Here is a 53,871-nt window from a genome sequence, read left to right as displayed (position 1 = left end):
TAGGACATCTGATTATTTTTCGTATCTTTGTTGCATTATTTCACTCTTAAGCATGTCTTTTTATGAAAAAACTCTCNAAANCTTCTCTGAAAGACTGGCGTCAACAACTTNCAGCNCTTGTGTTACGCTTTCCNACTTCTATCTTTTTCTGTATCATTACTTGCGCTTCATGGATTTTCCTCAATCATAAGTTTCAGGAAGNAACAGACATCAATNCNATNANAGTCTTCCTCATGCTCTACCCTGTNACNGCTTTACTTTTGTCGNTACAACTCCATTTATGGACNGAAGAGTGGCAACAACAAAAAAGAGCGTGGCAAGTTCATCTTGGCATACAAGTGGNTTGGCTCGGCATNTGCGCACTGTTGGCAAACTCTTATACGAATACCATTGAGCAAAGTATTGCTATTGTGGTGCTTGCTACTGTGATGGGTGTTGGTTGGTTTACCCTACCCTATTACCAGCAACGCAACGATAGACCCGCTATCAATTTTCTGCTGAACCTCATAGGAGGTTGTAGTTTGGCTTTCGTCATATCGCTTGGCGTGCTAATAGGACTCTCTTTGTTGCTAAACTCGCTCACCTCACTGTTTTTGTTAGATATCAAATACACCCTCTATTTGGACTTGTCTGCCGTGTGCTTCACGCTCATCGCACCTTTATTACTCATGGCTTCACTACCACAAGGAGCCAACAAGTTTAGTGAGAGTAATTGGCTACAGAATCGTTTTGGCAATGGGGTGATTCATTATCTCTTGATACCGCTACACATGGCATACACCATTACCCTGTATGCATATACCGCCAAAATTATCATTACATGGGAGTTGCCCAATGGTTGGGTGTCTTGGTTAGTGTCAGTGTTAATGCTTCTCACTGTCACCATCGTCTTTTTGCTTTATCCTATACATCATGAAAAAGAGGTCAAGAGGTTCGATCAATTCATTGTTCGCTATCTGCCTGTCATTGTTTTGCCCCTCCTCGTATTAATGTCTGTGGGTATTTACAGGCGTTTTAGCGATTACGGTGTCACTATTTATCGGCTATATCTTTTGATATTCAATGTTTGGTGCTATGCCGTGTGCTTGGGACTAATGGTCTGTCGCAGTAGAAGAGTGATTTGGATCATCAACTCCTTTTTAATTGTGTGGGCTTTGATTTCTATCTTTCCCTATAATATTGCCAGCTATACCCGAAACAAATTGACAAGCGAAGTAAAGCATCTGGCAGCCCAACAGCCAGACATCAAATTGCCCATGAATAGTGTCACCTATGACAAACTTTTGCAAGGGCTAAACTATATAGATGCGAAAAAGACGGACGGGAAGCTATCCTATCTCCGTACAACTTATGGAATGAAGTGTACGGAAGAGCTATTACAACCAAAGGTTGAAACCTTTGGCTACGAGTTTGACAAGAAAGTGAAAAACAACAAAGGGAAACCTGTTTCAGTGCAAAGCATGGTGAGCTATGAATGTAATTTTGAAAAGAGCGATGTGCTTGTATCCATTCCCGCAGGATATCGCCATGTTGCAAATATTGCAGCCTATGACGAGGATAACGTCCAAGGATATTTACAAGGAGATTCAATGCGCATTGTGCTTAAAGATAATATTGACGGTCAGATGATTAACGACGAGTATCTTGTCAGTTTGTCAGACCTCGAAGCCATGGCGAATACGGAGAAAACTCACGACATCAAGCTTAAAGGCAAGAAGACACAGCTAACCATCACTTACTTTTTATTGAGATACAGGGAAGAGGTGGAAAGGCTGCACATCGTAGGGTATGTGTTTGTTCCATAAACGGTTGTTGAATGAATGGACAACAGCATGAAAAAGTCCGAAAAGCAACCGTGCTTTTCGGACCTTTTTTAATTCAATTGTTTTATCTTTTCAACGCTTGGAATCATTTACGATCTTGAGCTGTCGCACCAGTTTTACGTTGACGAATCTCCAAACCAATGCCCAACAAAATACAGATGACTAACAAGGCAAAGGCAATGTATGCCACCGTCTCTGTTCGATCGACCGATTTGGGGAAGAAACTCAACACCACTTGATGTTTACCGGGCTTCACTTGTATGGCGCGAAGAATATAATTGACACGCCCCACAGGCACCTCTTTCCCATCGACCGTTGCTGTCCATTCAGGATAATAGTTCTCCGAGAATACTAATACCCCACCCTTTGCCGACTCAACCTCGTAAGTGAGTTGGTTTGGCTCATAGTTCTTCATGGTTACTTGTGCATGATGGTCTTGCTCACAGCTACTTCCCAACACATCTCTAAACTTCTTGTCAGCAACCGCTTCCGCACGAAGATTGAGCTTGCCCACCATTTCTAATTCCTCATTGGCATTATTGACATAAGTCACCTTATCGACAAACCATGCGTTACCAAAGGCGTATGGATTTTTTAACGGAACGGTCTGACCGCCTTGTAATGGCATGATGAAGAATTTGGTATTCAGCATATTCAAGACAGGCGAGATGCTATCCCCGTTCAATTTGGTCATATCGCCTTGCGCTTCGACAATACTTTTCATTAGTTTCTCCATCTCTGGGGCGATATACGTCTCTATCATTTCTTGGTAGCGGCGCAACTTTGCTGGATGATACCCTCCAATACTCTTGTGGAAATAACTGGTCTCGTTTTCGTTAAAGGTACTCGTTGCGAGGTTTAACACACGGTAATCGAGTTCTTTCGTCTGCAAAATTTGCTGGTCGGTAGGTGTCATTTCAATAGGATTGTCGCGCACACTCTTCTCTACAAACATGCCATCGTTGAGGTAACGCTTGTTGACTTGCCACATATCTACAAGGCACAGCACAATCACCAGTCCTACGAAAGCAGACTTTTTAAGTTTGTTGGCACGGTAAAGCAGCAGCAAGAAAGTGCCAATCACAATGATAAAGAACGACCGCCAGCAATCATCAGTAAAGATAGCTTGCCGCATTTCGCGAAGATTGGCGATTAATTGTCCTTGATATTCCGCAGGAATGCTCTTCATTGCTTCCAACTCTTGTGCGGAAACAAAATTAGAAAAGAACACACTGGGCATGAGGGCAAACAACAAACAAAAACCTGCAGTGAGCCCAAAGCTGATATATACATATTTAATCTGCTTATTCAATATCGATGGCGTGTCCAAGATTTTCTTCAAACCCAACATCGCCAACAATGGAATGGTAAACTCTGCGATCACCAAGATGGATGCCACCGTGCGAAACTTAGCATACATTGGCATGTAATCGATAAAGAAATTGGTCAATGGCATGAAGTTCTTTCCCCACGAGAGCAAGACGGAAAGGACGGTAGCTGCCAATAAAGCCCACTTCATAGGACCTTTAACGATGAACAATGCCAAGATGAAGAGCATCAACACGAATGCACCAACATACACAGGTCCACTGGTTCCGGGTTGCTCTCCCCAATACTGACCCATTTGTTGATAGATTTGAATAAAATTAGGATCAGCTTTTTTCATAGCCGTCTCGTTCTGAGACAGAGGTACAGAAGCTCCTCCTTTGGCATTCGGAATAAGCAGCGTCCACGTTTCACCAATACCGTAACTCCATTGAGTTATGTAATCACGCTCCAAACCACTATTGGTTTGGTTGGCTGTATTCGCTTTTACCAGTTCGCTCTTGCCACGCATGGATTCCTTGCTGTATTCCCACGTGTGGTACAAGTTGCTCAAGTTCATACAAATGCCGAGACAGGCAGCAGCAGCACACACTGCTGTCGCTTTGCCAAAATGTAGCAGTTGCTTATTCTTAATGGCTTGAACAAGATAAGCTATCACCATGAACAGCACCACAAACAGATAATAATACGTCATCTGCACGTGGTTGGCTTTCACCTCAAACGCCGTAAACAAGGCGGTGAGAATGAAGCCCCACAGGTATTTGCCTCGATATGCAAGCACCAAACCCGCTATCATTGGGGGCAAATATGCCAATGCCATGACCTTCCATATATGACCCGCAGCGATGATAATGAAGAAGTAACTGGAAAAAGCCCATATAATTGATCCCAATACAGCCAACTCCTGACGGAAATCGAATGCACGCAGAAGGATGTAAAAGCCTAACAAATAGGCAAAGACATACCACACATTTTCGGGAAGCCACAAATGGTATGCATCCATTACCTTACTCAACGCATCAGTACTCTTATACGAAGGAGCTGTTTGATAGGTGGGCATACCACCGAAAACCGAATTGGTCCAACGGGTTCGTTCGCCTGTTCGCTCAAAATATGTTTGCTGTTCGTGTCCCATGCCACGTCCAGCAGACGCATCATGTTGGAACAAAATGCGACCGTCCAAACTCGCTGGAACAAAATAAGCAAATGAGATAAGGACAAAAAGCACAACAGCGGCTACATCTAAGCCATATTTCTTCCAAACTTCCATGATAGTTTTGTTATGATTATATTTTGCCACAAAGATAACAAAAGTTTAGGGCTTAACACGGATTATATTTCCTTTTTTGCTATCTTTGCAAGAAAACGAGAACGATTGGATATGAAGATAGGCGTAATTGTGGCAATGGATAAGGAATTTGTACAATTGAAATCCTTATTGGAAAATAGCCAAATGGAACAAGACAACCATTTGAGTTTTGTCAAAGGACGAATCAAACAAAATGAAATTGTATTGATGCAATGTGGCATAGGCAAGGTGAACGCTGCCATTGGAGCCGTAGAAATGATTCATCGCTATCAGCCACAACTCATCGTATCATCGGGCTGTGCGGGAGCTGCTGATACAGCATTGAACCCCAAAGATGTGGTTGTAAGCACCGAGTGTTGCTATCATGATGCGTATTGTGGCAAGGAATGCGCCAAAGGACAAATCATGGGAATGCCCGCAAGCTATGTGTCTCCGCCAGAATTAGTCAACAAAGCGTTGTCTCTATCCTATCACAAAAATATCAAAAGCGGACTCATTGTAAGCGGAGATTGGTTTGTGGACAGTCGGGAAAAAATGCAACACATCCTTCAATCTTTTCCCAAAGCGGCAGCCGTAGATATGGAAAGCGGTGCGATTGCGCAAACCTGCCACCTGTATCACATTCCTTTTATCTCATTTCGTATCATTAGTGATGTCCCACTGAAAGATACCGAAGCGTCACAATACTACAATTTTTGGGAACAAATAGCACACGACTCGTTTGAAGTAACGAAAGACTTTTTGCAAAAGATTTAAGCAAAACCCCGACTGCTTCTTGCCACAAACGAGAGAAAACGCATCACCCAAAAACTAAAAAACTCACAAACTAAAAAACTTAAAGATGAACAAAATACCTTCATTCACCATTGACCACAACAAATTGTTGCGAGGAATTTATGTAAGTAGACAAGACCTCATTGGCTCGGAAGTCATTACCACCTTCGACATACGCATGAAAGAGCCTAACCGTGAGCCCGTTTTGCACATTGGTGCCTTGCACACTATCGAGCATTTGGCTGCTACTTACTTGCGCAACGATGCACAGTGGAAAGACAAAATCATTTATTGGGGACCTATGGGATGCCTCACTGGCAACTATTTGATTGTGCATGGCGACTTGAAAAGTCGTGATATTGTCGATTTGATGATACACACCTTTGAGTTTGTTACTAACTTTGAAGGTGAAATTCCGGGCGCACAAGCCCAAGATTGTGGCAACTATTTGCTACACGATCTGCCCATGGCACGCTACGAATCGCATAAATTCCTAACCGAAGTGTTGGAGAAAATAGAAGAGAAAAACTTGATTTACCCGAAATAAATGGTGCGACGTGTTTGTCCAAATACACCCTTGAAAGCTAACAACAGTATCCCTTAACGACCGATAAGCATGCAAAAATTCTTCTTTATTCTTTTGTTTGTTTGCATTGGCACAAGTCTTTCTGTGAATGCGCAGCGCAAGATTGTAGTGTACGATGCCGAGACCAAAGTACCCATGCGCAAGGTATGGGTTTGGGCAGACACGCAAAAATGCGACTCAACGAACTATCTTGGACAAACAACGATTCCCCAACAGTTTGACACGCTCACTATCATCAAGCCCAAATATTTACCTCTTCGCATCCCTGCCCGAATGGTAGGCGACTCTATTTCGATGATAAAAGACGAAAAGATGATAGGCGAAGTAGTTGTTTATGGAAAGGATATGCAGACACAACTCAACAAGACGATTCAAGGATGGATGAAAGCGGATGCCAATGAACGAGCCATGTTAGCCCCCTCGTCTGTCGGTTCATTCGATTTCTTTTCTATGTTTGACTTCAAAGCTAAGAAGTATCGAAAGCAAAGGCAACGCATGCTCAACTCGTTCAAACAAATGGACAAGCTGGACGAAGACCCGATTATCCAAATCTATAAGGAAACACAAAAAGAGCAACAGCAAAAGAAGAAATAACTCGGAAAGCGTCAGAACCAAAACAACTCAATGGGAAACAAAATTGTCTCCATTGAGTTGTGAACTTTCAACGCATTGATCACCTATTTCAGCATCTCATTTTTCACGCTGTGAGAGCTATCAACGTGTTATTAAAGCATGGATAGCAAGATGACGAATTTTTAGTTATTCATCAAGTTTGTTCAAGGCATAGACGTAGGCACCTAATGCAATCGATTCGCTCGCCCCATTTTTCGATACGATGACCCCGATACGCTTCATCGGGTCGTAATCAACCTGAACGCTACTACCAGGTACATTAATCTTCACAGCGCCACCCCTTGTAAAGTCTGCAAACTGTTGCTCATCCTCCAAGTTGTACACTTTCATTTGCATGTGTCCTACCTCCTCGCCATTCATCATTTTAAGTCTGCTGTTCATCTCGCCTACCAAAGCTGGCAAGATATGGGCTGACGCCTTCGATACACCTCCACCAATGACAACCAATCCATCGACAATGGTATCAGCCATAGCAATGGCATCGCCTGCCATCTCACCAAACTCTGCGAAGCTCTTCTTAGCAGCATCCACATTGCCGTCTATCTTTCCAGCGATAATATCATTGATGTCCTTGGGTTCAAGGTCACGCACATCGCCAGAAAGCTCACGATATACACGTTTGATAGCACGAATGGCGACGCTATCCTCCACAATATATGCTGGATATTTCTTGTTACGAAAACACCAAATATCACCTCCCAATCCATTGTCTCCAACCAACAATTCACCATTGATGACCACACCAGCACCGAAACCCGTGCCGAACGTGAGACCTAAGAGATTGTTAAACCGCTTTGGACTGCCCGCTTCTTCCAGTCGATTGTTGACCAAAGGCAATGCTCCTGCCATGGCTTCGCCATAGGCGAACAAGCTGCCATCGTTGTTGATAAAAACAGGCATACCAAAACGTATTTGTAAATAGGGACCCAAAGCCACGCCTCCACGGAAGGAAGGAAAATTGGGCAAATCGCCTATAATGCCGTTCTCATAGTCGGCAGGACCAGGGAAAGCAAAGCTGATAGCCGATGCATCCATAGGAATAAGGTGTTGTATTTTCTCAAACCCTTTGACCAACTGACCCAAACAGGCATTCAAATCGTTTGCCATTGATGGCAATGCAAAAGGTACTATCATCTGCTCACCGCCCTGCATCGCCGAAAAAACAAAGTTTGTTCCACCAGCATCGAGGGTCATAATAATACGTTTGTCGTCTTTGTAATTCATTTGTTTAGATTTATTATTCAAGTTGATATGATTCGTGACTTCTCTTCATCGCCTCATCATAGGTCGAAAATGTAGCCAACGGTAAAGGAAAATAACTTGTTCTTAAAAGTACTGTAATCATCTTTATTGATTTTCAGCAAGCCGAAGTTATACCTTGCGTCCAACAGCACATTCCCATATTCGTACGAAATACCCACAGGAACGGAAACATCTATGCGCTTCATGTTGTTCGTCATATCGTATTTGCTCTTGTAGTCATATAGCAAATTCCCCTCTTCATCCTTTTCATAATGCGTTTTACCTTCCTTGTCCGTGTAGAAATGCGATTGAGACGAAAAGCCTTTGGCAGACAGCAGATAACCTATTTGTAGACCTGCATTGACAGAAAGACCACTTACAACATAAGTATGGAGCATCACTGGCAACTGCAAATAGTGGAATTTCCATTGAAATCCGTTAGATGCATGATGAACATTTTTATCATCTATGCTCTCGAGCTCTGGAAAATCCATGCCCTGTCTACTATAAAATAAGCCAGCAGAAACAGCAACTCGCTCTGTTAGCTGATTTTGAACGTCTAAACCAATGATGAGTCCTTCAAGGTATTTGGATTTCAAAACAGATGAGCTTTCAAAACCTTTCACTGGGTCATCCATCTCAAATACATCAAAACCACTGATGTTTGCAAAGTTCACTCCAATCTTTGGAATCAGTGACCACGTGCCAACAGTGCCTTGAGCCCAGCCGAACAAAACACTTAATAACAAGACAAACGTTACTAAAAACTTTTTCATAAATAAACGGTTTATAGGAAAACGAAAATTACACCTATTTTATTATAATAATGGGAGCAAAATATTCCTACACAATCTGCGCATATTGAAGTGGTGCTGCCATTAAATCACTTTTGAAACCAATGAGGAAAAAGCTGGAGCTAATTCAGAATAACGATGACTCATCATAAAAAATGAGAGAGTGCACCATAAATACGACTATGATGCACCCTCCCCTTTTATATTAAATGAGTATATGCTGGACTTGCGTTTGTAGTCCAGCATACGAAATCTAACTAAAAGAATAGATATCTATTGTCCTCAATATTAGCTTTCAATATCAACTCATTCATAAAGTTGCCAGCGTATTGTAAAGCTTTCTGACGTGTCTTCTGCTCTTCTGTCTTAGCATCAAACTTGCCTGGACGCATCGTGCGACCTGTTACTTCGAATACATAAACACCTGCATTACCTTTTACTGGTCTCGAAGAGAATTTACCTTTAGCAGTTGCAGCCACAGCTCCACTCAAAGCAGGTTCGCTTGCTCCAACGCTCATCACAAAGACAGGAGCTGCGAAAGTAATTTGATTAACGGCATCAACCTTTGCGCCTTTGGCTTGTGCGGCAGCAATGTTCTTCACATCTTTAGCCTTTGCCATGAGCTGTTCAGCCTTCTTGTCACGAAGTACTTCAGCTTTCAAAAACTCTTTTACCTGAGGATCGTCATAAGAACGATAGCCCTTTGGATGAATCTTATCCAATACTACCAATAATAACTGGTCGTTATTACCACACTCGTACATTGGGGAAATTTCACCTTCTTTTGCATCAAAGAGCCATTTCATTGCCTCACGAGTCGCATTAATTCCCACAAGCGTGTGTGTTGAAGTAGTAATATCCTTCGCATCCTGTACCGTGTACCCACTTGACTTTGCATTCTTTTGGATTGACTCTGGGGTTTGATTAGCACTTACGAAGGAGCTAAATTTGTTATAAGCCTTAGAATAGGTGTCCTTTGAGAAATCAATCGATTTCTTTATCACAGCTGCCGTGTACTTATTAATCATCGCTCTGCGATCTACGACTTGAACAATGAGGTTGCCTTGTCCTATCTTAACATTCTTTAATTCATTGACACCTGAATTATTCAACGTACCAATATAAGTCTTGGTATCTGCATCCAAAGAAGGAGCATTCTGATATTGTGCAGTTGTCATCCATACCTTTTCACCACTCTGACCATATTTTTTGGCAATCGTCTCAAAAGCAGCGCCAGCATTCAATGCTGTGTAAATGGAATCAGCTCGTTTCTGAGCCTCTGCTGGAGTTTTACCAATTACCTGGATTTGTCGATATTGAACAGAATCAGGCAGCAACTGCTTAGATATAAGTTTAACAACATTCATCGAATTGTCCATCTTTGTTTCAAAAGGACCATAAGTCTGTCCAACTGCCATAGAGTCTAACTTATCAGCAATATCATTAGGATAGGCTGTCTTAGCAACAGGGATTCCAAGATAATTCACCAAAGAAGTGCTCTTGCGAACAACGTTTGCAGGTTCTGAAGCTGCTGCTAAATCTGTTGTATATTTCTTGAAAGTCTGCTGCAATTCGGCACGGTCTGCTGGAGAAGGCTCAACACGAACAGTCACGTATTTGATATCGCGGCTTTCAACATTTTGCTTAAAGCGCTCTTTCAGTTCGTCATATTTAGCCTTTAGGTCAGCATCTTGAACCTTTATCTTACTGTCATCAATGGTGGAATAAGCAAAAGTAGCGAGCTGAATCGAACTTTCTTCGTTTTCCTCTTTATAAGAAAGTTTGGCTTCTACTGGATTCGACAAGATACATCCTGCCAATAAACTCTGATATTTCTGTGCTAAAATTTGCTGGCGCAGTGTACGTTCGATAAAAGTCCAGTATTTATAAAGAGTTTGGTACTGTGCTGCCATTTGTGGATTGGCAGTTTGTTGCGTTTTATAATCAGCAATAAACTTCTTCAACGAATTAACATCAAACCTTCCCGTTTGTCGATTAACGAATGGAGTTTGCATCAACATGGGGTTGGTTCCTTCAGCTAAAATGTTTTGAAGTTCAGCGTCTGTCACTGTCAATCCAATCTTCTTGGCTTCATCTTCCACAACTTTTGTCTGAATATAGGTCTGCCAAACCATATCCTTAACTTGATTCATCTGCATCTCATTGAGATTATCAACACCTTGTTGCATTTTTATCACTTCGGTGTATTCATCCATGAGTTTTTGGAAGTCTTGGACATTGACTTTCTCTCCCAACACTTTACCTACTTGCTGACGCTGATCATTACGAGAAGCTTCACATGATCGGAATCCCTCTTCTGCAATAAAAGCAAAAAGGCCTAATCCAATGATGCTTATCAGAATCATACCTCTCTTACGAATTTTTCCTAATGCTGCCATTTTTTATTTTAATATTTATTTTATTTTTATATTCTTTCAATGAGCCTTCAAACGCTTACCACACCTATCGCATCGTACTTCGTTCCGGTGCTTATGCCTTCAAATGCGTACAAAAATACTAAATTCTTAGCAAACGACTGAATATTTTATTGAAATTTTAAGTTTCAAACGGTCACAACAGCTCAATTAGATATAATATTCAGCTGTACTAACTCGATTTTAGACGATGTGCTCTTCAGTATCTTGAATTTATATTTACCTATTTCGATGATTTCATTCAGTTTTGGAAAGCTGCGATATTCATTCAAAATCAGGCCTCCTATCGTCATATAGTCATCACTTTCTGGCAAATCTAATTCAAACATTTCATTCACCTTATCAATCTCTAAGCGGGCTGATAATAGGAACTCTTTATCGCCTGTTTGCTTCGCTACATATTTAAGACTGTCATGTTCGTCTTCTATCTCTCCAAATATTTCTTCTACAATATCTTCCAAAGAAACCAATCCACTCGTTCCACCAAACTCATCAACAACAATCGCCAAGCTTTTTTTCTGCGTTAACAGTATGCGCATGAGCTTCTGCGCTGGCATCGTCTCTGGCACAAAAGGCATCGTCCGAATACCCTCTTGCCATGTGGAAGAGTGCTTGAACATTTCAGAACTATGGATATATCCTTGTATATGATCAATATCCTCCTGATAAACGATGATTTTCGAGTTGCCACTATCCATGAATTTTTGGCGTAATTCGTCTAAAGAACATTGATTCATGTCGACGGCATTGATTTCTGTTCGTGGAATCATACAATCCCTAACTTTGGTATCAGGGAAATCAAGTGCATTGTGAAAAATCTTGATTTCATTTTCTATGTCATCTTCACTTTGCGCATTTTCAATACTTGATTGAACCAAATAATCTAAATCAACCTTAGAAAATCCTGCAGCAACTGCATCCTTAGGGATACTAACTCCCAACAAACCAAGAATGATGCGTGCCAAAAAAGTGGCAAATCGACTTATCGGCCACAAGATAACATAAAACAAATAAGCAGGGAAAGCAAATAATTTCAGTAGTCGATTGGGATTACTATTGAACAGTGTCTTTGGTACAAACTCACCTGTAAACAAGATAATGAGCGTGGACAATATTGTATCCGCTGGCACTGTAAAGGCAGGATTCATTCCTACAAATATCGTATTGTCTAAAAGCCGCGCTATCAAAATACCATAAATCACCAGCACAATGTTGTTCCCAACCAGCATCGTACTAACAAAAGCATTTGGGTTGCTATAAAATAAGGTAAGGAAGCGTTGCGAAAATCCATTCTTTTCCTTATCCATCTGCACCAACATGCGGTTGCTTGAAACGAAAGCAATCTCCATACCCGAAAAAAAGGCGGAGAGAACCATCGTTATCAGAATAAAAATAATCAAAGAGATATCTACTTGTTCATTCATTGTTATCAATACTAAGGTGTCGTGGGCAACTTCGGTCGTGGTGATGCTTGTGGGCGCAAGAAGACGTTCGTGCTGTCTGTGGGTGTAGACGTAGTATCTGTCTCTCCTGTGAAATCTGATTTTTCAAAGGAGCCACGACTATTTGTAACGATGTATTTCGTCATCCGCTCATCACTTTTGAAGTATGAACCCTGAAGTGTGCGCTCTGGCGTAACCAGTTTGGAGAAGCGATGTGAGTACATCTCATGTGCTCGACGATCCAAAAACAGCTCCTCACTCGAGAACTTCAGTCCATCTTTAGTCAATATTCTGACCCTTCCTCTCAATTCCCAAAGTTGGGCATCTATATTATAATATGCGGTATCGCATTGGATAAAAGACTGCACATGAAAGCTTTCATCAAACTGTTCCAAGAATGCACCTTTCCGAAACACGAACTTTTGCGGTGTCGTGTTTTGATAAACCTCCCACCGCTCGGTTACAATTCGATATTTAATAACACCCGAATCGGATATCAATTGATTTACTCCGTAGGTAGTCATCGTTGGCACAGAGTCACGATCGTATATGGCAGGAGCAATGTGTTCGGTTTGTTTTTCACAAGAAACAAAGCCCAAGATTTGCATCAGTACGACGACAAAAACGATTGACTTACTCTTCATACACCCTTTTCCTGACCTCTTGGGAGGGTTATTGCACCTTCCATTTAGCAAACCAACGCTCATTGAACGTCAAGCCGATGTTGATTCGGAACGTATTTTCTTTGATAAAGTCTTTTGCATCCTGCCTTACCCATTGTGCAGAGATATTCAACATAGAACGATTGTTCCAACTGTTGACAATCGGAATACCGAAACCTGCACTCACACTAATCTCACTGGGACCATCTTGTCCGTTGATTTTCAGGTAAGGTGTGGCATAGGAAGCACCTATTCGATAATGCATCCGTTGAAAGAAATGGCGACTGTTGGCATCTTGACAAAACTCACCGCCGAAGGTAAATTTATGCCTATCTTTGAACATGCCTTGTGTGAGTACATATTGCGGATTACCGTTCGCCATCGTATAGTTTGGATAAGATGTTTTTGACCACTGCTGTAACAAGTAATCCGCTCCTATCTTTAACTGATTGCGGTGGTTCCAGCCCAATCCTCCTCCAATGGCAGAAGGTAACTCTAAACCATTGTTCACTGTAAATAGAGTTGTGTCTCTAATGCCTGTCTGTGGATTTTGAGAAATAATGCTTAACGACGGATCGGCATTCAGACGATGTCCCAAAGAGTAAATTGCGCCCAAGGTCACCTGATCTTGTCTCGACAACCGTGCCGTATATTGCAATCCTATATCTAATTTATAATTGTGTACAGAGGCTGAATAATATTTTGAAACCGTATTGATAGACATATCGCTATAGCTGTTCACGATTGAGCGGTCATATTTTCCCCAAAGGTAAGAGACATTAACCCCCAATGAAAAGCCCTTGAACGGTTCCCAACCTGCCCCTAAGTACACCTGATGCAATCCTCCTTTACCAAGATAAGAGTTGGTAGTGGTTGTCTTGGTATAATTTTCATCAATATGAATGGTTGCGGTGTTGGAGTAGTTGTATCCGATATTAGTAAATGGTACTAAACCAAAACTCAACCCTAAATGCTTTGCCAGTCTTAAGCCAGCTACCACATATTCTAAATCTGCATTCTTTGCGTTCAGTTTGCGATTACCTTCCTCAAAATGAGTAAGCTGCCCAGAAAGTCCAGCATCAAAGATAAAGGTAAGTGAATCGAGGGCAGAATAAGAAGCAGGATTGATAAAATTCACCTGATCATTTTCCCGAAAGCCATAACCCAAGCCATTCATCCCCCTATTAAAACCACTGGTCTGATCGGACAATACGCCAAATCCATACTGGCTGTAAGGAGAGTTTGTACCACTCTGTGCAAAAGCAGATATAGAAATAGACGCCCATAAAAAGGCACCAAATATCTTTTTCATTCTATTTTTATTTCAGATTTGGATGCAAAAATATCGAAAATTTTCGAATTAAACACACTTTAAGTGGGAAATAACACTTAAATTTGCATCGTGAAACGTTTTACTACACATTTAAGGATTGTCTTTATAGCGATTTTGCTGTTGATGACAACGACGCCCACTTTTGCTCAAGCTGATAGCACAATGCTCAAAAGCATGGACTCTGTACGTATCAGTTTGCTCACCTGTGGACCTGGCAACCAAGTCTATTCCTACTATGGACACACCGCCATACGTTACCACGACTTGGCGCGTCAACAGGACATCGCTATCAATTACGGTATCTTCTCCTTTCAAAAAAGTTATTTCATCCTTCGATTCGTGTTTGGACTGACCGATTATGAAATGGGGATAGAAGATTTTGCAACTTTCATATCTACCTATTCTCATCGGGGCAGTTGGGTAAAGGAACAGGTCTTGAACCTGACTCGCGAAGAAAAATGGGCTATCACTCAAGCCATTGACGTCAACTACCGACCAGAAAACAGAGTGTACCGCTACAATTATTTCTACGACAACTGTACCACTCGTGCAAGAGACATGCTCATCAATCATATCAATGGACATGTTCTCTATCCAGCGAGTCAGTCGAAAAAAATATCCTATCGGGAAATGATTCACCAGTGGAACCAGTCGCATCGCTGGGCGCGTTTTGGCAATGACTTATTGCTGGGCGTACATGCCGATGCAGCTACAACCAACGAACAACAACAATTTTTGCCAGATAGTCTACGAGCAGATTTTGCCGAAGCCATTGTCATCGACCATCAAGGACATCGTCGCAGTTTGGTAGACAGCACATGCTATCTCGTTCCACCAGTAGAAAAACATGAATCGAGAGCTCCTATCACTCCGCTGCATTGCGCTGTTTTATGGTGCATTGCAACATTGATTATTTGCTTTGCCGAATGGAAATTCAGACGCATCTTATGGCAGTACGACCTTATCGTCATGCTCCTTTCTGGGATAGCTGGTGTTATACTTTTGGCAATGGTTTTCTCTCAACATCCCACTGTGCAACTTAATTTTCAGATACTCCTACTCTGTCCTCTCCACCTTTTCTTTCTTTACCCTTCCATTAAGGCGTTGAGAAATGGACACTTGCACGATTATACCAAATTTTGGAGCATTCTCTTGTGTGCTTTCCTTCTGCTTTCGTTTTTCCAACATTATGCGGAAGGCATGACACTTGTGGCATTATCTTTGCTATGTAGATATTGTTGGCTATATATATACACCCATAAAATCAAGAATAGATGAACAAATGTCTCTCCGCAATCATCATGGCTACCCTTACGGGAGCAACGACACAAGCTCAAACCTTGCAAGTTGCGCCTCGTTTGGTTGTCAACATTACGATTGACCAGTTACGCAATGATTACATTGAGCATTATTCACCGCTATACTCGCCAAATGGGTTTAAGAAACTATTAAGTAAAGGCTGCGTTTACGAAGCCGCCAACTATCCCTTTGAGTCCGTAGATCGAGCTTCGGCTATCGCTACCGTCGTCACTGGGACTACACCCACTTATCATAATATCATCAGCACAAGATGGTTAGACAGGAAAACCTTACGCCCCGTTTTTTGTGTTGACGATGCTAAATACACGACTTCCCCTCAAAGATTATCCACCTCAACCATTAGTGACGAACTGAAGGTGTCAAGCAACGGTGGTTCTATTGTTTATGGCATAGCCTCCCAAAGAGACGCTGCTGTCTTATCGGCTGGCCATGCCGCTGATGGTGCTTTTTGGATAGATGAAAAAACAGGTAGCTGGACCACTTCCAATTATTATGGGTCGAAAGCCCAAAAGTGGATTCAGGCTTATCGCAATACTACAACAAAACCGAGTAAGGAACAGGCGGATCAGAATAATGCCGTTTGTGATGCAGCGATTGCTTGTCTGAACCATCACGCCATGGGAAAGGACGCCCAGACCGACTATCTCTCGATTACACTTTCTGCCAAGGGAACACAAACTGAAAAGTGGCGCACCGATTTTGAAAGCCTCTATCGAGGATTAGATCATACACTTGCCACCCTGATTGAACAGATAGAAAAGTCCGTTGGAAATCAGCAAGTGCTCTTTGTGCTAACCAGTACGGGCTATACAGATGACCAAAAAGTAGATTATGCAAAATACCGCATCCCCACAGGCACTTTTTACATCAACCGTACAGCCAATTTGCTAAACATGTACCTTGGAGCCATTTATGGGCAAAGTCGGTACGTTGAAACTTGTTTTAATAATCAAATTTATCTCAACCGAAAGTTTATCGAAGACAAACTGCTTTCGTTTGAGGACATTTTGTCACGCTCCAAGGATTTTCTGACACAAATCGCAGGAATTAGGAAAGTGTCTGAAAGTCCGTATAATCCAGCCGTGAGTGGCGACTTAATCATTGAGGTTGCGCCAGGTTGGCAGTTGCTGAACGAAGATAATCAAGATAATTATATTGCACGTGCATCCTTTGTACCCTTTCCTATTATTTTGTATGGAATGGGTATCAAGCCTCAACGTGTTACCACACCCGTCTCGGTAGACCGCATTGCGCCTACTATCGCAAAGTCTATCCAAATCAGAGCACCCAACGCTTGCAAGGTGTCCCCACTTCAATAAACATTCGTATAAAGTACTCATCATCAGCAGTTTCCGCTTCATCTGCATAGGGTTCTTTTGATAGCTATTTACCCCCTTAAAATTAACTCAATGTTCCAAGCCTCTTAACTCATGGAGATAAGGCGGTTAACTCATGGAGATAAGGCGATTAACCCATGGAGATAAGCAGCTTAAGTCAATGAGATAACAAACCCATGCCAAAGAAGAAAGAAAAGAAGAAATAGCAAGATAGAAAGTCATTGACATAAAGAGACTTACTCAAACATCTGAGGACACCTCCAAATAAATAAAAGAGAAATAGCAAATTAACAAATATTATTCGTAATTTTGCATCACCTTATTATATAGAAAATAAAAACAAATAAATAGATACAATGAATATCAATAAATTTCTAAAATCATTGTTTGGCGACAAATCGAGCCGAGATATGCGACTGATTCAACCTTTGGTAGAAACAGTGAAAAAGGTTTATCCCGACATACAAAAGCTGAGCAATGACGAGCTACGTGCCAAAACCAAAGAAATACAAAAGTATGTACAGGATGCCGCACAAGCGCAAAAGGACAAAATTGCGCAACTGAAAGCCAACATCGAAGAGACACCTATCGATGAACGTGAACCCATCTTCGAAGAAATAGATAAATTGGAAAAAGAGGCCCTCGAAATATACGAAAAGGCACTGAATGATGTCATGCCTACCGCTTTTTCTATTGTAAAAGATACCGCTCGAAGATTTGCAGAAAACGAAGAAGTTGTGGTTACTGCCACCGACTTTGACCGAGAGTTAGCTGCCGACCCTTCCAAGGATTTTGTAACCATTGATGGTGACAAAGCGATTTATCACAATCACTGGACAGCTGGTGGAAATGACTTGAAGTGGGAAATGGTACACTACGATGTACAGCTCTTTGGTGGTATTGCCCTTCATCAAGGAAAGATAGCAGAGATGGCTACAGGTGAAGGAAAGACCTTAGTCGCTACCCTACCCGTTTTCTTAAACGCTTTGACTGGAAACGGTGTTCACGTAGTAACGGTGAATGACTATCTGGCAAAACGTGACTCGGAGTGGATGGGACCGCTATACGAGTTTAATGGATTGAGCGTAGACTGCATTGATAAGCATCGCCCGAACTCACCAGAGCGTAGGAAAGCATACATGGCAGATATCACGTTTGGTACCAATAATGAATTTGGTTTTGACTATTTGCGTGATAACATGGCAATTTCTCCTGCCGACTTGGTACAGCGTGCCCATAACTATGCCATTGTGGATGAGGTAGACTCGGTATTGATTGACGATGCACGTACTCCTTTGATTATTAGTGGACCTATCCCAAAAGGCGATGACCAGATGTTTGAAGAATATCAACCACTGGTAGAACGACTGGTTGATGTACAGCGAAAATTAGCTACTCAGTTCTTAGCTGAGGCAAAACAACTCATTACAGAGGGACAAGCAAACAAAGATCAGAAGAAGACAGAAGAGGGCTTTCTTGCTCTATATCGGTCTTATAAATCTCTCCCAAAGAACAAACCGCTCATTAAATATCTTTCGGAAGAAGGTATCAAGGCAGGAATGCTCAAGACAGAAGAGTACTACATGCAGAACAACAACCGTGAGATGCCTAAGGCTGTAGAGCCACTCTTCTTCGTTGTTGACGAGAAACTGAACAGCTGTGACTTGACAGACAAGGGTACAGAATGGCTCTCTAAACAGGTGAATGACAATCAACTGTTTGTACTGCCAGACATTACGGCTCAACTTTCGGCATTAGAGAACGAAACAAATCTTTCTGATCAGGAGCGTATTGATAAGAAAGATGAACTGTTGACCCACTATGGTGTACAAAGTGAACGTGTTCATACCTTGCAGCAGTTGCTGAAGGCATATACCATGTTCAACAAAGACGATGAATACGTTGTGATGGATGGCGAAGTAAAAATCGTCGACGAACAGACAGGACGTATCATGGAAGGCCGCCGTTGGAGCGATGGATTGCATCAAGCTGTTGAGGCAAAGGAGCATGTAAAGGTGGAAGCTGCCACACAGACCTTTGCAACCATTACGCTGCAAAACTACTTCCGTATGTACCATAAGTTGGCAGGTATGACAGGTACTGCATCTACCGAGGCAGGAGAGTTCTGGGACATCTACAAATTGGATGTGGTAGAGATACCTACCAACCGTCCTATCCAGCGCAATGATATGGACGACCGTGTGTACAAAACCGCTCGTGAGAAATATGCTGCCGTCATTGACGAAATAGAACAGATGCGAAATAGTGGACGCCCTTGCTTGGTAGGTACTACGTCTGTAGAAATTTCGGAGCTGCTCAGCAAGATGCTCAACATGCGAAAAATTCCTCACAACGTGCTGAATGCGAAACTACACCAAAAAGAAGCCGACATTGTAGCACAGGCTGGTCAGTCCATCAACGGCTTAGGGGCTGTAACAATTGCTACCAACATGGCTGGTCGTGGTACGGACATCAAGCTCTCTCCTGAAGTAAAAGAAGCAGGAGGACTTGCGATTATTGGTACAGAGCGGCACGAGAGTCGGCGTGTAGACCGTCAGTTACGCGGTCGTGCTGGACGTCAAGGTGACCCTGGTAGTTCGGTATTCTATGTGAGCTTGGAAGACAAACTCATGCGTCTGTTTGGTTCAGAGCGTATTTCATCAGTCATGGACAGACTTGGATTCAAGGAAGGCGAACGCATTGAGAGTCCAATGATTTCCAAGAGTATTGAGCGAGCACAAAAAAAGGTAGAAGAAAACAACTTCGGTATTCGTAAACATTTGCTCGAATACGATGACGTGATGAACAAACAACGTACGGTCATCTATGAAAAGCGTCGCCACGCCTTGATGGGAGAACGTATCGGAATGGATATTACCAATATTATTTGGGACCGTTGTCTCAACATTGTTGGCTCGAACGACTATCAAGAAGCCAAGGAATTGTTCTTGAAGGTGTTGGCAATGGAAGTTCCCTTTACGGAAGAAGAGTTTACGGCAGGTGATAAAAACGCTTTGGCTGAACGGGCTTTCCAAGATGCCATGGCGGTTTTCAAACGCAAGTCAGACCGCATTCAGGCTGTAGCTTGGCCCGTCATCAAGCAAGTGCAAGAAGAACAAGGCGAACGCTTTGAGCGCATTGCAGTGCCACTGACCGATGGCAAGCGAATGTATCAAATCTCTTGTAACTTGAAAGAAGCCTACGATACAGAAGCAAAGGACGTTGTGAAGCAGTTCGAGAAATCGACCTTGTTGCACATCATTGATGAAAACTGGAAAGAGAATCTGCGACAATTAGACGACTTGCGGCACAGTGTGCAAAATGCTTCGTATGAGCAAAAAGACCCTCTGCTTATCTTCAAATTAGAGAGTGCGAAACTTTGGGACAGCATGATTGACGAGATGAATAACCAAACAACCAGCATCCTGATGCGTGCGCAAATTCCTGAAATGCAACACGAAGAAGTGCAAGAGGCTGCTCCAGAACTAAGAAGTCAACGCTACAACGAGCAGAAAGAAGATCTCACCGATCCAAATCAAGCAGCTGCAGCGAGACAAGACACGAGAGAAGGCGCACAACAAGTGAACCGTACGCCGTATATCAAGGATAAGATGCCAAGACCAAACGACCCATGTCCATGCGGTAGTGGTAAGAAATTCAAGAATTGTCACGGCAGAAACCTCCGTTAGTGACAAGCAGTAGAACGAAGATTGCTGACGATGAACAAGATTGGATAACTCTTGCCCGTCAGCAATCTTTCTATATGACGACACGCTTTCTACGGTTACGAACCCTCACGTGCAAACATCTACGCATTTCATGACATGACGTCAAATGAAGAAAAATCAACCTTATGAAGATACAACTTACTGGTCTTAAAAAGATATTTGGTGAAAAAACAGCTGTCGATATCCCCTCTTTGGAGATAGACAAAGGTGAAGTGATAGGCTTGGTAGGCAACAATGGAGCTGGTAAAACAACCTTGTTCAGACTGTTATTAGATTTACAAAAGGCTGACGAGGGGCAGGTTTTATTGGGATTTGATGAGAAAGAGACAAAGCAAACAGTCTCTACAGAACCATTAATGCCTTCACAAGATTCAACTAACTTGACTTGGATATCACCTTCTGAAACAGAAACATGGAAAGCATTGACAGGTGCTTATATTGATAGTGGATTCTTAATTGACTTTTTAACACCTGAAGAATATTTTGAGTTCATCGCTAAAGTAAACCATCTTCCAACAGAGCAATTACAAAGTTTTCTCAACTCAATGACGCAACTCATGGATGGTGAAATACTTGGACAAAAGAAATTGATTCGTGATTTCTCTGCTGGAAATCAACAAAAAATAGGGATTATTGCAGCAATGATTGCACATCCACAACTACTTATCTTAGATGAACCATTCAATTTCCTTGACCCATCCAGTCAGAACTTGCTCAAGAAAATCATTTTGGATTACCACAAGCAGACAAATGCCACGATTTTGGTGAGCAGTCACAACCTACAACATACCATAGAGATATCAACAAGAGTTATTTTGCTTGAGAAAGGAAAGATTATCAAAGACTTGCCTAACGAAAATCAGAAAGCAGACGCAGACTTAGAAGCTTATTTCAATAGAGAAATGAGCAACGAATAGGCACAACAAAGCATATTCAATAGATTTTGGATTGACGGTAACTCTTGGATAAATAAAACAAGAATCCAATACCACAGCCTATCAGCAGATAGATAGCCAAGACCTGTATGGCTGTGAGATGAATGTTTTCAACACTGGCACCAGTCCACGATGCGATGGCAGAGAGTTGTCGGTTGAGACACTGTGCTGTCCATGCCATGACTTGGGCAACAATATTTTGTGCCGACGTCCAAAAAGACAACATGAACACCAAGCAGGCTGTATATAAAATAAAAGTGGTGAGAGGAACGGCTATCAAATTGGTGAATAGGAAATAACAAGAAAAACGTCCGAAATAATAAGCCACCAACGGAGCTGTACCTATTTGTGCTGCAACAGAAACTGTCATCATTCCCCATAACAATCGGATAAAGGAAAAGCATTGAAGCCAATGCAAGGGGAGCAAATGATAAATGGGATGGTATAAAATTAGAATAGCTAACACTGCCATAAATGATAATTGAAAACTGACATCCCACAACAACATGGGTTGAATCATCAACATCACTATGGCTGCAAAAGATAGCGCATTCAATGACATGCGGTGACGGTTCAGCAAAGATACTAATGAATAAAGCGTCAACATAAGTCCTGACCGTAGAAGACTTGAAGACATACCTGTTAAGAAGATGTAAGCCCAAATCGTGAGAATGGCTATAACAACGTTCAGAAGATGACGTCTCCCAAAGACGACACTTAATAACCCGAACAGAATACTAAGGTGCAAACCCGAGAGTGCCAACAAGTGAGAAGTACCCGTAATGGAGTAAAGTTCCTTGGTAGACTTGGACAAGGAGGACTTATCTCCTAAGGTCATGGCAGCAATGACAGCATAGTCTTGGTCGTGAAGACCTTGCCGTTCAAGAATTTGCAACAAACGAGAACGGACTTGTTGGGCAAACAAACGTAGACGTTCAACACGCGGCAAGTCATGAAAGTCTACAGCACAAGTTTGCCAATCGGTGAAATAAATAAAGGTTTGAGCTCGATATCCATGCAGAAACATCCATTGTGGATAATCAAAATGTGATTCAGATTTTAGATTTTCAAAACGATGAAACACAGCACGAAATACAATACCACTCCCAATACCAAGTTGCTGATAACGTCGTTGGAGCGTATCTTTGAGAATAGAGGCTTTCACTTTCTTTCCTGACAACAAGCCTTTCGTAAGCAACACATCACATTGTACCACCTTCCCTTTAGATATCAACGGACTCATAATGACTCCTTGAGCAACCTGCTCACCAGCGGGCAGAGATGAAGCCGACCGACAATCCTGAAGTGTATAAAGAGACATCCCCCAGAAAATAAATGCCCCAAAGATACAGACGCCTTGCCAACGGGCATGACTTCTGCATAGCAAGGCAACTAATAACGCAACTGTCGTTATCCCCAACCATAGCCACCATGGAGCAAAGGTTCCAAAGTTAAAGGTATGGGCAATCACCAAACCGATGATGAAAGCCAATACTATTTTTAATAACGGATGCAACTGAAGCCAATCAGCACTTTTCATTCATAATCATCAATGACGTTATTCGTAAACTGCATCATAGGCAGTGCCACCTTAAACAATTCAGCCATCGGAAGAAGCCAATCGTTCCCTGCAAAGAAGTCATCATCTACACGGTGCCAACAAGCATAATCTTTCATACGAAGGTACTGTATAAATTCGTAATCAGAGGGGAAACCTTTGGGACAAGTCTTCAAGCATGAGATTCCAAATCCTTTCTGAGACGCCTGTCCATCGTTCCAAACACCTTCGTTGGCATAACCGAAATAATTGACAAACTTTCCATTCTCAACGCACTCACGCCAAGTGTCAATATGACCCATGATTTCATTTCGGCAAGAAGTCAATATGGGAGTGGGCAACCAATAAGCCCCAGCGGACAACAAGCAATGACCAGGCTGTAGATGAATGTAATAACCAGCATGCAAGGACTTTCTGCCCTTGGCACTGATATAGGCACCAAAATGTCGTTTGTAGGGAGATTTGTCGGGCGAGAAACGAGTGTCACGATTAAATCGAAAACAAACATCCTTTGCCGTGACATGCGCTACCGTAGGGTCAAACTCCGCAATAGTAGCAATCGCCTTAGTCACTCCTTCCTCAAATTCTTGACGACACCACAAGTATTCTTTTTTGTGGGATTGAAACCAATCTCGGTTGTTATTGGCAGCAATATCCTCCAAAAAGTGCAAAATTCTTTTAATATCCATGGGTTATCCTAATTTAGAAAAATTCATGAGTTTGGGACAAATAGCTTCAAATGGGCACTTCTCGCACTTAGGTCGCAAACTTTGGCAAATATAGCGTCCATGAAGAAGAAGCCAATGATGTGCGCTTGACACATCCGTCTCAGGGATATATTTCATCAATTCCAACTCCACCTTTAAGGGAGTGTTCGATTTTTGAGAAACCAATCCTAATCGATGACTCACTCGATACACATGGGTATCCACCGCTATTTTAGCCTTTCCATACCAAACGGCTTGAACCACATTGGCTGTTTTGCGACCTACGCCTGGCAACTTCACCAAATCTGTCGTATTATCTGGCACTTCTCCATCAAAATCTCGCACCAACATTTGAGCCATCTCCACCAAATGTTTAGATTTCGAGTTTGGGTAACTCACGCTACGCACATACGTGAGAATGTCTTCTGCTGTGGCTTGTGCCATTGAAGGAGCATCTGGATAACGTACAAACAAAGCAGGCGTTACCTGATTGATGCGCTTATCAGTACACTGGGCGCTTAACAAGGTGGCTACCAATAGTTGAAATGCAGAACCGAACTCTAATTCTGTGGTGACCTCTGGCGATATTTCCTTAAAATAATCGAGGATGTATTTGTATCTTTCTTTTCGTGTCATCACACAAATTTAATAAATGATTCTGACATTAGCAAAGAATCTGAACGGTTTTAAGCATTGAATAAATAGGAGTAGGAAAAAGGGAGCTACCCAAAAAGAATGTGACTAAATTCATCGTCTACGAGAATTTAGTCACATTCAGACTTAAAATTAGTCAACAGATTTAATATACATCTCCTTCCTTAACTTCTTCTTTCGTAATTTTGTCTTTATCCATGGCATACCATACATAAACGATGTAAGCCAAGACAAATGGAATGAAGAGCGAAACAATTGACATCGTTGTGAGCGTAAATTCACTACTGCAACTGTTAGCAATGGTCAGAGAACTCTGTAAATCAACATTAGAAGGATAGTAGGCTGTGTTGTTCCATCCTGCGATGAGCAACAAAACGAGTACCACTAACACAACGCCAATACCTGCTGGCCAAATACCCTTGATGTAGTTATTGCACATAACGGTTCTGACGATACCAAAAAGTAACAGCACAACACCCACCAACAGCACAACTGCCAGATACCACATGTCCAACAAATTATATAGATACTTCATTGACTCCATAGAGATTACTCCTGTTGCAGGGTCGTAAGCGAAGCCATCTTTCAACAATGTTCTAATCAAGAATGGAAGGAACAAGAGTAAGAAAGCAGCGGTATTGTAAAGCAGTTGTTTGCGACTACGTGCGCGTAAAGTTTCATCTGCCACATTATTTATAATATAGAGGGTACCCAAAATACGTGCTAAGAAGAAAACTGCCAAACCTAATACGACATTCCAAATATCCAACAATGCATCCAAACCATGACTATAATTTGCCCAATGGCTAATCACAGGAGCAACACTATTGGTAATATTCATTTTGTCGACAACGAAATTAGATCCATTGAAGAAGGTAGCCACAGCACCTCCTAACAATACAGGACCTAAAATACCATTGATTACTAAACACCATTGAAAAGTCTTTACGCCTAAGAAATTACCCAACTTGTTTTGAAATTCATAGCTGATTGCTTGAACAACAAAAGAAAAGAGGATTATCATCCACAACCAATAAGCACCTCCAAAGCTGGTACTATAGAACAAAGGAAATGAGGCGAAGAAAGCACCACCAAACGTTACCAAGGTAGTAAAGGTAATTTCCCATTTGCGTCCAGTACTATTTATCACCATTCTACGCTCGTGTTCAGTCTTTCCAAGGTTGAAAACCAAAGAGTTAGCACCTTGAACAAACATCAAGAAAACCAGTAAGGCTCCTAACAAAGAAACAAGAAACCACCAGTAATGCTGTAAAAAACTATATGTAATCATTGTTATACCTTTCTAATTATAATTCAACATGGTTTGATATCTCACTGTTCTCTGGCCCTTTTTTAATAGCCTTGCAAAGAATACTTATCTCGACTGCCAACATCGTTGTAAACAGTATCAAGAAGATAAAGAATGTGACAATAACAGAACTTGGTTTAATGTCAGAAATAGCTACCCATGTTGGAAGCATATCTTGAATGGTCCAAGGTTGACGTCCAAACTCTGCAACAAGCCAACCCGACTGTGATGCGATGTAAGAACAAGGCAATAAAACGATGCCCGAAATCAACAGCCAACGGTGTTTGACAATGTCTTTCTTGTACACAATGAACAAAGAACAAATAAAGAAGAGAATGAGCAACATTCCTATGCCCACCATTAAGCGGAAAGCCCAGAAGTTTACAGGAATGAAAGGTACCACCTGATGCGGTGACTTCACATATCCATAACCGAAATAAGGCATATTGTCTTTCAAAGCTTGCTTCGTGGATTCATCTTTTTTACCATTGCGGTAATCCTGTAAAGCTGCGATAGCCATACGACCACGCTGCATCTTCTCCTCAACAGAGAGAACTTGCGTGCCATCAGGTTTGGTATATCCGTTCAAAATATCGTTGATACCTGGAACATAACCATCAAAATCTAATGTTGCTAAGAATGACAAACCTTTAGGAAGATCCAGCTTCATAGGTGGTTGTTGTTGGTTGGTATAGTCAGGTTGCTTAAAAGGATTTACAGCAGAAAAAACTGTTAAGCCTTGACTCGTTCCTCCATTATAAAGAGCTTCCATGGCTGCCAACTTCATCGGTTGAACCTTACCTACCTGAATAGCAGAACTGTGTCCAGTAATCAACGCTAACAATGTTGCCACTAAACCAACAATGCTACCAATCTTCATACTTGCTATTGCCAATTTGTGGTCTCTCTTCTTGAGCAAATACCAACTACTAACAGCTACAGTGAACACACCACCAATAATCCAAGATGAAGTAACTGTATGACAGAACTTATCTACTGCGAACGGAGATAGAGCAACTTCCATGAAAGAATTCATCTCGAAACGCATTGTGTCTGGATTGAACTCCTGTCCTACTGGCAACTGCATCCATGCATTGGCTACCAAAATCCACCAAGCTGATATCGTTGCTCCCAGACCTGTTAACCAAGTAGATGCCAAGTGGAAGCCAGGTGAAACTTTCTTCCAACCAAAGAACATCACAGCAACGAAGGTAGCCTCCATGAAAAAGGCAATGATACCCTCAACAGCTAATGGCGCACCGAAGATATCGCCAACAAACCAAGAGTAGTTACTCCAGTTGGTACCAAACTCAAACTCCAAGATAAGCCCGGTAGCCACGCCCATAGCGAAGTTGATACCAAACAGTTTCTGCCAAAAACGTGCAGCATCCTTCCAGAAAGGATCACGTGTACGGTAATAACAAGTCTCCATAATGCCCATGACAACGGCAAGACCCAATGTCAGTGGAACAAAAAGCCAATGATAAATGGCTGTTAAAGCAAATTGGGCACGTGACCAATCAATCGTCTGTGCCGAAATCTCTAATAACAGATTGTGCATAATGTTAAATATTTAATGAATTGTTCGTTTTATCATCTCGCTCGAAACAAAATCTGCCTCTCCTCCATCTTTGGCATTTTGATGAATGAAGTTTGGGAAGAAAAAGAATTTTAATACCGCAAACATAATGAAGAGTTTGATAATAATGACAGCCCACAGGGTTTTACCCAGTGTCATGTTTTTGAAACCATCATAGTATAAATCAAAAGCTCTATAGAGGAAGCTCTTTTTATTCATAGTAAGTTGTTTATGCGGTGTAAAGATAGCAAAATTTATTTAATGTTGTACTTTTTCCGAAAAAATAATTAAAAATCTTGCTTTTTTTTCATGTATTGAGCCCTGCTCCCTTATTTATATAAGGTGATAGATGGGGAAAAACTGTTTTTTTTATATTCAACAACACCTCTCATGAAAGAAACAGCTTACATTGTTTGCGCTCATTGTCGATCTCTTTTCCTATTTTATTTGTCCTAAAAAATGACAATAAAATGGGCGTTGAAAAATGATGAAATAGAAAAAAACGATAGGCAAAGCCAATGCTATGATGGCAAAATAGAACCATGAAAAAGGCTCGTTTGTGCTAAAGCATGGAGATAAGCCGGTTGTTCACATGGGTTAAGCATGCTGTTCACATGACTTAATGCGGTTATTGCATGTTGATAACAGCAAAAAAAGCCGTTATTTCATGCAAAAATGCAAGTAAAAAGGTTGAATATAGGCGACTATTATTTGTATTATATTGATAATCAATACAATGCGAAACTTCGCCAAAACTTCGATATTTGCAAGCAAAGAGCAGGTTGCTTCAAAATATGGCAGCTATGAAGGGGTACTTGTAAAATTTTTTCTTATTTATTTGAGTCATTATATTGTTCACAAAACGCCTTTTCGCTGCACGGATTCAGCAACCTCACACGTTGGGATAGTCGGGGTACGCATCTCTCCTACTTTGGATGTTTTCATATCCACATCAATACACTCCACCCAGTGCAGCATCATTGCGCATTCGCTTTCATCGTCTATCCTACAAGAAGAAAATAAAAAATGATTTCTTCCTGAAAAATCTATCGTTAACGTTTGGAGTGTTACGTTGTTTGTGTATCTTTGCATAAGTTTAATTTATTTATAATAATTATCTTATATGAAAAAAGTTATTTTAAGTGCATGCGTTATGTTTATAGCAATTGCAGCGTACGGGCAGCGTGACAAAGGTACGGTTACCTTACAACCTAAAGTTGGTTTGAACATAGCTACGCTTACAAATGATGGTGATGCCGACTCAAGATTTGCGCCAGTTGTTGGTGCCGAATTAGAAGTACAGGCTACGGACATGATTAGTTTCTCGGGTGGATTACTTTACTCTATGCAGGGAGCTAAGGGAAAAATAGGCGATGTAGATGGAACAGTAAAGTTAGATTATATTAATGTTCCCATTCTTGCTAACGTCTATGTGGCTAATGGATTTGCTGTGAAGTTAGGTATTCAACCTGGCTTTTTGATCAACAATAAAGTCAAAGTTTCACAGAATGGTGTCAACGCAGAGGTTGATTTGGAGAAAGCTTTTAAAGCTGCGGGAATTGATGCCAAACTGAATAAGGTTGATGTCTCTTTTCCCGTGGGTGTTTCCTATGAGTTCAGCAATATAAATATTGATGCACGATACAATTTGGGATTAACCAAGATTATTGACGAAGACAGCAGTAAGAATAGCGTTTTCCAGATTACAGTTGGTTACAAATTTGCACTGTAATGCGATATGAGCATGTCAAAATATGCTCCTATAATTCCGTATCTAACTATTAAGTTAGGGTAAAGATGCACCTCCTTTTATATGGAGATGCATTTTTTTCATGCTATTTTCGCAAGCCCGTGTCTCACATAGGATAAGAGTTCAGTACATTGACAATCGTATTCACTTCTGCATCGGTGAGTGTTTGGTTGAGTGGAATGCTCAATTCTTGTGCGTGAATGCGTTCAGTCATCGGGTATGTACGGTGGTTCCACTCCTTGTAAGCACCTTGCTGATGAGGCGGAATAGGATAATGAATGACGGTCTGGATGCCATGTTGCAACAAATATTGCTGTAACTTGTCTCTTTGTGGAGTTAGAATGGGGAAGATGTGCCACACGTTATCCTCGCCACATCCCTGTGGGAGCGTGAGTAGAGGATGGTGTATGTTGGACAAATAGTGCTGTGCAATGGCGCTACGACGTGCATTATCTGCATCAAGATATTTTAATTTCACGCTCAGCACAGCCGCCTGTATTTCGTCCATTCTGCTATTCTGTCCTTTGTAGGGAAACACATATTTCTGCGACGAACCATAATTAGCCAAAGTCCTTATCGTGTTTGCCAGTTCGCTATCATTGGTCGTTACGGCTCCAGCATCACCCAAAGCTCCCAAGTTCTTGCCAGGATAAAAACTGTGTGCAGCCGCATCACCCAAAGACCCTGTGCGTTGGCTGCCATTGTAGCGGCATCCGTGTGCCTGTGCATTGTCTTCTATGAGTTGAAGATGATATTTTTGGCAGAGCTTACCTATCTTTTCTGTGTATGCACAACGTCCATAGAGGTGCACCAGCATGATGCCACGAGTGCGCTCGGTAATGGCTTCTTCTATCTTTGTGTCATTGATCTGAAACGTATCCATGCGTGGTTCTATCAGCACTGGCACCAATTGGTTGGCTGTTATGGCGAGGATAGTAGCTATATAAGTATTGGCAGGCACGATAATTTCATCGCCAGCCTGCATCATTCCCAGTTCGATATAGGCTTTGAGAATGAGGGTGAGCGCGTCCAGTCCGTTGGCACAACTCACACAATGCCGGGTGCCAATGTATTCGGCATATTGTTTTTCAAACGTTTGTACCGCCTGACCTTGCAGATACCAACCACTTTCAATGACCTTATTGACAGCCTGTTGTATCTCTGTCAGGTGTTCATTGGTTACTCGTTGTAAAGATAAATAGGGTATCATACCTCCCATTGATAAGTGTCATAACATATAGCACGACCGCCAAATCCCTCTTTTTGATGGATGAGTGAGGTGTTGAGCAGGTGTCCATCTTGCAGCGTAGACGTGCCAAAATCAAAATATTGTTGTTCGTCCCACGGTTGATGGAGTAAAAAATGGAACAGCCCATCGATGACACGCAGTTGCTTTCCTTCGGGCGATGCCGAGATATATTGCGTATGCACCACGTTGGGCGTAAGATAAAGAACGGTTCCTCCTAATACCATGTTATCTTTGCATGCCACATACAACTGGATGTGATGGGGGAAACGTTGGTGCAACAGTTCTATTTCCTGCAAGCTATGAACGGGTTTCGCACCGTATTTATTCATTAAATTGTCATCCAACACTTGCCAAAAAGCGGCAAAATCTGTACTCTGCTTTATCTCTATGCCATTTTTAGCACATCGGTTAATGCCGTATTTTCGGTCTCTACTCCACTTCAGTGGATGTGCCAAATCAATGGCGGAAGAAATATTGCGTGCCACTAATTGGGCGTTGCAGACTTTGAAGAGCGCGTACAAATCCTCTTCGGCAGGTGTCAGGTGATAGATAGAAGGTGTGGGACGGTACACCACTCGCTTGATGTGCTGTGTGCGAAGATATGTGTTAAGTTCCTCGAAAAGGCACAACGTGTCGGAAGCTGTAACCCGATAGTCCATGATAAGACCACCGTATGTCAATCCTAAGTGTGTGTATAAGGTGTCGTTTGCAATGTGGGCAGGCAACAGCGCATACAACCTACCCTCCTTGTAAAAGAGCAGTGAAGCGTCCGCAAACCTATCTTGATGATAGTCCATATAGGCTCTGTCAAGCAGAAAGGTGGCATTTTTTGCCTCCCTCACATAGCTGTTCCAACGCTCCTTGTCTGTTGGTGCATATCGTTTTATCTCAAACATCAGGTTTGTTCTTGATATATTCCACAAACGAGTGATAATCGCGAATATAATCTTCTTCGTCGAAAGGCTCAGATGCCAATACCAAACATACTGCTCCCGACGAGAAGTCATCTAACGTCCGCCATGTATCAGTATCGACAAACAGACCTTGATAAGGGTGGTTCAGCAGTATAGAAGTCTTTTCTTTACCGTTGTCGAGCGTTACATGGAAGCTGCCACTCAATGCAATTAAGAACTCTTTGCACCGTTTGTGGGCATGTCCGCCACGACTTTCGCCTGCTGGCACGTCGTACACCCAGTACACCCGCTTCACATCAAAGGGTACATCCTTGCAACCTTCGGCAACGGTTAGGTTTCCTCTGGGGTCTATTATCTTGACTAACTCAATGATTTTCGCTTCCAATTGCTCGTGTTTCTTATCGGTTACCGTACATTTGTTCGTAGTATTTTTGGTAGTCACCAGAGGTTACCTCGTTGATCCAATCCTGATGTTGTAGGTTCCACTTGATGGTTTTCACGATTCCATCAGCAAACATGGTTTCAGGATTCCATCCCAAATCGTTCTTTATCTTTGTAGGATCAATGGCATAACGCTGGTCGTGTCCCAATCTGTCAGCAACAAAAGTAATCAAGTTGTCGTTGATCCAATCAATCTTAATGTTGCCTTGTTCATCCACTTCTTGCTTCTTCAGCACCTTTCGCAGGTCTTTATCTTGCTGCATCATGTCGTGAATGGTCTTGATAGTGAGCTTCACAATGTCGATGTTCTTCATCTCGTTATGCCCACCTACATTGTACACTTCGCCTTCTTTACCCTCTCTCACCACCATGTCAATGGCTTTGCAGTGGTCTTCTACATAGAGCCAGTCGCGCACATTGTCGCCTTTGCCGTACACAGGAAGTTGTTTACCTTCAAGGATATTTTTGATAATGAGCGGTATCAACTTCTCTGGAAAGTGATAAGGACCGTAGTTATTAGAGCATCGCGTGATGCTCACGGGCATACGGTAGGTGTCGCGATAAGCCATGACAATCATGTCGGCACTGGTCTTTGACGCGCTATAAGGACTGTGCGGACACAGCGGAGTTTGTTCTGTAAAGTATCCTTCTGCGCCCAATGAGCCGTAAACCTCGTCGGTAGAAACCTGATGATAGCGTTTGCCAGCTTTCCAAGTGGGATAACCTTGTGCATCTTTGCCCGTGACCCAAGCCCTTCTGGCAGCGTCCATGAGGTTTTGAGTGCCAAGTATATTCACCGAAAGAAACAATTGTGGGTCCTCGATACTGCGGTCCACATGGCTCTCGGCGGCAAAGTTTACGACAAAGTCTATATCATGTTCAGCAAACAACTTGTCTGCCAAAGCCCTGTCTCTGATGTCGCCTTTCACGAAGAAGCAACGCTTGTTGTCAATGTCATTCTTGATAGTACCCAGATTGCCTGCGTAGGTCAGCGCATCCAGTATAATCACCTTGATGTCTTCGTTCTTGTACTTTTTGTCAAGAAGATACTTGATGAAGTTGGCTCCGATGAAGCCTGCGGCTCCTGTCACTAAGTATGTTTTCATATTTCTTGTTGTTTTTTATGATCTTTGTCTTTAACTACTTTATCGTAAGTTTCCAAATATTCCTGATTCTTTTCCTTTCGCTTTTTCTGTTCTCTATAGTCGGAATAGATATTGAGCAACATCATCGTCATTCCGAACAAGGCACTCCCAATCATCAAATTTTGCCAATGATATTCACCACCCCAATTGAACAGGAGTTGTGTACCATAATACACGCCTGTCAGTACGATAAATTGGAATAAATAGGTATATGCTTTTTTCATCTGTGTGTTATGGATGATGGTTCTTATCACTTAATGTAATAACTTCACAATCGGTGAATTTATTGCCTTCTATGGTCAATCTTATCAGCGTTCTTTCACGGTGCCAGCCTTGTAAGCCTGCCGCACCGGGATTGATGTGCAGCAAGTTGAGTGTTTTGTCGTATTGGACTTTCAGGATATGCGAGTGTCCACAAACGAACAATTGAGGTGGCGAAGCAAAAAGCAAACTGCGTATTTGTGGGGCGTAATTGCCGGGATAGCCACCGATGTGCGTCAGCAACACATCTACATCTTCGCACTTGAAACGCAGTTTGTCACGGTACATTCGTCGCAAGTCACCACCGTCACAGTTGCCACAAACAGCCCTTAACGGCTTGATGGCAGCCAATTTTTGTGCCACTTCCAATGAGCCAATGTCGCCTGCGTGCCATATCTCATCACATTCGGCAAAGTATTTCTCGTACTTGTCGTCCCAATAGGCATGCGTGTCACTGATAATACCAATTCTTTTCATTTACGCCTTACCTTTCTTCTGAGTTATATCCAAACCGCATGCGGATGTAGTCTCCTATAAATTTTGCTGTTTTCTCCAGTCCCATGTAGCTTGAGTTGATGCAGAGGTCGTAGCTACAACTGTGTCCCCACTTCTTTCCTGTGTAGTAATTGTAATAAGAAGCACGTTCACTTTCTTTGTCAATAATCAACTTCTTGGCAGCCTTTTCATCACAGCCTAATCGCTGACAAACCAATTTGATGCGGTCTTTCATGTTGGCAGTGATAAAGATGTTTATCACGTTTGGATAAGTTCGCAGCACATAATCGGCGGCTCGTCCTACAAAAACGCAGCTACCTTCATCGGCAGCCTTAGTGATGGCTTCGCTTTGAAACTGAAACAAGCCATCTTGTGAGAATTTATTGTTGTAAAAATTATTGTCACTAATGAGAGGAGCGTGCATGCTGAACAAGGTTTGAATGAATCCTCGTTGCTCATCATTCTGCTCAAAAAACTTCTCACTGAACCCACTTTCTTTAGCAGCCAAATTGAGTATCTCTTTGTCATAAAACTGACATTCAAACTCATCGGCAAGCAGTTTGGCGATAATGTGTCCACCACTGCCCACTTGGCGCCCAATATTAATAATCAGTTTGTCCTTGTTTTCCATTGGTAGATTCTTTATGTTGTATTTTGAATTTCTTCATATAAATCGTCATCATTATCACCGCAACAATCACCGCCACAAGGTCTGATGCAGGTAAAGCGGCCCATACGCCATCTATTCCAAACATGGGAGGTAGGATAGCCAACAGAGGTAATAAGAAAAGTAGCTGTCTGGATAAAGACAGGAAAATGCTAATTTTTACTTTTCCGATACATTGAAAGAAGTTGGTAATCACCATCTGTGCCCCGACAACAGGGAACATCAGCAGGTCAATACGTGTTCCCTTGATAGTCATTTCAATGAGTATCGGGTCGTTTGTAAAGAGACGCACGCAATAGTAAGGTATAAACATGGCGATAGCCCAACCAACGGTCATGATAACCGTGGCAGCTATAATGGATAACTCTAAAACCCTCATCACCCGATCCAACTGCATGGCACCGTAATTGTAGCCAGCAATAGGCTGCATTCCTTGATTGATACCCATGACGAACATGATGAAAACCACGCCGATACTATTGGCAATGCCATAAGCTCCTACTGCCATGTCACCTCCATAGCGCACAAACTGATTGTTCATGAAGATAACAATGATACAAGCACAAGCGTTCATTAGGAAAGGAGAGATGCCAATGCCGATGATATTTTTCACCAAATCTGATTTGAGGCGATAGATACCTCTTTTTAGATGCAACAACTCATTGGGGTTGCTAAACAACTTGAGTTGCCAAACCAATGCGATGGCTTGTGAAATAATCGTGGCAAAAGCTGCTCCTCGAATACCCCAGCCCCACCATAGAATGAAGATTGCGTCCAAAATAGCGTTCATGACCACCGTAAACATGGTGGCGTACATGGCTTGATTGGGCTTGCTGGCAGCACGCAGCACATTGTTCATGCCAAAATACATATGAGATATGATGTTACCAATCAAGATAACTTCCATATAGTCTCGTGCATAAGGCAAGGTATTTTCACTGGCTCCGAAAAACAGGATAATGGGATCTAAAAAGAGTAAACAGATAATTCCGAAAGCAAGTCCTATAATAATATTTAATGTAACAGAGTTTCCCAATACATTCTCGGCAATATCGTAGTCCTTCTGTCCCAACTTCACAGAAATAGCAGTAGATGATCCTACACCGATAGCAGCACCAAAAGCAGCTGACAAGTTCATGAACGGGAAGGTAATAGCTAATCCTGAAATAGCCATGGGACCTACTACCTGTCCAATAAAGATACGGTCAACCATGTTGTACAAGGAGGATGCCGTCATGGCAATCACGGCTGGCATGGCGTATTGCATCAGTAATGCCCCTACAGGTTTAGTACCTAATTCTAATGTTGCTGCTTTATTATCCATGAACATCTCCTTATTATCTTTGCAAAAGTACGAAAATATTCTATACTTTAGACATTAATATGAAGATAAAACTAACCACCTGTTGTCCTTTCATTTCAAAGCCGTAGCAGTTAGGGCGATAGATATCATGTAAAAATTGATGTATGTTTATCTGAATAAAGAGAGTCGGTATTAAAAAATGGAAGTAAGAAACGTTCCGTCAGAAAGTTTCCTACTTCCAAGGTGTCATAAAGAGTTGTTTCATTATTATTTGAAACAGCTTTTATTATTTGGTTTCTACCAAGATAGGTCTGATACAGTTACCATTATTAGTATCGTCACCATTTTGATTAATGTAGAATCCATCGCGGTCGAACGACACTTCAAAAGCATAATTATCAGTTTTATTGTACAGTTGACTGGTCCAATAATAACCGCCATATCCAGCATTTTTTATCTTGTCTTCAAAACGATACCCTGCTAATGGCAAAAAGAGGTTTTTCTCTACTTCTGCTTTCGAGAACTCTTTAGCTATGGTATTTGTTTCGCCAAAATCTCCAGCCGCTTCTGTAATCAGACAGCCATAAAGTTGCTTGCCGTTATCTAATGTAATGTAACCTAACTGCCAATCGCAGCCATCTTTTAAGTAATTCCAGTCGGCTTTAGATGGCATGCGCCATTTGCCTTTCGTAGCCCAAAATGCCAAATCACCATATTTTGCTTCGTCGAAGTTCTTGGTCTCATCTTTACAATCAATATCTTTATACATTTTTCCAGAGATGTTGTAGATGTCCCAGGTTCCCTTACCAAAGGCTTTTACAACGTCTGTTCCCTGGGTTATGGCTGCATTACCTAATACTCCCCATCTGAAATGATCTACTTGCGTATCACTGAGGTTACATTTGGTATTTCCTTCGCCAGCTCTTCCATAGACAGCATTGAAGTACTCCCATTGGTTGGCAGCAATTCTCCACTTTCCATTATCATAAACAAGATTCCCCATTGCCCATTTTTTACCGCCCATGGTAATAAAGCGTGGTTCATCTTGTGGCTCTTCCTCCTTGCCTTTTATCTCTTCAAACACGACATCTTTGATTTCGCTTGTTGCAATAGTAAGTACTTCACCGTTTACTTTGTTTACCTTCATGTTGTATTCTTGAGCGTTGATACTTATCGCAATAGCTGATAAAACAAACGAGAGAATGATTTTTCTTTTCATATTTCTTGTGAATGATGGTTTATAATGTTTTCTATAAAAGTTATTTATTGACAATTTTAATTACATTTTTATTTGAATGGAAAATGTAAACGCCATGTGGCATGGTTGAGACATCAATATCCACACAACCTTGCGAATCGGCTTTGTAGTGTGCTACTTCTACTCCGTTGAGGGTGAAAACTCTTACGACAGATGATGATGCAAGCCCTTGATACATCACATGTCCATTGAGAACAATTGGTTTCTGCGCAACAGTTCGTTCTTCTTCAATGTTTGCCGTTATTTTTTGTTTTGAGAAATAATAGCGTACGACTTGATTGGTGACCATTTCTTTTGTTTCATTGGAATTGTCAGTAATCACCAAATTTCCATCCTTAAAAGAAATGACAGGTTGTTTGTCCATACCAAAGGTAACAAAACTTTTGTCCTTAAACTCAATGGTCAAATATTCTGTTGCCATTGTTCGGAAAGGCATAATCATGAACAAAACGCATGACAATACGAGCTTGTAATTAATTTTCATTTTATACGTTGTTTATTTTATTATAATTGTTTATCTAATAAGTATTTGTCATATCCTCCGGCACACAAAGGTAATAATCTGCTAATCCCTTGTATGTATCATCTAAAAATGTAATATCTTCTTGTCGTACAGTACGTAGTGTAATTATTATTTTCTTGGGGGCATATTTCCTTAGGTAGGTGATAATGCCATTGTTGCCATCAGAGTGGATGTTTCCATTTATATGCAACATCTTAGGCTTGGAGGTTTGTGCGATATGCCATGCCATTGTTGCATCTTTGAGTGCTTGCGCTTCAGAAAGGTGGTTGTTATCCTTATTCGATTTTCCACCACCCAACATTCTCATCATGGCAAATCCTTGTTCGGCTTGTGGGTTTGGTTCGTAGGGAATGGGTAATGGAGGGAAATACTGCTTAGCTTCTTTAGAAAGTGAATCAATGAATGCTAATCCGTGTTCTTTTACCATTGCCGCATATCTTCTTGGCACATTTGTTGCCACAGTTGGTATCTTGTTTTCACGAGCGAAGTTGACAATTGGTGCATAGTCTGTAACGTAATTGGGCCATATACGCGCCTCTTCTTCGAATCTGTCAGAGAAAATAAGTCCTTGCAGATATTCATTAAGAGTGAGTTGATTGTCGGCTTCGAACATCTCCATGCCTAATGCCAAATTTTTTCCATGTACCAAATAGAGTGATTGCAGAATGCGTAACTCTAACCAGTGAGTAATGGCACAATTATGTATCTCGCCTAAAAATACGACGTCTGCCTTTGATAGTTGTTGCACCATTTGTTGATAATCGATAGCTTTGCCATTGTTGTCGTATAATCGATACGCATCATAGGTTTTCTGTTGCGCATTTACGAACATGGAGCCTGCTGCTACTATAACAAGTAGAAGGGATAGAAATTTATTTTTTTGTTTCATCTGTCTTTATTAGTACTATTCGTTTGTTTAATTTGATATAATGTTTAAACTTTTGTTGTATTTCCTGTGCTGTGATTTGTTGTAAGATAGATTCGTAATGATTGAAGTCAGCAATGCTCTCATCATTCTTAATCAATGATGTGAGTGCATTCTTCCACTCTACGGGTGTGTCGTTGGATAGAGCTTGTTGCTTAGCTACTAAAAACGAGCGCTTCATTTTTTCAAGATTAGCTGTACTTACAGCAGTGTCTTGAAATTGTGTGACGATGTTGCATAGAGTTTGCTCAACCTTTTCCAGATTGTTCTTATCTGCATCAATGGTAAGTTGTAAATATGCTCGCTGTTGTGGGTAGCCATCGTAAAATAGGTCGACGTAAGGCGAATATACGATGTGAAGCTTTTCTCGTAGGATATCGATAACACGCTCTTGCAACAAGTCACGCATTAGTTTCATGCAGAGAGACGTTCTCAACTCAGGATGATAGTTGAAGGGAAGTACCATATAGAGTGTTCCCTTTTGATGACTTTCATTGTCTATAAATACTTTTCGCACCTCATTGTGTGGTAAGCTTATAGGTCGATTGTCCAAAGGCATGGCATCTTGTTGAAGCATTTCAGAAAAGATAGTGACAGCTTGCGGTATGATTTTTGTCAAATCAAATCCCCCTGTGAGGATGATTGTAGTATTGCACAAATCACCAAATGTACGCTTGTAGTAGGTTGCCAACGTATCTAAATTAAGCTGTTGCCAATCTGCTTTGTTCATTAAAAAGGTTTTATCTCTTCCGTTTCCAACCAATGAATCAATGCAAATATCTATGAGTCGGTTGGTATCACGTTTCATCATGCGCTGCAACAAGGTCTCTTTTCCATTATTTGCTATTTCTGATTGTTTCAGATATTCAAATAGTGGATAATCTAAACCTGGATGCATTATTTTTTCTCTGATCAAACGAAATAATGAAGAACTATTGCAAACTGGTCCAGAAGCTAATAATTGATGCCAATATTGGTCTACTCCCAAAGCCATTGAGAGTGATTTTTGCATCATGATATCAGACAGCGTATCGTTTGGCAATCCTTGTATACCACCCAAATCTACATAAGCAATAGCGTCGTAGTAGCGTTTTTGCTGTAGAGTTGTAAGGTCTGCCATTCCGCCACGTCCTATCCATGCAATGTAAATGGTAGAGTCGGCGGTATTGGTAGGTTTGAGCAATAAGCGTATTCCATTGGAAAGTTTTATATCGGTTACCTCCAAATTTTTATGGTAGTTTTGGTTTATTATTGCTCCTTTTGCAATCTTGTACGTTTTCAGATCCCATTCAGGGCGTTGTATGGAAGTACTTGGAGAACTTGGATGAAGTGGATGGAATGTGTATCTTTCCATGTTTTGCCGTTGTCCTTGTTGCCATGCTTGTATGATTGCTTGCTTGGACAATGAGTTGTCACTATGACTATTGTAAGCTATTAGGCTTGATTTTCGCATTTGTTTCAACAGGAAGCTTAAACGCTTTACGATATCTTTGCTCGTAGTTTTACTTAATAGCACTTTCAGTTGATTGGCTTCTTGATTCGAGTAAATTCGTCTTTCCCCAAAAATAACATAATCGATTAGATCATCGCAAATCTCAGTAGCAGTTTTGTCTTCTTTTTCAACAATCATTTTTTCTTGTTGCTTTTTGATGAGATGTTGAAGTTCTATGGAGCAGATACCTTGCTTGACAATACGTCTACATTCTGCGGAGGCAGCTCTTATGGATTGTAGCAATATGCTGTTATGTGTTGATGAAAATGAGAATGTAAAGTGATTTTTATTTGCTAAATACCACGAGTCATAGACTTCGCACCTTGTTCCGCTTTCCTTTAATCTGTTGTTAAGTAAAGAACACACAATTGCCATGCGTTTACGTTCAAGCATGTTGTGCAGGTTGGTGGTAAAAGGCATGACATGTGGAATTATCCAATCAATTTTTTGAGTGGTTTGTAAACTATCGGTTAACACCATGTAATTGGTGCCTTTGCTGTAAGTTAAAGGATAGGTGGGAGGTGGAGTTTGCTTGTTAGTGTTTGGAAGATGTCCCAATGTTGTTGATATCAAATGCTTAGCCTCATTAACGTCTACATCTCCAACGATGATAATAGTTGCATTATGAGGCTTGTACCATTTGTTGTAATATTGTAGTAATGCTTTAGGCGTTACAGCTTTAATTTCTTGTTCTGATCCTAAAGGCATACGCTTAGGATATCTTCCTGTTCCTATTTTTAGCGTATAAAAATCATCAGGCAGAGTATAACTGCGGAGTTCTTCTATAATGGTGCCTTTCTCATTTTCAACATGAGATGTTGATATATCAATAGCACCAAGCCAATCGCTTGCCGAATGAAGTGCTAATTGCAGTATTTCCGAACGTTGTTGGGCACTGGTGATTGGTAGAGATAAGGAATAAATGGTACGGTCGAATCCTGTAAACGCATTGATATCTCGCCCATATTTCATTCCTTGCGCCTCGAAAGCCTGTATCATAGTGCGATTGGGAAAATGTTTAGTTCCCTCAAACGCTAAATGTTCCAAAAAATGTGCGCATCCTCTTTGTTCTTCATCTTCAACCAACGAACCAATTCGCATAATCATCCGCATTTCTATTTTATGCGATTGGTTTGTAGTAGGTACAAGGATGTAACGTAAGCCATTGGAAAGTTTCCCCTCAACAGCATTGGGGGAAAGGGGAGGGAACGTTGTGCTCCCCGCCCTTGATATAGAAATAGAAATAACAAGTAGAAGTGATAATAAGCTTATTCTACAAGTTGTTAGTTTTATGTGCATATACCTTTAGGGTATGATGTTGTGAAATTCTTATTCTTAATAGTTATCACCGCTTCTTAAAAGAGGAGGAGATGATTTTGTTTTTTAACCAATATCAAAAGGTATATTCTACATTTATTTGTGTGTAGCCATTCGCCTCATCAAAGTCCCATGGAAATGTAAAAGACATCTTCCCTCCCTTGAAGTCAAGAACAGAGGTAGGCTTGATGTAGTCAGACGGATCGTTCTTATATGAATCCTTGTCTATGGTGCTATATCCGAGCCATCTATTTGGGGAAATACTTCCACCTGCATCAATTACATCTTGGTTGATCAATATCGTTTGCTCATGGTCTTCATAAGGCAATTTGATAGTAACGGAGACATTCCCTTGCTTTACAATGTTCTGTAAACGCTCCCATGCAGAGAACTTGTATGAAAAAGGCACCACAGTTATTTCGTCTCCATATACATCCTTTCCCGTTCCTAAGAAATTGATTTTTCCATCTTTAATATTGAGTTCAATATTGTCAAGAGCTGTGGTGAAGGTGTCTTCCTTAGGATCAAACTTTACTGCTTTCACAACAGCCAAACCATTAGGTTGTTGTTGGAAAGATTCTGTATCTTCAACCGTCTTCTTTTTAAGTACCATGTAGAAGAAGTCGTTAAGTCCCATTGCATTGGATATCATCTTTAGAACGGGTTTGTCGGCAGTGGCCTTTTCGCTGAGTGTAATAATGGTGTAGCCGTTGAATGTTTCTTTCTCTTTACCTCCAAAGTATTGTTCTTTGTCACTGGCATTATAACTAACACTTGCTTTTACCTTTATTTTACCAAGGATGCTTGTGAGATCGACTCCAAACTTTTCTTTATAACCCTTGATTAAAGATTGTTGTGCTTCTGTTAAGACTGGAATATCACTATCTTGTTGAACATTAATAGTCACAGGCTTTAATAATTTTACGTTATCATTGTTTATGTGACCCACATTGATGGTAATAGAACGAACTCCTTTAACTAAATGTTTGTTGTTGGATTTGATAGTAAAGGTTTTAAGCTTTTCACCTTTCTTGAAAACAAGATTTTGCGTAGAAAGTTCTACAATGTTGTCATCGTTTCCTGTGACCATCAAATTGGCAGTAACGTCTTCCTCTGGTGTAAAGGACAAACTTGCCTTAATCGTGATAGTTGTATTATCATCTTCTGCAATCTCATGAACTCCTTGTAGTTCAAGATTTAGATGATTTGTCATTTGCTCATCCTTTTCCTCTGTACAAGAGGGTATAAGCAAAAGTGCCAAAAGGGCTGCTAATGTAAATTTAATGGTTTTCATTGTGTAATTGTTATAAAAAATTGAGTTATTTTTAAGAGATATTTGCCAGTTCCGTGTTATGCCTTTTAGTGTGATGTCATGTTAGACACCTTTACCTACTTTTCATTTGTCATTTGTATAATACCAGCCTTTGTTTTGGTTGATTTCGGCAAGATTAAAGCGGTATTCTGCTTTTGGTATAGGGAAAGTCCACCGATAGTCGTCTTCAGATATATAAGCGGAATGTCCCTCGCCCCATAGAGTTAAACGAGCAAGCGGTTTGTTATGTGTACGTTTTAAGTCAAAGTAATTAGTGCCTTCTCCAGCAAACTCTTCGTATTTGTCGTAAAGGATAGAATCGATTAAATTTTTGCCATTCAAATTTTCTGTGAGCATGTTCTTTCCAGTTAATTTTCGATAACTGTTTATCGTTGCAATAGCTTTGTGATTATTTCCTATTTGTGCATAAGCTTCAGCCACCATGAAGATAAGACCTGCCCGCCGCATCTTGTTAAGGTAGGAAACAACCATGTTATCTTTTTGTAATTTGTTATATTTACCCAAGAGCATGACCTGTTTGTTGTACATCTTCTTGGGTATAATCGCCATGTCATAACGTCTGTCTGATTTGTCAATTGCAAAGTTTGGGTTGATGGCAAATAAATCTCCTTTGTTTCTGTCGTATTCCAAATTAGTGAAAACAGGACTATCCATATAAAAAGCAAAAATACGTTCTGTTGAATTTTTGTCAGTCCATAAAGAATGGTATTCTTTTTCATAGGAGTCCGACCCTAATTTAGGCATGGTAGAAAGCAGCGGGACAGCATACTCGAGAACTTTATCCCATTGTCCCATATAAAGGTAGAGATCAGCTAATAAGTAGTGAGCTGCATCGTTCGACATCCACATCTGATTTTTGTTGTTAAAGGGATGTTTGGCTGTTTGTAGTAATAAATTCTCGATATAACTCGTACATTCTTTGATAGAACTACGTTGTTTGTTTTCTATTCCGAGTGTCGACTTTAGTATGATTCCCATGTCGTCTGGGTTCCTGTCGTAAGCTGGGGCATATATCTTGAGTAATTGCAAATAGCACCAAGCTTTTAGTAGTTTGCTTTCCGAGGAAATATTGATGATTTCCTGCCTGTCATCTTCTTTTTCTATCTGCACTTGTGGCAGTCGTTCATCTAAAGCATCACAGATAGCAATAACATTATAATATCCAAGCCAAAGATTCGTGGAAAGTTGTGTGATTTCTTTAGGACGCCACGCATACAGGTTTATTAATTCTACATTGCTGTGAGAGAGTGACGTAGGGCAAAAGTCATTGCCCAAGATTGAAAACTCCAATTCGTAATGAGGGTATGCCCTATATGCTGAAGTTAAGAGTGAACGTGCATTTTGAACATTGGTAATCGCATCGGGGTCTGAAAACATATCCATTGGCGGAATGTTGAGCGAACACGATGTAAATATCATCGCAGAAATGATATAATGAAACAATAATATATTTTTGCGTGTTATCTTAAACATAATTTCAAAATGTTAGGTTCATATTAAATGTGAACACAGGTTGAAGTGTTCCAGAAAGTTTTCCGCTTTCCGGATCCGACTCCTTAAAGGATGTCCATGTATAGAGATTTGAACCTTGAAATCCCACTGAGGCGAATTGTAAAAAAGGTAGATGCTTTTCTAACCATTTCCCTGCAATGCGGTATCTCAATGACACCATGGATAATTTTAACATATTGCTTGAACCAACTGTGCGAGAGGTTGCATACAAAGCCATGTTTTCTTCAGCCACACTGTTTGCGTAATAGGGTGTGGGATAAATTTTGTGCTCATCTCCTTGCGTAAACCACATGTGTTCAGTAAGTCCAGCAATAGCATTCTTGTTTGCATTGTCTTTATTACGTACGTACTTGTAATCAAATTGACGAATACCCGAAAGCGTGTAGTAAAAGCCAACATTCATTTCAAATTCTTTGTATTGAAAATCAACATTCAATCCTCCGTTGTATGGTGGCGTGAGATGACCTAAGGATTGGAAATCAGACTTCGTAAGAAATTCGCTTGCTTGTTTTTCCTTGTTATCAGGAGTCTTGAATACTGGATAACCAGTAAGAGGATTGATGCCTAATGAATGAAGCCCATACAGCATGTCGTACGATTTACCTACCTCGTAAGTTGGCAATATATCATCTTCGTTCGTATATAGTCGGTTGCCGTCATATAGATCAATAACTTTATTGCGATTATAGCAAAAGTTGGCACGCAAATTTAACCTGCTGTCATAATTATCAATAATCCTAACGTTAAAGCCCAACTCTATGCCGTTGTTTTGTAATATTCCAACGTTGCGTTTCATCAATTGAAATCCCGTGCTTGTTGCAATAGGTACATCTAACAGGGCTTCTTCTGTTATGCGATTATACCAATTCGCATCAAATGTAATGCGGTGAAATAGTTCAAGGGTTAGACCAGCATCCATTGATTTATTTTGCTCTGCTTTCAAGTCTTTATTATAAAGCATAAGTAGTTCCAATGGCCTTACTTCATCATAGCCTTTGTTGGAAAATGAGAATGTGCCAATAGTCTGTGATACGGAAACACCATTAAGATTAGCTGTTACGCCATACGATGCTTTTAGGTTCAGTGCAGATATTATCTTATTGCCCTTCAAAAAAGGATAGTTGGTTGGCGTCCACCCTATTCCCGTTGCCCAAGCAGAGTTCCAACGTTTCTTTTTGGGAAGAACGGATGACGCATCTGCTTTGTAGGTAGCGTAAAAGTCGTAGATATTTTTAAGGGAATAGCCACCTACCACTCCTATACCCAATTGTGCATTTCTGTCATGTGGGTTTCGTATCTCAGGTTGCCTAAGCCCTTGCAGCGAATGGTTTATGGCAGAAGGTGAGTCTATATTACCCACACCATATCCCGTGATGCCCACTCCTTCATTGTCGTAAAAGTAATAATCAATATTCGCGCCAAGGGTAAGGTCGTGTATATCATTGATTACTTGATTATATGTTGCTCTAAAGTTGCTCGATATGTTTGTTGTCGCATTTTGAGATTTGCTGTATATCCCGCGTCTTAGGATAGGGATGCCTTGATGCTGTTCACTGTAAGAGGTAGCAGGAGTAAAACGATGATTGTTGCCAAAGCTCAAATCAGCACCTGCAATATATGCCAATGTTAGTCCTGCAAAGGGAGTAAGAGTAAGGTTGGCAGAAAACCCTACGTCTTTATCTGTATGGTCTTGTTGGAATTGGTAAAGCAAGTCTTTGAACCTTTGTCCTGGGTATGAATAAAGTTGCGATGAAGTTGTTTCGTAAGGATTAAGGTTATACACCAATGAAGTTGGATCGAAGGTTGTGCCAGTTGGCGTATTCGTTTTTGCGTATGCACCATTGACTCCCAACATCATATAGCCAATCTTTCCTAACCGTTGGTCTAAGCTAAGACGTACGCTATAACGTTGTTTGTCATTTCCTTTCATTCTTCCACCTTGATTGGCATAGTTCGCAGAAACATAATATGTCGTTGAATTATTCCCGCCTTTCAAGCTGAAGCTGTGGCGTTGGTAGATATTATTATGTATCAGTTCGTTAAACCAGTCTGTGTCAATTTTCCGTAATTCATTAAGATATACTTCTCCTTCTTTGATAAGTTGAGTCTTATCAGGATTATCTGCCTCATACTTATTATAATAGTCAGCACTAAACCGATAACCTGGTGTGGCAGGATTTTGTAAAAGTCGTTCGAATTCCAATTTTTCACTGGAATTCATTAGTCGAACTCCTCGTTTTCCTCGTCCCGTAATTCCGATATTGTTGCTGTAGGAAATGGTAAGTTTACCGCAATATCCGCGTTGTGACGTTATTTCCAAGACCCCATTAGCAGCTTTAACGCCGTATAAGGCACATGCTGATGCGTTCTTTAACACCTTAATACTTGCAATATCTTGTGGGGGAAGGTTATAAAAGGTTTCGGCAGCTATTATTTTCCCATCTAAAACATACAATGGTTCATTGGTCATATTCCCCTTTCTAAATGAAGAGTTTCCACGAATGCGTATTTCAGGGGCTTTACCCAATTCCCCCGTATTAGAAACCATTAAACCAGGTACCATTCCTTGCAGAGCCAATCCCATGTCAATCATTGGCTTGTCTTTAAGTGCTTTCATATCTACATTAACCACTGCACCCGATTTAGCTCGTAAGTCAATCGCGTTGATATTGCTCTTCGCACGTATTACAACTTCATTTATTTGATTTACATCTTCTGATAACTTCACGTTTAGGCATGGTGTGTTATCTTTACATTTCACTTTTTTTGTGGCATATCCCACATATGAGAATGTTACAGTAAATGAGTTTTGTCGTGGAATACTTAATAAAAATCGTCCTTCGTTATTTGTAACAGTCATCGTATTAGTGCCATCCACTTTCACCGACACACCTATTAGAGGCTCGTTATTTGTGTCAGTAACATAACCGAAAACCTTACTTGTTTGAGCATGAGTATTGAGAATGCCCCCTATCATACAGAGCAAGACAAAAATACTCTTCTTGCATGGTATGTTCCCAAATAGCAGCAAAGTCATCTGTACGATTTTGGTTGCTGTTGCTGTGTGTTTTGGCTTAATACGTAACATGTATGCACTATTTTACTAACGGATAAGATTGAAGAGCTATTTCTTGCTCTTCAACCATTGTGTCGTTTCTTCTATTACCCAATTGGCAATTAGGTCGGATGATGCTGGCAAAATTCCCTCATTGCTGTAAACTATTTCTACACCATCTCGGGTTAGCTCCGCTTGTTTTTCCTGCATGTTGTGCCTATCTGCCATACGTTTCACGTCTGAAGTAAGATAAATGCCCTGTACCAATATTCGCTTTTTGTGTTGTGCGGCACGTTTTAATATTGGTAGTAGTTCATTTGCGAAGTCATGTCCCATCTCTATCTGTCGTGCATCGGTATAAGTTATCTTGCTGTTGTCTTTGATATATTTTTGTACATGTTCTAACATCATGTTCCAAAATCCAATACGTTCTGGGTCGCCATGTGCAAGAAATACCACGGCTTCGTTTGCCTCATCTTTCGACATCGCTTTTATTCGTTGTAACATCGTCTTTTCTAACACGTAGCTATAATAGAATGTTGGTCCCATGACAATAGGAACATTGGTATGAACCATCTCGGTATTTTCCTCTGCCAACTCTTCGCGTACATATCTATTATACTTCATGCCAAGAATATTGGGTAAATCTTCTTCCGTGTGACTTGATGGAGCTATGAACAAAGGTAACGCAAAGATGGTATCGGCTCCTTGTTTCAAACAATCCTTTACTACAGTGGCTACTGAAGGTTCTGTATATTCCATGAGTGCCACACGCATATAGTCGATACCTTTTACGGGATGAGTTGCTAATTTTTGCCGTACGATTGGTTCTAAGTCCAAGACCGGTTTGCGCCAACTGGGCATAGGTGAGCCATGCGCTATTACAATTAACGCATTTTTGGCTTGCATGCTACCAACTATTGTCAATATAAATGTTAATGCTAAAAGTTTTTTTCTTAAATTTTTCATTTTCAAAGATGATATATAAATTAGTTATTTCATTATCCCTTCAATGGCATACTTATGCATGTATTTTTTGAATTTGCAAAGGTAACAACTCCTAATTGTCAAGGCAATACCTAAATATGATGATTTTTCTCTAAATCATTGCTGGTTAGTTTCTCTTGTATCTCCAGCAGTAATGTCATTTAAGAAATGTAACTTTCGAAATTTTCTGCCAGTGCATTTTTATTACTATGCATCGCCTTTCAAAATAAAATTGTATTTTTGTATGTGAAATATCAAAGCAAATGAAACAAAAATTAACGCTTTATGAACTCAACGAACTGGTGAGTGAAACTCTCCAAACTGTCATGCCCGATGAATATTGGGTAGAGGCCGAATTGTCTGAGGTACGTGAGGTGAGAGGGCACTGTTACATGGAGTTAGTACAGAAAGATGAGCAAACCAATACGCCCATAGCCAAGGCTTCCGCTAAATGCTGGAAGAACAAGTGGATGCTGATGCGACCGTATTTCGAGCGAATGACAGGGCAATCCCTACGAGCTGGTATGAAAGTATTACTGAAGGTCTATGCTAATTTCCACGAGGCTTATGGGTTCTCGTGGATTATTACAGACATTGACCCCGTTTACACGATGGGTGATATGGCAAGAAAAAGACAAGAAATCATTGCCCAATTGAAGGCAGAGGGCGTCTTTGATTTACAAAAAGAACTCACCTTACCACTCTTTGCTCAACGTGTTGCAGTCGTTTCCAGCGAACAGGCGGCAGGCTATGGCGATTTCTTGCGCCAGCTACAAGACAACGATGCAGGACTTTGTTTCGATGTGCAACTCTTTCCTGCTGTGATGCAAGGCGAAAAAGTTGAGCAGAGTGTGATTAATGCTTTGAACCAAATCAATGATCAGGTGGACAACTTCGATGTGGTGGTCATTATCCGTGGCGGCGGTGCTACCAGTGATTTGAGTGGTTTCGACACCATTTTATTAGCCGAGAACGTGGCTAATTTCCCTTTGCCCATTATCACAGGAATTGGACACGACAGGGATGAGAGCGTACTCGACATGATTTCCTTTCAACGAGTAAAGACACCTACCGCTGCAGCTGCCTACTTGGTTGAACATTTGAGAAACACTTGGCATCGCATTGATGATGCAGAACAGGAAATCATACAAATTGTAAGGCATGCCATGGAACTTGAGAAGAACCGTTTTGACCTTCTTACGAGTAAAATACCCTTCCTCTTTTCTCGTGTTAAGCTCCAGCATTTGACGCATTTGCAGCAGTGCCAACAACGTTTGACTACTTCCGCAAGACTCCATGTACATCAGGCACAGCAACACATAGCGCTTCACTCTGCCAGATTGTCCCCCACTGTTCAGCGCCTCCTCCTTGATACTCGTCATCATCTCGACTTGTTGGAACAGCGTTGCTCGCTGCTCGATCCTCAACTTTTACTCAAGCGTGGCTATAGTATCACCCTGCATCAAGGGCGGGCAGTGCGCAATGCACACCAACTAAAGGCTGGAGATGAGATAGAAACACGTGTAGAGAAGGGAATTATCAAATCAACAGTAAAGTAGGAAATGTGAGAGGATTGTCTCTCTGTTTTTTAAGAACATACGGAGAAAGGCAACCAATTCGTGCTGACACTTTCGTGTGGGCGACAGTTCGTTGTACGAACATGTCACTATAACTTCCCGTTACAATACGTCATTTCTGTAAGTTCGCACCAGCCTGCATCTTTTATTTCTCGAAGAAACAGACGTGCACACATCTCGGCATCATCGCCAGCCCGATGGTGTGTACCTTCGGGAATTTCAAACTGTTCACAGAGATAACCGAGCGTATGGCATTCAAAATCGTAGTGATGACGTGCGGCACGAAGTGTGCAATAATAGTCAACATCAAGTGTATCGAGGTGGTACAACTCTAATGATTTGCGAATACAGGAGATATCGAAGGCTGCATTGTGGGCTACGAGTATAGGTGTTTCCTTTAGATAGGTCAATATTTCTTGCCATACGCATGGGAAACTGGGCGCATTCTCCGTATCTTCGGGATGAATGCCATGTATCTGAATGTTCCAATAGGAGTAGGCATTGTCTTCGGGACGAATTAACCACGACTTGGTTTCGACAATCTTTCCGTCTTTCACCACACATATTCCAGCTTCGCAAACAGATGCTCGTTTGCCTGTTGCTGTTTCAAAATCTATTGCTATAAAGTTCAATCCTTCCATGTCAGTCCTTGTAATATGAGAGTAAGGTATTTGCCATATTTCGTATTTGGTCACGCAATTTCTTTGGCTCCAACACTTCTACCTGATCTCCCTGTTGCATAATAAGTTGCACGAAGTCGTACGTCAACCTCACGTGGTATGAGAAAGTGGCAGACTCTTCGCTGGTTTCTATTTCTTTTTGAGATTCGTGCAGCGGTAGCGTGCGAAGGTAGTCAGGTGCTTGATCGTAGGCTTTTAAGACGACACGCTCTATTGGTTCGTCGCTTGGAATGATGCCTGTGCAACCTTCATAGAACTTCTTTATGTCGAAATCTGTTTTCATTTCAAAGGTTTTGTCAAGAATCGCTGCCTCTATGATGCGGTCAAGTCCGTATGTACGTATTTCCTTTCGTGGCGAATACCCCTCTTCTTCTTTATGTTTCTTATTAAGTGCCGTGTAGTAAGGGTTGTTGGCAATGATGTACCAACGTCGTTTTACTACTTTCAGACAATATGGCTCAATCTCGAAGGTGTTTGGGAAATCCTTACCAAAGCCTTGATGTGTAATCTTCATGACTTTATTCTCGCGCATCGCCTGCATGAAAGTAGTAAGCCAGGTGTTTCCTGATGGGATATCTTCAAACACTATTCGGTCTTTCAACTTGCTGTCTACCTGAATTTGGTTCAAGGTGGCGTACGAGTCAATGAGCCAACTACGAAGGCTGTCGTCTTCCAGTTCGAGTGGGTTTTCTATATGATATTTATAACCTTTCACATCAGGGTCAAGCTCAATGGCAATATTAAAAATGTCGTAAATGGCTTTCCTATGATTGTGAAAAGTGCGAAGAGGCAGTTCATCCCCTTCCCCATAGCTCAGTCCGCTTTGTTGCCACTTAGCATTAATCTCCTTATAGGAAAGGTGTTTGTAGCGTCGAAGCGTATCCACAAGCCATACATATCTTCCAAATTGGTTTGCTGGCATAATGCATTAGGTTTTTATTGATTGCAAAGATACAAATAGCTGCTGACATTTGTCACCCTGCTTGTTTGTTATTTGTTTTCTCACTTGTATCGCCGTCGAACATCGTTATCAAAATCCTATACGTCTTGCTCCGCTTCGTTTGATACTCTCTTCGTTACATATCTCTACAAGCGATTGGAGCGTAGGCTTGTTGCCATTAACGATTTCTTGCATCACAGCCTTCCTCACAATGTTGTCTATCTGTCCGCCACTCAACTCATAAGCTGCCGCCAACGTTTGCGCATCGGTTGCCAAGAGCGTAGGCAACTTATTCATCCAGATGTTTTTCTTTGCCTCGATGGTAGGTTTATCAAAATGAATCTTGAATAAGAATCTTCGCTCGAAAGCCCTATCAAGATTGTCCGCCAAGTTGGTGGTTGCGATAAGGATGCCATCAAGGTTTTCCATCTCTTCAAGAATAATGTTTTGAATGGCATTCTCTGTCTGTGCAACGCTTCCATTGTTCACATCTTTACGCTTGGAGAAGATGGCATCAGCCTCGTTGAATAGCAGGATAGGTTTTAGCTTGTTCTTGGTACACAGCCGCCGATAGTCGGTAAAAACCTTCTTTATGAGTTTTTCGCTTTCGCCAAACCAGCATGTTTTCGTGGCACTGATGTCCACGTGCATGATAGCGCGCCCTGTAGCTTTGGCTATCTGTAGCACGCTTTCGGTCTTACCTGTGCCAGGCTCTCCATACAGCAAAACGGCAATGCCCGTAGGCAAATTGTTCTTTTTTATCCTGTTGCAGAGCCTTTGATAGTATTCTTCCTCCAAACTATTGCGCAGAAGCGATAACTGTTTTTCAAGTGCTGGAGAGAAAAATAGTTTCTTTTTCGTTATCTTGTTGCAAGGGATTAGTTGTTTGTCAGACACCTCTCTCATAAATAGTTCCGCATCTTCACCCAGCAACATCTCTTTTGCTTTGTCGGTCATGACCAATAGTGTGTCCTCTCCAAATAAGGTGAAGTTTGTCTCAATCACAACCAATTCCTTTTTCTGCAGTTCACTTTTTCTGTCCTTGAAGTCTTGCAACACCTTTTTTCGCATCTGACGAGGGTAGATAGTCTTAACCGCATGTGATAAAGATGTTTCTTGTCCGTCTATCATTTCTTTTGCCACGGTGTAGAAAAGCATTTTTTCAAAAGCGTCGGGTATGAGGTTCTGTATTCTTTTTACTTCAGCTAAATGCTGGTTTGTCTGTTCATAACTATGCACTGTTTTATTGATAATGCGAGTCACCATCTCATTCGGTCGGTCGCTGTTGTAGCGTTTTGAAGAATGAAAGAAATCGTATATGCCGTTGACGAACGAATAGATGTCACGGTATTTATACAACTTGGAGAACGCCACGAGGTCTTCAGCGTAGAAAAATTCCTTCCCTTTATCTGTTAGTAACAGGTCTTCGTCATAATTGTCATCCAACTCTATCAGTTCCAAGGTGAAGAGAACATGCTTTCGCTCGACAATCTTCTTTCGTGTGGCAATGCGTTCGCTGATGTTGCTGTACAAATCTTTCAATGTAGTATTTAGATCTGAAGTTCCATCTCCATCGTCTTGGAAATTGTCATGGCATATATCGTAGAACAAAATTCGGTCGACAATGTTCCCTACTCTATCAGTTAGTTGGTGTACAAACGTAAGATGCTGGCAACATTTCTCTAATTTTTCAGCAAATAATATCAGTTCATTGGTAACAATGTTCGGGCTTTCTACCTTTTCTGCTATTCGTTTGCAAAACTCATACTTATCCATCTGCACCTCTTCTATCATGTCATGACGGATCTCAACAGGCTTGTTGTCAATCACTGCAGCTACTACAGCATCGCATACGCTATAATTCTGCTTCAAAATGTTTTCCTCACTCCTACCCCTACGCACAAGGATACCTTTGCTTTCGAGCGATGTGAGTGCTGGCACATACTCTATCATGTCTAACGACGAGCATTCGAAATAACTGGCAAGATCGTCCATATCGGATATTCTATCACGACAAGTCAGGTCAAACTGGGCAACGAACAAGTACACTTCTCCCATTGTTTCCAATCCAACCGATTGCATCACACCTTTGAAAATCTCTTGTGTCTTGGCTGCACCTAACCGCTGTAATTTACTATCCACCAATTTCTTTGCAGCCTCTTTGATGTACTGAATGCTTGTTTTTGCCATAATTCTCTACTATTTTTTGTATTGATGTGGCAAAGATACGGTGCAGGGTATGCCAAAAAAGTGTATAGGTTGTCAAAAAGTTGAAAAGTGTTGCATTATTTTTTTTCTGCTCATTCTTGATAAAGGGAATCGTTGCTTTTGTCTTGTTATTTTACCAAAAAACGGTCATCTAAAATCTTCAAAATAGAAAAATTTAATAGGCAAACGAACTGCAAAAATGGGCTGATTTTGTTAAAATCGATGCCTTTTCGAGCTGAAACATTGTTTTAACGGTCTTGGAAACATGTATTAAGGCTGTTATTCACATGCTTCAGCAGCCTTAAAGCATGCAAATTGCACGCTTATCTCAATGCTTTAATCGCCAAAAGGTG

42 protein-coding genes are annotated in these 53,871 nt (G+C 41.2%); 10 read left to right on the top strand and 32 right to left on the bottom strand.

Annotation, left to right across the window (positions count from 1 at the left end; all coding sequences use genetic code 11):
• Positions 1-62 precede the first annotated feature (62 nt).
• Positions 63-1,805, top strand: coding sequence for a DUF4153 domain-containing protein (locus HMPREF9304_RS13775; RefSeq protein WP_052045849.1), 1,743 nt, complete (start codon positions 63-65; stop codon positions 1,803-1,805).
• Positions 1,806-1,908: 103 nt separating this feature from the next.
• Here HMPREF9304_RS13775 and HMPREF9304_RS02330 read toward each other — a convergent pair whose 3' ends face one another.
• Positions 1,909-4,419 carry a YfhO family protein gene (locus tag HMPREF9304_RS02330; protein WP_036926181.1) on the bottom strand — a complete coding sequence of 837 codons (2,511 nt, stop codon included), beginning with the start codon at positions 4,417-4,419 and terminating at the stop codon, positions 1,909-1,911.
• 111 nt (positions 4,420-4,530) lie between these two features.
• Here HMPREF9304_RS02330 and HMPREF9304_RS02325 point away from each other — a divergent pair, with 111 nt between their 5' ends.
• From HMPREF9304_RS02325 to HMPREF9304_RS02315, 3 genes are all read left to right on the top strand, one after another.
• Positions 4,531-5,214: a 5'-methylthioadenosine/adenosylhomocysteine nucleosidase gene (locus HMPREF9304_RS02325; RefSeq protein WP_036926180.1), complete on the top strand. Its 684-nt coding sequence runs from the start codon at positions 4,531-4,533 to the stop codon at positions 5,212-5,214.
• An 85-nt stretch (positions 5,215-5,299) separates the two neighbouring features.
• Positions 5,300-5,779 (top strand): S-ribosylhomocysteine lyase, encoded by a 480-nt coding sequence (locus tag HMPREF9304_RS02320; protein ID WP_036926179.1) that lies wholly within the window; start codon positions 5,300-5,302, stop codon positions 5,777-5,779.
• A 69-nt stretch (positions 5,780-5,848) separates the two neighbouring features.
• Entirely contained in the window at positions 5,849-6,412 is a 564-nt protein-coding gene (locus tag HMPREF9304_RS02315; protein WP_052045847.1) for a hypothetical protein, read from the top strand.
• A 165-nt stretch (positions 6,413-6,577) separates the two neighbouring features.
• Here the strand turns inward: HMPREF9304_RS02315 and HMPREF9304_RS02310 are convergent, their stop codons facing one another.
• The 6 genes from HMPREF9304_RS02310 to bamG form a co-directional block, all read right to left on the bottom strand.
• Entirely contained in the window at positions 6,578-7,675 is a 1,098-nt protein-coding gene (locus HMPREF9304_RS02310) for an ROK family protein (RefSeq protein ID WP_036926178.1), read from the bottom strand.
• Between the two features lie 56 nt (positions 7,676-7,731).
• Positions 7,732-8,469, bottom strand: a complete 738-nt coding sequence (locus HMPREF9304_RS02305) for a porin family protein (protein WP_036926177.1) — start codon at positions 8,467-8,469, stop codon at positions 7,732-7,734.
• Positions 8,470-8,744: 275 nt separating this feature from the next.
• A complete protein-coding gene (locus HMPREF9304_RS02300; RefSeq protein ID WP_036926176.1) occupies positions 8,745-10,886 on the bottom strand; it encodes a peptidylprolyl isomerase in 2,142 nt (713 codons plus the stop codon).
• Between the two features lie 182 nt (positions 10,887-11,068).
• The gene (locus tag HMPREF9304_RS02295) at positions 11,069-12,346 is read right to left on the bottom strand and encodes a hemolysin family protein (protein WP_036926175.1); all 1,278 of its coding nucleotides are present in this window, start codon (positions 12,344-12,346) and stop codon (positions 11,069-11,071) included.
• Between the two features lie 11 nt (positions 12,347-12,357).
• Positions 12,358-13,008, bottom strand: coding sequence for an LPS export ABC transporter periplasmic protein LptC (gene lptC / locus HMPREF9304_RS02290; RefSeq protein ID WP_081953629.1), 651 nt, complete (start codon positions 13,006-13,008; stop codon positions 12,358-12,360).
• Positions 13,009-13,036: 28 nt separating this feature from the next.
• Complete coding sequence (gene bamG / locus HMPREF9304_RS02285) at positions 13,037-14,338, bottom strand: BamG family beta-barrel-assembly machinery protein (protein WP_052045845.1); 1,302 nt, start codon at positions 14,336-14,338, stop codon at positions 13,037-13,039.
• A 144-nt stretch (positions 14,339-14,482) separates the two neighbouring features.
• On the opposite strand from bamG, the gene HMPREF9304_RS02280 reads away from it, so the two are divergent.
• The 4 genes from HMPREF9304_RS02280 to HMPREF9304_RS02265 all read left to right on the top strand — a co-directional run bounded on the left by HMPREF9304_RS02280 (position 14,483) and on the right by HMPREF9304_RS02265 (position 21,661).
• The gene (locus tag HMPREF9304_RS02280) at positions 14,483-15,637 is read left to right on the top strand and encodes an Lnb N-terminal periplasmic domain-containing protein (protein ID WP_231564447.1); all 1,155 of its coding nucleotides are present in this window, start codon (positions 14,483-14,485) and stop codon (positions 15,635-15,637) included.
• Positions 15,634-16,998, top strand: coding sequence for an alkaline phosphatase family protein (locus HMPREF9304_RS02275; protein WP_036926172.1), 1,365 nt, complete (start codon positions 15,634-15,636; stop codon positions 16,996-16,998). Before HMPREF9304_RS02280 ends, HMPREF9304_RS02275 begins: the two co-directional genes overlap by 4 nt.
• Positions 16,999-17,372: 374 nt before the next feature.
• The gene (gene secA, locus HMPREF9304_RS02270) at positions 17,373-20,705 is read left to right on the top strand and encodes a preprotein translocase subunit SecA (protein ID WP_036926171.1); all 3,333 of its coding nucleotides are present in this window, start codon (positions 17,373-17,375) and stop codon (positions 20,703-20,705) included.
• Positions 20,706-20,869: 164 nt separating this feature from the next.
• On the top strand, positions 20,870-21,661 hold the full coding sequence (locus HMPREF9304_RS02265) for an ABC transporter ATP-binding protein (protein ID WP_036926170.1): 792 nt from the start codon (positions 20,870-20,872) through the stop codon (positions 21,659-21,661).
• 16 nt (positions 21,662-21,677) lie between these two features.
• Here HMPREF9304_RS02265 and HMPREF9304_RS02260 read toward each other — a convergent pair whose 3' ends face one another.
• The 6 genes from HMPREF9304_RS02260 to HMPREF9304_RS02235 form a co-directional block, all read right to left on the bottom strand.
• Entirely contained in the window at positions 21,678-23,219 is a 1,542-nt protein-coding gene (locus tag HMPREF9304_RS02260; protein WP_036926169.1) for a ComEC/Rec2 family competence protein, read from the bottom strand.
• A complete protein-coding gene (locus tag HMPREF9304_RS02255) occupies positions 23,216-23,926 on the bottom strand; it encodes a DUF2461 domain-containing protein (RefSeq protein ID WP_036926168.1) in 711 nt (236 codons plus the stop codon). Before HMPREF9304_RS02255 ends, HMPREF9304_RS02260 begins: the two co-directional genes overlap by 4 nt.
• A gap of 3 nt (positions 23,927-23,929) precedes the next feature.
• Complete coding sequence (gene nth / locus HMPREF9304_RS02250) at positions 23,930-24,580, bottom strand: endonuclease III (RefSeq protein ID WP_036926167.1); 651 nt, start codon at positions 24,578-24,580, stop codon at positions 23,930-23,932.
• A gap of 163 nt (positions 24,581-24,743) precedes the next feature.
• On the bottom strand, positions 24,744-25,886 hold the full coding sequence (locus HMPREF9304_RS02245) for a cytochrome d ubiquinol oxidase subunit II (protein ID WP_036926186.1): 1,143 nt from the start codon (positions 25,884-25,886) through the stop codon (positions 24,744-24,746).
• 19 nt (positions 25,887-25,905) lie between these two features.
• Positions 25,906-27,468: a cytochrome ubiquinol oxidase subunit I gene (locus HMPREF9304_RS02240; RefSeq protein WP_197061627.1), complete on the bottom strand. Its 1,563-nt coding sequence runs from the start codon at positions 27,466-27,468 to the stop codon at positions 25,906-25,908.
• Positions 27,469-27,480: 12 nt separating this feature from the next.
• The gene (locus tag HMPREF9304_RS02235) at positions 27,481-27,705 is read right to left on the bottom strand and encodes a DUF4492 domain-containing protein (protein ID WP_008124255.1); all 225 of its coding nucleotides are present in this window, start codon (positions 27,703-27,705) and stop codon (positions 27,481-27,483) included.
• A 904-nt stretch (positions 27,706-28,609) separates the two neighbouring features.
• On the opposite strand from HMPREF9304_RS02235, the gene HMPREF9304_RS02225 reads away from it, so the two are divergent.
• Positions 28,610-29,218, top strand: a complete 609-nt coding sequence (locus tag HMPREF9304_RS02225) for a porin family protein (protein ID WP_036926164.1) — start codon at positions 28,610-28,612, stop codon at positions 29,216-29,218.
• A 124-nt stretch (positions 29,219-29,342) separates the two neighbouring features.
• Here the strand turns inward: HMPREF9304_RS02225 and HMPREF9304_RS02220 are convergent, their stop codons facing one another.
• The 16 genes from HMPREF9304_RS02220 to HMPREF9304_RS02145 all read right to left on the bottom strand — a co-directional run bounded on the left by HMPREF9304_RS02220 (position 29,343) and on the right by HMPREF9304_RS02145 (position 48,095).
• Positions 29,343-30,446, bottom strand: a complete 1,104-nt coding sequence (locus HMPREF9304_RS02220; protein WP_036926185.1) for a DegT/DnrJ/EryC1/StrS family aminotransferase — start codon at positions 30,444-30,446, stop codon at positions 29,343-29,345.
• Positions 30,443-31,381, bottom strand: coding sequence for a GNAT family N-acetyltransferase (locus HMPREF9304_RS02215; RefSeq protein ID WP_036926163.1), 939 nt, complete (start codon positions 31,379-31,381; stop codon positions 30,443-30,445). The genes HMPREF9304_RS02220 and HMPREF9304_RS02215 overlap by 4 nt, the downstream gene beginning before the upstream one ends.
• Complete coding sequence (locus HMPREF9304_RS02210; RefSeq protein ID WP_036926184.1) at positions 31,374-31,784, bottom strand: sugar 3,4-ketoisomerase; 411 nt, start codon at positions 31,782-31,784, stop codon at positions 31,374-31,376. The genes HMPREF9304_RS02215 and HMPREF9304_RS02210 overlap by 8 nt, the downstream gene beginning before the upstream one ends.
• A gap of 13 nt (positions 31,785-31,797) precedes the next feature.
• Positions 31,798-32,946 (bottom strand): dTDP-glucose 4,6-dehydratase, encoded by a 1,149-nt coding sequence (gene rfbB / locus HMPREF9304_RS02205; RefSeq protein WP_036926162.1) that lies wholly within the window; start codon positions 32,944-32,946, stop codon positions 31,798-31,800.
• Entirely contained in the window at positions 32,943-33,209 is a 267-nt protein-coding gene (locus tag HMPREF9304_RS02200; RefSeq protein WP_036926161.1) for a hypothetical protein, read from the bottom strand. The genes rfbB and HMPREF9304_RS02200 overlap by 4 nt, the downstream gene beginning before the upstream one ends.
• A gap of 7 nt (positions 33,210-33,216) precedes the next feature.
• Complete coding sequence (locus HMPREF9304_RS02195; protein WP_004349809.1) at positions 33,217-33,723, bottom strand: metallophosphoesterase family protein; 507 nt, start codon at positions 33,721-33,723, stop codon at positions 33,217-33,219.
• A gap of 7 nt (positions 33,724-33,730) precedes the next feature.
• On the bottom strand, positions 33,731-34,372 hold the full coding sequence (locus tag HMPREF9304_RS02190; protein ID WP_036926160.1) for a cytidylate kinase-like family protein: 642 nt from the start codon (positions 34,370-34,372) through the stop codon (positions 33,731-33,733).
• The gene (locus tag HMPREF9304_RS02185; protein WP_036926159.1) at positions 34,344-35,732 is read right to left on the bottom strand and encodes an MATE family efflux transporter; all 1,389 of its coding nucleotides are present in this window, start codon (positions 35,730-35,732) and stop codon (positions 34,344-34,346) included. The genes HMPREF9304_RS02190 and HMPREF9304_RS02185 overlap by 29 nt, the downstream gene beginning before the upstream one ends.
• 265 nt (positions 35,733-35,997) lie before the next feature.
• On the bottom strand, positions 35,998-36,930 hold the full coding sequence (locus tag HMPREF9304_RS02180; RefSeq protein WP_036926158.1) for a fibrobacter succinogenes major paralogous domain-containing protein: 933 nt from the start codon (positions 36,928-36,930) through the stop codon (positions 35,998-36,000).
• 40 nt (positions 36,931-36,970) lie between these two features.
• Entirely contained in the window at positions 36,971-37,453 is a 483-nt protein-coding gene (locus HMPREF9304_RS02175; protein WP_036926157.1) for a hypothetical protein, read from the bottom strand.
• Between the two features lie 34 nt (positions 37,454-37,487).
• Entirely contained in the window at positions 37,488-38,381 is an 894-nt protein-coding gene (locus HMPREF9304_RS02170) for a ChaN family lipoprotein (RefSeq protein WP_036926156.1), read from the bottom strand.
• Positions 38,365-41,208, bottom strand: a complete 2,844-nt coding sequence (locus tag HMPREF9304_RS02165) for a M16 family metallopeptidase (RefSeq protein WP_036926155.1) — start codon at positions 41,206-41,208, stop codon at positions 38,365-38,367. The genes HMPREF9304_RS02170 and HMPREF9304_RS02165 overlap by 17 nt, the downstream gene beginning before the upstream one ends.
• 94 nt (positions 41,209-41,302) lie before the next feature.
• Complete coding sequence (locus HMPREF9304_RS02160; protein ID WP_036926154.1) at positions 41,303-42,520, bottom strand: DUF4929/DUF8472 family protein; 1,218 nt, start codon at positions 42,518-42,520, stop codon at positions 41,303-41,305.
• 102 nt (positions 42,521-42,622) lie between these two features.
• Positions 42,623-44,032: a RagB/SusD family nutrient uptake outer membrane protein gene (locus tag HMPREF9304_RS02155; protein WP_036926153.1), complete on the bottom strand. Its 1,410-nt coding sequence runs from the start codon at positions 44,030-44,032 to the stop codon at positions 42,623-42,625.
• A 4-nt stretch (positions 44,033-44,036) separates the two neighbouring features.
• Entirely contained in the window at positions 44,037-47,108 is a 3,072-nt protein-coding gene (locus tag HMPREF9304_RS02150) for a SusC/RagA family TonB-linked outer membrane protein (RefSeq protein WP_052045851.1), read from the bottom strand.
• Between the two features lie 87 nt (positions 47,109-47,195).
• On the bottom strand, positions 47,196-48,095 hold the full coding sequence (locus tag HMPREF9304_RS02145; protein ID WP_036926152.1) for a sirohydrochlorin chelatase: 900 nt from the start codon (positions 48,093-48,095) through the stop codon (positions 47,196-47,198).
• A gap of 281 nt (positions 48,096-48,376) precedes the next feature.
• Here HMPREF9304_RS02145 and xseA point away from each other — a divergent pair, with 281 nt between their 5' ends.
• Entirely contained in the window at positions 48,377-49,672 is a 1,296-nt protein-coding gene (gene xseA, locus HMPREF9304_RS02140) for an exodeoxyribonuclease VII large subunit (RefSeq protein ID WP_036926151.1), read from the top strand.
• 107 nt (positions 49,673-49,779) lie between these two features.
• Here the strand turns inward: xseA and HMPREF9304_RS02135 are convergent, their stop codons facing one another.
• The 3 genes from HMPREF9304_RS02135 to HMPREF9304_RS13770 form a co-directional block, all read right to left on the bottom strand.
• Positions 49,780-50,331 carry a 3'-5' exonuclease gene (locus HMPREF9304_RS02135; RefSeq protein ID WP_008124289.1) on the bottom strand — a complete coding sequence of 184 codons (552 nt, stop codon included), beginning with the start codon at positions 50,329-50,331 and terminating at the stop codon, positions 49,780-49,782.
• A 1-nt stretch (position 50,332) separates the two neighbouring features.
• The gene (locus HMPREF9304_RS02130) at positions 50,333-51,292 is read right to left on the bottom strand and encodes a helix-turn-helix transcriptional regulator (protein ID WP_036926150.1); all 960 of its coding nucleotides are present in this window, start codon (positions 51,290-51,292) and stop codon (positions 50,333-50,335) included.
• 108 nt (positions 51,293-51,400) lie between these two features.
• Positions 51,401-53,500: an ATP-binding protein gene (locus HMPREF9304_RS13770; protein WP_052045842.1), complete on the bottom strand. Its 2,100-nt coding sequence runs from the start codon at positions 53,498-53,500 to the stop codon at positions 51,401-51,403.
• Positions 53,501-53,871: the final 371 nt, after the last annotated feature.

It is taken from the genome of Hoylesella timonensis S9-PR14, assembly GCF_000762405.1.
In the GTDB taxonomy this organism is placed as follows: Bacteria; Bacteroidota; Bacteroidia; order Bacteroidales; family Bacteroidaceae; genus Prevotella; species Prevotella timonensis_A.
Note: the sequence above shows the minus strand (reverse complement) of the source record. Positions and strands in the feature narration are given on the sequence as shown.

What these genes read in the sequence shown, in the direction of transcription:
- HMPREF9304_RS02330 (WP_036926181.1), bottom strand. Translation starts at nt 4,419, where the DNA reads ATGGAAGTTTGGAAGAAATATGGCTTAGATGTAGCCGCTGTTGTGCTT.
- HMPREF9304_RS02325 (WP_036926180.1), top strand. Translation starts at nt 4,531, where the DNA reads ATGAAGATAGGCGTAATTGTGGCAATGGATAAGGAATTTGTACAATTG.
- HMPREF9304_RS02320 (WP_036926179.1), top strand. Translation starts at nt 5,300, where the DNA reads ATGAACAAAATACCTTCATTCACCATTGACCACAACAAATTGTTGCGA.
- HMPREF9304_RS02315 (WP_052045847.1), top strand. Translation starts at nt 5,849, where the DNA reads ATGCAAAAATTCTTCTTTATTCTTTTGTTTGTTTGCATTGGCACAAGT.
- HMPREF9304_RS02310 (WP_036926178.1), bottom strand. Translation starts at nt 7,675, where the DNA reads ATGAATTACAAAGACGACAAACGTATTATTATGACCCTCGATGCTGGT.
- HMPREF9304_RS02305 (WP_036926177.1), bottom strand. Translation starts at nt 8,469, where the DNA reads ATGAAAAAGTTTTTAGTAACGTTTGTCTTGTTATTAAGTGTTTTGTTC.
- HMPREF9304_RS02300 (WP_036926176.1), bottom strand. Translation starts at nt 10,886, where the DNA reads ATGGCAGCATTAGGAAAAATTCGTAAGAGAGGTATGATTCTGATAAGC.
- HMPREF9304_RS02295 (WP_036926175.1), bottom strand. Translation starts at nt 12,346, where the DNA reads ATGAATGAACAAGTAGATATCTCTTTGATTATTTTTATTCTGATAACG.
- lptC (WP_081953629.1), bottom strand. Translation starts at nt 13,008, where the DNA reads ATGAAGAGTAAGTCAATCGTTTTTGTCGTCGTACTGATGCAAATCTTG.
- bamG (WP_052045845.1), bottom strand. Translation starts at nt 14,338, where the DNA reads ATGAAAAAGATATTTGGTGCCTTTTTATGGGCGTCTATTTCTATATCT.
- HMPREF9304_RS02280 (WP_231564447.1), top strand. Translation starts at nt 14,483, where the DNA reads ATGACAACGACGCCCACTTTTGCTCAAGCTGATAGCACAATGCTCAAA.
- HMPREF9304_RS02275 (WP_036926172.1), top strand. Translation starts at nt 15,634, where the DNA reads ATGAACAAATGTCTCTCCGCAATCATCATGGCTACCCTTACGGGAGCA.
- secA (WP_036926171.1), top strand. Translation starts at nt 17,373, where the DNA reads ATGAATATCAATAAATTTCTAAAATCATTGTTTGGCGACAAATCGAGC.
- HMPREF9304_RS02265 (WP_036926170.1), top strand. Translation starts at nt 20,870, where the DNA reads ATGAAGATACAACTTACTGGTCTTAAAAAGATATTTGGTGAAAAAACA.
- HMPREF9304_RS02260 (WP_036926169.1), bottom strand. Translation starts at nt 23,219, where the DNA reads ATGAAAAGTGCTGATTGGCTTCAGTTGCATCCGTTATTAAAAATAGTA.
- HMPREF9304_RS02255 (WP_036926168.1), bottom strand. Translation starts at nt 23,926, where the DNA reads ATGGATATTAAAAGAATTTTGCACTTTTTGGAGGATATTGCTGCCAAT.
- nth (WP_036926167.1), bottom strand. Translation starts at nt 24,580, where the DNA reads ATGACACGAAAAGAAAGATACAAATACATCCTCGATTATTTTAAGGAA.
- HMPREF9304_RS02240 (WP_197061627.1), bottom strand. Translation starts at nt 27,468, where the DNA reads ATGCACAATCTGTTATTAGAGATTTCGGCACAGACGATTGATTGGTCA.
- HMPREF9304_RS02235 (WP_008124255.1), bottom strand. Translation starts at nt 27,705, where the DNA reads ATGAATAAAAAGAGCTTCCTCTATAGAGCTTTTGATTTATACTATGAT.
- HMPREF9304_RS02225 (WP_036926164.1), top strand. Translation starts at nt 28,610, where the DNA reads ATGAAAAAAGTTATTTTAAGTGCATGCGTTATGTTTATAGCAATTGCA.
- HMPREF9304_RS02220 (WP_036926185.1), bottom strand. Translation starts at nt 30,446, where the DNA reads ATGATACCCTATTTATCTTTACAACGAGTAACCAATGAACACCTGACA.
- HMPREF9304_RS02215 (WP_036926163.1), bottom strand. Translation starts at nt 31,381, where the DNA reads ATGTTTGAGATAAAACGATATGCACCAACAGACAAGGAGCGTTGGAAC.
- rfbB (WP_036926162.1), bottom strand. Translation starts at nt 32,946, where the DNA reads ATGAAAACATACTTAGTGACAGGAGCCGCAGGCTTCATCGGAGCCAAC.
- HMPREF9304_RS02200 (WP_036926161.1), bottom strand. Translation starts at nt 33,209, where the DNA reads ATGAAAAAAGCATATACCTATTTATTCCAATTTATCGTACTGACAGGC.
- HMPREF9304_RS02195 (WP_004349809.1), bottom strand. Translation starts at nt 33,723, where the DNA reads ATGAAAAGAATTGGTATTATCAGTGACACGCATGCCTATTGGGACGAC.
- HMPREF9304_RS02190 (WP_036926160.1), bottom strand. Translation starts at nt 34,372, where the DNA reads ATGGAAAACAAGGACAAACTGATTATTAATATTGGGCGCCAAGTGGGC.
- HMPREF9304_RS02185 (WP_036926159.1), bottom strand. Translation starts at nt 35,732, where the DNA reads ATGGATAATAAAGCAGCAACATTAGAATTAGGTACTAAACCTGTAGGG.
- HMPREF9304_RS02180 (WP_036926158.1), bottom strand. Translation starts at nt 36,930, where the DNA reads ATGAAAAGAAAAATCATTCTCTCGTTTGTTTTATCAGCTATTGCGATA.
- HMPREF9304_RS02175 (WP_036926157.1), bottom strand. Translation starts at nt 37,453, where the DNA reads ATGAAAATTAATTACAAGCTCGTATTGTCATGCGTTTTGTTCATGATT.
- HMPREF9304_RS02170 (WP_036926156.1), bottom strand. Translation starts at nt 38,381, where the DNA reads ATGAAACAAAAAAATAAATTTCTATCCCTTCTACTTGTTATAGTAGCA.
- HMPREF9304_RS02165 (WP_036926155.1), bottom strand. Translation starts at nt 41,208, where the DNA reads ATGCACATAAAACTAACAACTTGTAGAATAAGCTTATTATCACTTCTA.
- HMPREF9304_RS02160 (WP_036926154.1), bottom strand. Translation starts at nt 42,520, where the DNA reads ATGAAAACCATTAAATTTACATTAGCAGCCCTTTTGGCACTTTTGCTT.
- HMPREF9304_RS02155 (WP_036926153.1), bottom strand. Translation starts at nt 44,032, where the DNA reads ATGTTTAAGATAACACGCAAAAATATATTATTGTTTCATTATATCATT.
- HMPREF9304_RS02150 (WP_052045851.1), bottom strand. Translation starts at nt 47,108, where the DNA reads ATGACTTTGCTGCTATTTGGGAACATACCATGCAAGAAGAGTATTTTT.
- HMPREF9304_RS02145 (WP_036926152.1), bottom strand. Translation starts at nt 48,095, where the DNA reads ATGAAAAATTTAAGAAAAAAACTTTTAGCATTAACATTTATATTGACA.
- xseA (WP_036926151.1), top strand. Translation starts at nt 48,377, where the DNA reads ATGAAACAAAAATTAACGCTTTATGAACTCAACGAACTGGTGAGTGAA.
- HMPREF9304_RS02135 (WP_008124289.1), bottom strand. Translation starts at nt 50,331, where the DNA reads ATGGAAGGATTGAACTTTATAGCAATAGATTTTGAAACAGCAACAGGC.
- HMPREF9304_RS02130 (WP_036926150.1), bottom strand. Translation starts at nt 51,292, where the DNA reads ATGCCAGCAAACCAATTTGGAAGATATGTATGGCTTGTGGATACGCTT.
- HMPREF9304_RS13770 (WP_052045842.1), bottom strand. Translation starts at nt 53,500, where the DNA reads ATGGCAAAAACAAGCATTCAGTACATCAAAGAGGCTGCAAAGAAATTG.